This is a genomic window from Longimicrobium sp., assembly GCF_036388275.1.
Lineage (GTDB): Bacteria > Gemmatimonadota > Gemmatimonadetes > Longimicrobiales > Longimicrobiaceae > Longimicrobium.
The window spans coordinates 56,929-114,599 of sequence record NZ_DASVSF010000078.1; the positions used below are offsets into that span (position 1 = coordinate 56,929).

General features: G+C 69.6%; 52 protein-coding genes and 1 tRNA gene (2 of these 53 only partly in view). 33 read left to right on the plus strand and 20 right to left on the minus strand.

Features of this window, described 5'->3' with window-relative positions; translation table 11 throughout:
• The 11 genes from VF632_RS16355 to VF632_RS16405 form a co-directional block, all read left to right on the plus strand.
• On the plus strand, positions 1-79 hold the 3' end of the coding sequence (locus tag VF632_RS16355) for an Rne/Rng family ribonuclease (RefSeq protein ID WP_331023994.1). Its footprint begins 1,508 nt before the window's first position; 79 of the gene's 1,587 nt are visible here — the last part of the coding sequence; its start codon lies off the left edge, out of view; its stop codon occupies positions 77-79.
• A gap of 169 nt (positions 80-248) precedes the next feature.
• Positions 249-1,616, plus strand: a complete 1,368-nt coding sequence (locus VF632_RS16360; protein ID WP_331023995.1) for a hypothetical protein — start codon at positions 249-251, stop codon at positions 1,614-1,616.
• 125 nt (positions 1,617-1,741) lie between these two features.
• Positions 1,742-2,056, plus strand: coding sequence for a 50S ribosomal protein L21 (rplU, locus tag VF632_RS16365; protein ID WP_331023996.1), 315 nt, complete (start codon positions 1,742-1,744; stop codon positions 2,054-2,056).
• 15 nt (positions 2,057-2,071) lie between these two features.
• A complete protein-coding gene (gene rpmA, locus VF632_RS16370) occupies positions 2,072-2,371 on the plus strand; it encodes a 50S ribosomal protein L27 (RefSeq protein WP_331023997.1) in 300 nt (99 codons plus the stop codon).
• Between the two features lie 206 nt (positions 2,372-2,577).
• The gene (locus VF632_RS16375) at positions 2,578-3,816 is read left to right on the plus strand and encodes an aminotransferase class I/II-fold pyridoxal phosphate-dependent enzyme (protein ID WP_331023998.1); all 1,239 of its coding nucleotides are present in this window, start codon (positions 2,578-2,580) and stop codon (positions 3,814-3,816) included.
• 334 nt (positions 3,817-4,150) lie between these two features.
• Positions 4,151-10,042, plus strand: coding sequence for a beta strand repeat-containing protein (locus VF632_RS16380; protein ID WP_331023999.1), 5,892 nt, complete (start codon positions 4,151-4,153; stop codon positions 10,040-10,042).
• Between the two features lie 141 nt (positions 10,043-10,183).
• Positions 10,184-10,684: a phage tail protein gene (locus VF632_RS16385; protein ID WP_331024000.1), complete on the plus strand. Its 501-nt coding sequence runs from the start codon at positions 10,184-10,186 to the stop codon at positions 10,682-10,684.
• 15 nt (positions 10,685-10,699) lie between these two features.
• On the plus strand, positions 10,700-11,218 hold the full coding sequence (locus VF632_RS16390) for a phage tail protein (protein WP_331024001.1): 519 nt from the start codon (positions 10,700-10,702) through the stop codon (positions 11,216-11,218).
• Positions 11,219-11,231: 13 nt separating this feature from the next.
• Entirely contained in the window at positions 11,232-11,759 is a 528-nt protein-coding gene (locus VF632_RS16395; protein WP_331024002.1) for a phage tail protein, read from the plus strand.
• A gap of 134 nt (positions 11,760-11,893) precedes the next feature.
• Positions 11,894-12,391: a GNAT family N-acetyltransferase gene (locus tag VF632_RS16400; RefSeq protein WP_331024003.1), complete on the plus strand. Its 498-nt coding sequence runs from the start codon at positions 11,894-11,896 to the stop codon at positions 12,389-12,391.
• A complete protein-coding gene (locus VF632_RS16405) occupies positions 12,384-12,683 on the plus strand; it encodes a DUF6916 family protein (RefSeq protein WP_331024004.1) in 300 nt (99 codons plus the stop codon). The genes VF632_RS16400 and VF632_RS16405 overlap by 8 nt, the downstream gene beginning before the upstream one ends.
• 33 nt (positions 12,684-12,716) lie before the next feature.
• Here VF632_RS16405 and VF632_RS16410 read toward each other — a convergent pair whose 3' ends face one another.
• Entirely contained in the window at positions 12,717-13,529 is an 813-nt protein-coding gene (locus tag VF632_RS16410) for a hypothetical protein (RefSeq protein ID WP_331024005.1), read from the minus strand.
• Positions 13,530-13,639: 110 nt separating this feature from the next.
• Positions 13,640-14,146, minus strand: coding sequence for a phage tail protein (locus VF632_RS16415; RefSeq protein WP_414682900.1), 507 nt, complete (start codon positions 14,144-14,146; stop codon positions 13,640-13,642).
• 786 nt (positions 14,147-14,932) lie between these two features.
• Here VF632_RS16415 and VF632_RS16420 point away from each other — a divergent pair.
• Positions 14,933-18,418 carry a beta strand repeat-containing protein gene (locus VF632_RS16420; RefSeq protein WP_331024007.1) on the plus strand — a complete coding sequence of 1,162 codons (3,486 nt, stop codon included), beginning with the start codon at positions 14,933-14,935 and terminating at the stop codon, positions 18,416-18,418.
• Between the two features lie 86 nt (positions 18,419-18,504).
• On the opposite strand, the gene VF632_RS16425 is transcribed toward VF632_RS16420, so the two are convergent.
• The 3 genes from VF632_RS16425 to VF632_RS16435 all read right to left on the minus strand — a co-directional run bounded on the left by VF632_RS16425 (position 18,505) and on the right by VF632_RS16435 (position 20,558).
• Positions 18,505-18,801 (minus strand): DUF6916 family protein, encoded by a 297-nt coding sequence (locus VF632_RS16425; RefSeq protein ID WP_331024008.1) that lies wholly within the window; start codon positions 18,799-18,801, stop codon positions 18,505-18,507.
• Positions 18,802-18,918: 117 nt separating this feature from the next.
• Complete coding sequence (locus VF632_RS16430) at positions 18,919-19,701, minus strand: enoyl-CoA hydratase/isomerase family protein (protein ID WP_331024009.1); 783 nt, start codon at positions 19,699-19,701, stop codon at positions 18,919-18,921.
• Positions 19,698-20,558, minus strand: a complete 861-nt coding sequence (locus VF632_RS16435; protein WP_331024010.1) for a 3-hydroxyacyl-CoA dehydrogenase family protein — start codon at positions 20,556-20,558, stop codon at positions 19,698-19,700. The genes VF632_RS16430 and VF632_RS16435 overlap by 4 nt, the downstream gene beginning before the upstream one ends.
• A 189-nt stretch (positions 20,559-20,747) precedes the next feature.
• Between VF632_RS16435 and VF632_RS16440 the strand changes: the two genes are divergently transcribed.
• Entirely contained in the window at positions 20,748-21,908 is a 1,161-nt protein-coding gene (locus VF632_RS16440) for an FAD-dependent oxidoreductase (protein WP_331024011.1), read from the plus strand.
• A 69-nt stretch (positions 21,909-21,977) separates the two neighbouring features.
• Here VF632_RS16440 and VF632_RS16445 read toward each other — a convergent pair whose 3' ends face one another.
• Positions 21,978-22,436, minus strand: coding sequence for a surface-adhesin E family protein (locus tag VF632_RS16445; RefSeq protein ID WP_331024012.1), 459 nt, complete (start codon positions 22,434-22,436; stop codon positions 21,978-21,980).
• A 327-nt stretch (positions 22,437-22,763) separates the two neighbouring features.
• Between VF632_RS16445 and VF632_RS16450 the strand changes: the two genes are divergently transcribed.
• Positions 22,764-24,179, plus strand: a complete 1,416-nt coding sequence (locus VF632_RS16450; RefSeq protein WP_331024013.1) for an ATP-binding protein — start codon at positions 22,764-22,766, stop codon at positions 24,177-24,179.
• A gap of 30 nt (positions 24,180-24,209) precedes the next feature.
• On the opposite strand, the gene VF632_RS16455 is transcribed toward VF632_RS16450, so the two are convergent.
• The 6 genes from VF632_RS16455 to VF632_RS16480 form a co-directional block, all read right to left on the minus strand.
• Complete coding sequence (locus tag VF632_RS16455; protein WP_331024014.1) at positions 24,210-24,998, minus strand: enoyl-CoA hydratase/isomerase family protein; 789 nt, start codon at positions 24,996-24,998, stop codon at positions 24,210-24,212.
• Positions 24,995-26,200: an acetyl-CoA C-acyltransferase gene (locus VF632_RS16460; protein ID WP_331024015.1), complete on the minus strand. Its 1,206-nt coding sequence runs from the start codon at positions 26,198-26,200 to the stop codon at positions 24,995-24,997. The genes VF632_RS16455 and VF632_RS16460 overlap by 4 nt, the downstream gene beginning before the upstream one ends.
• Positions 26,201-26,261: 61 nt before the next feature.
• Complete coding sequence (locus VF632_RS16465; protein ID WP_331024016.1) at positions 26,262-26,558, minus strand: type II toxin-antitoxin system HicB family antitoxin; 297 nt, start codon at positions 26,556-26,558, stop codon at positions 26,262-26,264.
• Between the two features lie 88 nt (positions 26,559-26,646).
• Positions 26,647-28,116 (minus strand): aldehyde dehydrogenase family protein, encoded by a 1,470-nt coding sequence (locus VF632_RS16470; protein WP_331024017.1) that lies wholly within the window; start codon positions 28,114-28,116, stop codon positions 26,647-26,649.
• Between the two features lie 386 nt (positions 28,117-28,502).
• Positions 28,503-29,330, minus strand: coding sequence for an enoyl-CoA hydratase/isomerase family protein (locus VF632_RS16475; protein ID WP_331024018.1), 828 nt, complete (start codon positions 29,328-29,330; stop codon positions 28,503-28,505).
• A 41-nt stretch (positions 29,331-29,371) separates the two neighbouring features.
• Positions 29,372-30,037 (minus strand): TetR/AcrR family transcriptional regulator, encoded by a 666-nt coding sequence (locus tag VF632_RS16480; RefSeq protein WP_331024019.1) that lies wholly within the window; start codon positions 30,035-30,037, stop codon positions 29,372-29,374.
• Positions 30,038-30,196: 159 nt separating this feature from the next.
• Here VF632_RS16480 and VF632_RS16485 point away from each other — a divergent pair, with 159 nt between their 5' ends.
• The 5 genes from VF632_RS16485 to VF632_RS16505 all read left to right on the plus strand — a co-directional run bounded on the left by VF632_RS16485 (position 30,197) and on the right by VF632_RS16505 (position 37,124).
• Positions 30,197-30,961, plus strand: a complete 765-nt coding sequence (locus tag VF632_RS16485) for a hypothetical protein (RefSeq protein WP_331024020.1) — start codon at positions 30,197-30,199, stop codon at positions 30,959-30,961.
• Positions 30,962-30,975: 14 nt separating this feature from the next.
• Positions 30,976-31,059, plus strand: a tRNA-Leu gene (locus VF632_RS16490).
• A gap of 271 nt (positions 31,060-31,330) precedes the next feature.
• Complete coding sequence (locus VF632_RS16495; RefSeq protein ID WP_331024021.1) at positions 31,331-34,033, plus strand: IPT/TIG domain-containing protein; 2,703 nt, start codon at positions 31,331-31,333, stop codon at positions 34,031-34,033.
• Between the two features lies 1 nt (position 34,034).
• A complete protein-coding gene (locus VF632_RS16500) occupies positions 34,035-34,523 on the plus strand; it encodes a hypothetical protein (RefSeq protein ID WP_331024022.1) in 489 nt (162 codons plus the stop codon).
• Between the two features lie 189 nt (positions 34,524-34,712).
• The gene (locus VF632_RS16505) at positions 34,713-37,124 is read left to right on the plus strand and encodes an Ig-like domain-containing protein (RefSeq protein WP_331024023.1); all 2,412 of its coding nucleotides are present in this window, start codon (positions 34,713-34,715) and stop codon (positions 37,122-37,124) included.
• Between the two features lie 95 nt (positions 37,125-37,219).
• On the opposite strand, the gene VF632_RS16510 is transcribed toward VF632_RS16505, so the two are convergent.
• A complete protein-coding gene (locus VF632_RS16510) occupies positions 37,220-38,233 on the minus strand; it encodes a YeiH family protein (RefSeq protein WP_331024024.1) in 1,014 nt (337 codons plus the stop codon).
• A gap of 106 nt (positions 38,234-38,339) precedes the next feature.
• Here VF632_RS16510 and VF632_RS16515 point away from each other — a divergent pair, with 106 nt between their 5' ends.
• The 9 genes from VF632_RS16515 to VF632_RS16555 all read left to right on the plus strand — a co-directional run bounded on the left by VF632_RS16515 (position 38,340) and on the right by VF632_RS16555 (position 46,933).
• Positions 38,340-38,771: a TraR/DksA C4-type zinc finger protein gene (locus VF632_RS16515; protein ID WP_331024025.1), complete on the plus strand. Its 432-nt coding sequence runs from the start codon at positions 38,340-38,342 to the stop codon at positions 38,769-38,771.
• A 183-nt stretch (positions 38,772-38,954) separates the two neighbouring features.
• Positions 38,955-40,067, plus strand: a complete 1,113-nt coding sequence (gene ald, locus VF632_RS16520; RefSeq protein ID WP_331024026.1) for an alanine dehydrogenase — start codon at positions 38,955-38,957, stop codon at positions 40,065-40,067.
• Between the two features lie 87 nt (positions 40,068-40,154).
• Complete coding sequence (dut, locus tag VF632_RS16525; RefSeq protein ID WP_331024027.1) at positions 40,155-40,604, plus strand: dUTP diphosphatase; 450 nt, start codon at positions 40,155-40,157, stop codon at positions 40,602-40,604.
• Positions 40,605-40,779: 175 nt separating this feature from the next.
• The gene (locus tag VF632_RS16530) at positions 40,780-41,814 is read left to right on the plus strand and encodes a rod shape-determining protein (RefSeq protein ID WP_331024028.1); all 1,035 of its coding nucleotides are present in this window, start codon (positions 40,780-40,782) and stop codon (positions 41,812-41,814) included.
• Between the two features lie 68 nt (positions 41,815-41,882).
• Entirely contained in the window at positions 41,883-42,917 is a 1,035-nt protein-coding gene (gene mreC, locus VF632_RS16535) for a rod shape-determining protein MreC (protein ID WP_331024029.1), read from the plus strand.
• A 6-nt stretch (positions 42,918-42,923) separates the two neighbouring features.
• Positions 42,924-43,397 carry a hypothetical protein gene (locus VF632_RS16540; RefSeq protein WP_331024030.1) on the plus strand — a complete coding sequence of 158 codons (474 nt, stop codon included), beginning with the start codon at positions 42,924-42,926 and terminating at the stop codon, positions 43,395-43,397.
• Positions 43,398-43,461: 64 nt separating this feature from the next.
• Positions 43,462-44,697, plus strand: a complete 1,236-nt coding sequence (gene rodA / locus VF632_RS16545) for a rod shape-determining protein RodA (RefSeq protein ID WP_331024031.1) — start codon at positions 43,462-43,464, stop codon at positions 44,695-44,697.
• A 71-nt stretch (positions 44,698-44,768) separates the two neighbouring features.
• Positions 44,769-45,647: an acetyl-CoA carboxylase, carboxyltransferase subunit beta gene (accD, locus tag VF632_RS16550; protein WP_331024032.1), complete on the plus strand. Its 879-nt coding sequence runs from the start codon at positions 44,769-44,771 to the stop codon at positions 45,645-45,647.
• Positions 45,644-46,933, plus strand: coding sequence for a folylpolyglutamate synthase/dihydrofolate synthase family protein (locus VF632_RS16555; RefSeq protein ID WP_331024033.1), 1,290 nt, complete (start codon positions 45,644-45,646; stop codon positions 46,931-46,933). The genes accD and VF632_RS16555 overlap by 4 nt, the downstream gene beginning before the upstream one ends.
• On the opposite strand, the gene VF632_RS16560 is transcribed toward VF632_RS16555, so the two are convergent.
• From VF632_RS16560 to VF632_RS16570, 3 genes are read right to left on the minus strand one after another with little or no spacing between them, the layout of a single operon-like run.
• Complete coding sequence (locus VF632_RS16560) at positions 46,930-47,394, minus strand: hypothetical protein (protein WP_331024034.1); 465 nt, start codon at positions 47,392-47,394, stop codon at positions 46,930-46,932. The two genes, VF632_RS16555 and VF632_RS16560, sit on opposite strands and share 4 nt — an antisense overlap.
• A gap of 33 nt (positions 47,395-47,427) precedes the next feature.
• Positions 47,428-47,937, minus strand: a complete 510-nt coding sequence (locus VF632_RS16565) for an RES family NAD+ phosphorylase (RefSeq protein ID WP_331024035.1) — start codon at positions 47,935-47,937, stop codon at positions 47,428-47,430.
• A 1-nt stretch (position 47,938) separates the two neighbouring features.
• A complete protein-coding gene (locus VF632_RS16570; RefSeq protein WP_331024036.1) occupies positions 47,939-48,301 on the minus strand; it encodes an antitoxin Xre/MbcA/ParS toxin-binding domain-containing protein in 363 nt (120 codons plus the stop codon).
• 158 nt (positions 48,302-48,459) lie between these two features.
• On the opposite strand from VF632_RS16570, the gene hisS reads away from it, so the two are divergent.
• From hisS to lysA, 4 genes are all read left to right on the plus strand, one after another.
• Entirely contained in the window at positions 48,460-49,749 is a 1,290-nt protein-coding gene (gene hisS / locus VF632_RS16575; protein WP_331024037.1) for a histidine--tRNA ligase, read from the plus strand.
• 80 nt (positions 49,750-49,829) lie between these two features.
• Positions 49,830-50,390, plus strand: a complete 561-nt coding sequence (locus VF632_RS16580; protein WP_331024038.1) for a Uma2 family endonuclease — start codon at positions 49,830-49,832, stop codon at positions 50,388-50,390.
• Positions 50,391-50,459: 69 nt separating this feature from the next.
• On the plus strand, positions 50,460-51,953 hold the full coding sequence (proS, locus tag VF632_RS16585) for a proline--tRNA ligase (protein ID WP_331024039.1): 1,494 nt from the start codon (positions 50,460-50,462) through the stop codon (positions 51,951-51,953).
• 83 nt (positions 51,954-52,036) lie between these two features.
• Positions 52,037-53,311, plus strand: coding sequence for a diaminopimelate decarboxylase (lysA, locus tag VF632_RS16590; protein WP_331024040.1), 1,275 nt, complete (start codon positions 52,037-52,039; stop codon positions 53,309-53,311).
• A gap of 78 nt (positions 53,312-53,389) precedes the next feature.
• Here the strand turns inward: lysA and VF632_RS16595 are convergent, their stop codons facing one another.
• From VF632_RS16595 to VF632_RS16610, 4 genes are all read right to left on the minus strand, one after another.
• Complete coding sequence (locus tag VF632_RS16595) at positions 53,390-53,785, minus strand: hypothetical protein (RefSeq protein ID WP_331024041.1); 396 nt, start codon at positions 53,783-53,785, stop codon at positions 53,390-53,392.
• A 3-nt stretch (positions 53,786-53,788) separates the two neighbouring features.
• Positions 53,789-54,085 (minus strand): AbrB/MazE/SpoVT family DNA-binding domain-containing protein, encoded by a 297-nt coding sequence (locus VF632_RS16600; protein WP_331024042.1) that lies wholly within the window; start codon positions 54,083-54,085, stop codon positions 53,789-53,791.
• A gap of 203 nt (positions 54,086-54,288) precedes the next feature.
• Complete coding sequence (locus VF632_RS16605) at positions 54,289-55,590, minus strand: putative glycoside hydrolase (RefSeq protein ID WP_331024043.1); 1,302 nt, start codon at positions 55,588-55,590, stop codon at positions 54,289-54,291.
• 229 nt (positions 55,591-55,819) lie between these two features.
• Positions 55,820-56,638, minus strand: a complete 819-nt coding sequence (locus VF632_RS16610; RefSeq protein WP_331024044.1) for a WecB/TagA/CpsF family glycosyltransferase — start codon at positions 56,636-56,638, stop codon at positions 55,820-55,822.
• 229 nt (positions 56,639-56,867) lie between these two features.
• On the opposite strand from VF632_RS16610, the gene VF632_RS16615 reads away from it, so the two are divergent.
• A protein-coding gene (locus tag VF632_RS16615; RefSeq protein WP_331024045.1) for a glycoside hydrolase family 5 protein crosses the window boundary here: on the plus strand, positions 56,868-57,671 show its 5' portion. The gene runs 408 nt beyond the window's last position; 804 of the gene's 1,212 nt are visible here — the first part of the coding sequence; its start codon is at positions 56,868-56,870; its stop codon lies beyond the right edge, outside the window.

Here is a 57,671-nt window from a genome sequence, read left to right on the forward strand (position 1 = left end):
CCTGCTGCACCCGGACGAGATCAAGCTGATGGCCACGGCGACCCAGCAGGACGTGTCGCAGCGCTTCAACCTGGGCTAAGCGCAGGCCGCGCAGGCAGGTAGCGCCCGGGGGCATTCCGCCTCCGGGCGCGCGCCGTTAGATTCGTCATCGTGCCGCCGCCCGCCCCCCGGGCCGCGGCGCGTGCGTTCCCCAGCCCGGCCGCTCCCGTTCCGTGCGGCTGGCCCGACCCTTCCTCGCGAGGTTCTCCGTGGCACTCACGTTCATCCGCCGCTTTTCGCCGCGCCCGCTGGGCGCGGCCGTGGCCCTGCTGCTGGCCGCGGGGTGCAAGGACGGCACCGGCCCCGATCCCGAGGTGCCCCTCAAGCCCACCTTCACCGTTCCGGCCGACGCGCTGGCCGCGCTGGACTGCACCGCCAACGTGGCGGGCGCGAGCGTTTCCTGCACCCCGGTGTCGGGCGCGGCGGCGCACGTGCAGTTCTCCGCCGCCAACGTCACCTCGTCCGGAGGCGTCTTCGGCTTCGACGCGGCGGTGAAGAACCTGCTCGTCTTCAAGCTGGGCACCGCGGGCGGCGCCCCCGCCGAGGGCATCCAGGTGTATCTGGCCGCGGGCCCCACGGCGTCGGCGGGCACCGGCGCGGTGGACGCGCGCAACGGCCAGGCGCGCACGGTGGAGGGCAAGCAGCAGGCGTTCTTCCAGTACGGCCAGGTGCTCGCCCTGAACGAGACGGCGTCACAGCGCTGGGAGTTCACCGTGGCGAACAAGGTGACGGCGTTCACCTTCCGGGTGTACGTGCAGGCCGCGAAGATGCCCGTGGTATTGTTCGACCGCGTGGTGGCCGGCAACCGCGACCTGTACCGGGTGGCCCTCGACGGCAGCGACCTGGTTCGCCTGACGACCCACGTCGCCGAGGACATGAACCCCACCTCCGGCGGCGGCACGGTGGTGTTCACCAGCTTCCGCAACGGCAACGCCGAGCTGTATTCCATGCCGCTCGTGGGCGGGGCCGAGACGCGGCTGACCACCACGGCGGCGTTCGAGACGGAGCCCGCGCTGAACCGCGAGGGAACGCGCCTGGCCTACTCCTACGACGCCAGCGGCGTTTCTAAGGTGTTCGTGGCCGCTGCCAACGGCACCGGCGCCACGCGGGCCGCCGCGAACAGCTTCGGTTTCGGCGGGGCGCCCGAGGCGTCGCCGGCCTGGTTTCCCGGGGCGGACCGCCTGGCCCTGGTGGGAACGCCCAACGGGACCGCCGACGTGTTCGACCTGGCGGCGCCGGGGGCCATGCCCTCGCTGATTCGCGGCGGCGAAAGCGCCGAGGTCACGCCCGCGTTCAGCCCCGACGGAAAGTTCCTTTCCTACTCGTCGAACGCGCCGGGCAACGCCGAGCTGTTCGTGCTGACCCTGGCCGGCGGCGCCGTCACCCGGCTGACCGACCGCGCGGGAAGCGACGCGTCGGGCACCTGGACGCCTGACGGCCGCATCGTGTACCTGGCCTACACCGCCACGGGCAACGAGCTGCGCTGGGTGAACCCCGCCGGGGGCGCGAGCGGGCTGATCCTGAGCGGCGGCGCCAGCGCCACGCCGGTGTTGCGGCCCTTCGCGGTGCCGTTCTGACCCGCCGCGGGCCGGGGAGTCCCGGCCCGCCACGCCTTGACACCCGGGGTGTTTGGGGCGATATTGCTCGTCTTGTGTTGTTTTTTGGAGAACGGGCCAAGTCCGTGCAACGGGGTTCCAACGACATGTACGCCATCATCCGCACCGGCGGCAAGCAGTTCCGTGCCGAGCCGGGCAAGACGCTTCGCATTCCCTCCGTCGCCATCGAGCCGGGCGAAAGCCTTCGCTTCAACGACGTGCTCCTGGGCGCCGACGGCGACTCGATCAAGATCGGCGCGCCGGGCGTGAGCGGTGCGTCGGTGACGGCCGAGGTCGTACGGCACGGCAAGGGCGAGAAGATCATCATCTTCAAGCACAAGCGGCGCAAGAACTACCGGCGCAAGCAGGGGCACCGGCAGAAGTTCACTGAGGTTCGCGTCAACGAGATCAACCTCGGCTAACAGGAGAGAGCAGCCATGGCACATAAGAAGGGCGGCGGCTCGACCCGCAACGGGCGCGACTCGAACGCGCAGCGGCTGGGGGTCAAGCGCTTCGGTGGCGAGAAGGTTCTCGCCGGCAACATCCTGGTCCGCCAGCGCGGCACCCGCTTCCATCCGGGCGCCAACGTGGGCATCGGCAGCGACGACACGCTGTTCGCGCTCGTCGACGGCCAGGTGCAGTTCGTCCGCAAGGACAAGAAGCGTAAGTCGGTGGCGGTGCTCCCCTTTGCGGCGGAGCCCGTGGAAGCCGTCGTGGAGCTCGAGGCCGGCGACTGACGCCCGGCTTCGCCGCACGCAGGGTACGGGAACCGCCCCGGCAGTGATGCCGGGGCGGTTCTTCATTTCCCGCGTCGCGACGGCGCGCACGTCCGCATCGGACGCGATCGTCCCCGCACCTCGCGCGCGGGCGAGGTTCGTGCATGGGCGGGGGCGGTTTCGGCAGGATGGCTCTGCCTCCGGATCACCCGTCGCTCCAAGAACGCATGACCGCGCAGCCCTCGCCCTGGCCCCCGACGTCCAGCGCCGACTTTCCCCGCATCGGCAGCCTCCCCGCGTACGTGTTCGCGGCGATCAACGCCGAAAAGCTGGAGCGCATCGCCGCGGGCCACGACGTCATCGACCTGGGGATGGGCAACCCCGACCTGGGCACCCCCGGCCACATCGTGGACGAGCTGGTGGAGCACGCGCGCAAGCCCAAGCACCACCGCTACAGCGCCTCGCGCGGCATCTACGGCCTGCGCGATGGCATGGCCGAGCACTACGCGCGGCGGTACGGCGTGACGGTGGATCCGGAGACGGAGGTGGTGGTCACCATCGGCGCCAAGGAGGGGATCGCCCACCTGATGCTGGCCCTGCTGGGCGACGGGGACACGGTGATCGTTCCCTCGCCGGCGTACCCCATCCACCGCTACTCGGTGCTGTTCGCCGGCGGGCGCGTGCACGGGCTGCCGCTGGTGGCCGGGGCGGACGGGTTCGTGGATGGCGACGCGCTGCTGGCCGGCGTGGAGGAGGCCTGCCGCACCGTAACGCCCGCGCCCAGGCTGCTGGTGCTTTCGTTCCCCAACAACCCCACCACGCTGCAGGCGCCGCCCGGGTTCTTCGAGAACGCCGTGGAGGTGTGCCGCCGCAACCGGCTGCTGCTGGTGCACGACTTTGCCTACGCCGACTTCGGCTTCGGCGCCGAGGCGCCCAGCCTGCTGGCGGTTCCGGGGGCGAAGGAGATCGGCGTGGAGTTCTTTTCCATGTCCAAGTCGTACTGCATGGCCGGATGGCGGGTGGGGTTCTGCGTGGGGAACCCGGCCATGGTGGGGGCGCTGACACGGATCAAGAGCTACCTGGACTACGGCATCTTCGAGCCCATCCAGATCGCCGCCGCCCACGCGTTGCGCGCGGGGCAGGAGTGCGTGGCCGAAACGCGCGAGGTATACCGGCGCCGCGCCGACGCCCTGGTCGGCGGGCTGAACGCCGCCGGCTGGCCGGTGCCCACGCCCGCGGCCACCATGTTCGTGTGGTCGCCCATCCCCGACGCGTTCAGGGAGATGGGCTCCATCGAGTTCGCCCGCCTGCTGCTGCGAGAGGCGGGCGTGGTGGTGTCGCCGGGGCTGGGCTTTGGGCCCGAGGGGGAGGGGCACGTGCGCTTCGCCCTGATCGAGCCCGAGTCGCGCCTGGCCCAGGCGGCCGAGCGCATCGGGGCGGTGCTGGGGCGGGCCGCGCCGGGATGACGGGCACGGGGCGGCTGGCCCGCCACGGCGAATTCCTGTAAACAGACACAGTTCTTTCGGCGTGGGCGGCGCCGTGCGCCTCCGGGGCGGCGGCGCTACCCGCGCGCCATGCCATGTCGCTGGTGCGCTTACTCTTGACGCAGGTTCCCCGATGTGAGACATTAGGAAGTCTCAGTGGACCCCTTCGTGGGACCACCTGACGCGCTATGGGCCTTTCGGTCCCGCGCGCGCTCTTCTGACTACCCCCCTGGCAGGGGACTTCCCCTCGCCGTCCTGGTCGGTCGGATTCGTCTCCTCCCTTCGTTCTTACTTCATCTCGGCCGGAGCCGGTCACATGTCCTTGCGTAGACGCGCTCTGTTCCTGGCGGGCCTTTTGGCCGCCGTATCCTGCAGCGACGCGGGAGACCCGCTGGGCCCGGACGGCCGCAAGCCGCCTACTCCCGAGCCCGCCAACGTCCTCCAGGCACTGGACTGCACCGTCACCGTGAGCTCACGCTCCGTGACCTGCGCCTCGGCGCAGCCCGGCACGGGCGCCGCCTCCGGCCTGATCGTGGGCGGACAGGACATGTTCGTCAAACTGGTGTCGACGGGGATGGCCGTCGTCGCCGACACCTTCGTCTTCAACGCCACCGTGCAGAACCTGCTTCCGCAGGCGCTGGGCGTGAACGAGGACGGATCGGCGAACGCCGAGGGCGTGCGCGTCTTCTTCCACTCGGGCCCCAACGCCGTCGGCGGCGGGGGCCCGGTCGTCGTGGCGGGGGCGTCCGGCTCCGAGGTCTTCATTTCGGGCAACAAGCCGTACTACCAGTACGCCGGCGCCCTGGAGCCCAACGAGGTGTCCGAGGCCAGGCAGTGGAAGCTGGCGCTCAACGGGGCTCCGCAGTTCAACTTCAAGGTCTACGTTTCGGGCCGCGTCAGGTACCCGCAGGGGTGGGTGGACATCACGCCCAACTCGGCGCTGCTGAACGTGGGTCAGACGGCCGTGCTGGCCGACAGCGTGTTCGACGTGGTGGGCCGCGGGCTCGCCGACAACGTGATCTGGTCGTCCAGCAACACGGGCGTGGTCACGGTCACGGAGACCTCCGACTCCACGGCGCAGATCCAGGGCGTCGCCCAGGGCACGGCCTGGATCAAGGCCCAGAGCCAGGCGAACTCGGTGCGCAAGGACTCGATCCTCGTGACCGTGAACAACGCGCCGGTGCTCGCCCTCGACTCCATCAGCGCCATCTCCAACGTCACCATGCCGGTAGACAGCGCGCACGGCATGCTGGCCAACGACACCGACAGCGACAACGCCACGCTGACCGTGAGCGCCGGCACGGTGTCCACCGACCGCGGCGGCACCGCCACGATCAGCGCCAACGGCAGCTTCACCTACCTGAGCAAGCCCGGCTACGCCGGCCTCGACACCATTCGCTACACCGTCACCGATGGCGCGCGCACCCTGCCCGGCAAGGCCGTGGTAAGGGTGGAGAACAGCCCCTTCTGGTTCGTGAAGCAGGGCTCCAGCGGTGACGGGCGCGACGCCTCGCCGTTCGGAGCACTGGCCGCGGCGCAGGACTCGGCCGTGGCGGGCGATACCATCATCGTGTTCGCCAACGGTGTGCAGCAACTCGACGGCGCGGTGACGCTGGAAGCCGGCCAGGCCGTCATCGGCGCGGGCACCAGCCAGGCCGTCTCGCGCGGCACTTACAACGGCGCGGCCATTACCGTGCTGGCGGCAGGCGGCTCGGCCCCCTCGCTGACCAACACGGGGCCGGGCGCCACCATCACCCTGGGCACCAACAACGTCATCCGCGGCGTGGGCATCACGGCGGCGGCCGGCGCAGCCATCTCGGGCACCAGCTTCGGCACGCTGTTCGTGCGCGATGCCGGCGTGAACCCGGCGGGCCCGGCGCTGCTGCTGAGCACCGGCGCGCTCGACGCCATCTTCGACGTGCTCTCGTCGACCGGCAGCGGCACGACGGGCTTCAGCCTGACGGACGTCACCGGCTCGCTTTCCAGTGCTGGCGGCGCCATCAGCGGCTCGGTCGGCACGGCGTTCCACGTATCCGGCGGGTCGGCCAACATCACCTACGGCGGGTCCATCAACAACGGCTCGGGGCTGGCTGTCGGCATCTCGGGCCGCACGGGTGGCGCGCTGGAGGTGTCGGGCAGCGTAACCGACAACGCGGGCGGCATCTCGGTGAGCGGCATCTCGGGCGGCACTGTCGGCTTCTCCGGCGCGCTGAGCCTCACCGGCTCGGGCGTGAGCGCCGGCAGCAACACGGGCGGCACCATCTCGTTCACCGGCGCGTCCAAGACTATCACCACCGGCACCAACGCGGGCGTGTCGCTGACCAGCAACACGGGCGCGACGGTACTGTTCGGCGGCGGCGGGCTCGCGGTGTCGACCACCTCGGGCGCGGGCTTCACCGCCACCGGGGGCGGCACGGTGAGCGTCACCGGCGCGAACAACAGCGTTTCCAGCACCACCGGCACCGCGGTCACCCTGACCGGGGTGGGCACGGGCGCCAGCGGCGTGAGCTTCGTCTCGGTGGCGGCCAACGGCGCGCCGAACGGCATCGCGCTGGCCAGCGTCACGGGCGCCGGCCTGCAGGTGACCGGCGACGGCGCCACGGACGGGTCGGGCGGCACGATTCAGAGCACCACCAGCCACGCGGTCAACCTGCAGAGCCTGACGGGCGCCGACAGCGTGAGCCTGAAGTTCATGACGGTGGGTGGCGGCAACGCCGGCACCGCGGGCATCTTCGGCTCCAGCTTCGGCACGCTGCGGGTGACGGGCGTCTCGGTGTCCACCACCGGTGGCCCGGCGCTCAGCCTGGCGACCGGCACCCTGAACGGTGCGTTCAGCTCGCTGGGCTCGGCCAGCAGCGCCAGCAACGGCGTGATCCTGACCAGCACCGGCGGATCGTTCACCGCCGCCGCGGGCAGCATCACGGGCGCCACCGGGACGGCGTTCGCGGTGGCCGGCGGGTCGGTGACCGCCACCCTTTCGGGCTCCATCTCGCAGGCGAACAACGCCGCCCTGCTGGCGGTGAGCGGCAGCCACAACGGCGCGCTGACCTTCAACACGGGCACGCTGGGCGCCAGCAACGGCACCGGCCTGCAGTTCAACAACGCGGTGGGCACGTACGCCTTCAACGGCACCACGACCCTCAACGGCGGCGACGCGGCCATCGACATCACCAACTCGTCGACCGGCAGCTTCACCTTCGGCACGGGCGCGAGCGTCACCAACCCCACCGGCTCGGCCTTCACGGTGTACGGCAGCTCGCCCACGGTCGTCTACAACGGCGGCCTGACGAAGGCCAACGCCGGCCTGCTGGTGGACATCGGCGAGCAGCCGGGCGGCACGGTGACGTTCCAGACGGGCACGCTCTCGGCTACCGCGGGTGACGGGATCTCGTTCAGCAACGCCGACGGAACCAACAACTTCAACGGCACCACCACCCTGAACGGCGGAAACGCCGGGGTTGACGTGGTGAGCGGGTCGAGCGGCGCCATCAGCTTCGGCACGGGGGCCAGCATCGCCAACGCGTCGGGCATCGCCCTGCGGGTGCAGAACGGCGCGGCCAGCACGAACGTGTCTTACGCGGGCAGCGTCACGTCGAGCGCCACGGGGCTGGCGGTGCACGTGGAGGGCGTCAGCGGGGGGTCGGTGACCGCGTCGGGCGCCATCAGCGGAAGCAACGGCATCCTGGTGCAGAACAACACCGGCGGCACCATCACCTTCAGCGGTGCCAAGTCGCTGAACACGGCCGCTAACAACGCGGTTACGCTGGCCACCAACACCGGCGCGACGGTCGACTTCACCAACGGCAACAACGACATCACCACGACCACGGGCACGGCGTTCACCGCCACCGGCGGCGGCACCATCAACGTCAGCGGCGGTTCCAGCGACATCTCCACCGGCACCGGCAATGCGCTCACGCTGAACGGCGTGACGCTGGGCGCCAGCGGAATGGCCTTCGCCACCGTGAACACGGGCGCCGCGCTGGCCGCGGTGTCGCTGACGAACGTGGCGGTCACGTCCGGCAGCGCTCTGACCGTCTCCGGCGGAACCGTTGCCTCGGGTGTAGGCGCCCGGCTGGCGGTGAGCGGCGGAACGGTTAACGTCAACTGGGCGGGCGCCATCAACCAGGCCACGGTCTCGCAGGCGCTGCTGAGTGTGCTCAACGGCCACACCGGCACCCTGGCGGTGTCCGGCGCGCTGTCGGCCACCAACGGTAGCGGCCTCCAGTTCGACAACGCCGACGGCACCTACAACTTCACGGGCACCGCGACCCTGAACGGCGGTGACGCGGGCATCGACGTGACCGGCGGGTCGGGCGGCACGTTCAGCTTCGGCGGGGGCGTCTCGGTCACCAACCCCACTAACGAACTGATCCGCATCGTCAGCAGCGCCCCCACGTTCACCTACTCGGGCACGTTCAGCCGCACGTCGGGAGCGGGCGCGGGGATCCTGGCGCAGAACAACACCGGCGGCACCATCACCTTCAACGGTGACGGCACCACCCTGGACGGCGATCCGGCCGACGTGACGAAGTCGCTGAACACGGGTACCTCTGCGGCCATCAGCCTGCTGACCAACACCGGGGCGGACTTCACCTTCGCCGGCGGGATGACGCTGACCACCACCAGCGGCGCGGCCTTCACCGCCACGGGCGGGGGCACGGTGCAGGTAACCGGCGCTGGAAACGTGGTGAACTCCACCACCGGCGGCACGGGGGTGAACATTCAGAACACCACCATCCACGGCAACGGTGTCAGCTTCTACAGCGTGACCGCCACCGGTGGGGGCACCAACGGCATCGTCCTTTCCAGCACGGGCGCCGGCGGGTTCCAGGTGACCGGCGACGGCGCCTCGGACGCGGCCAACACCACGCGCGGGCGGACGACCGCCAAGTCGGGCGGCGGCAGCGTCGTCCTGGGTTCCGGCGGCACCATCAGCGGCAAGTCGGGAGACGCCGTATCGCTGAGCACCACGGGAGCGGTGTTCCTTCGCAACATGGTCATCCAGAGCAACACGGGCGACGGCGTGCAGGCGACCACCTCGACCGGCGTGACCATCGACAACACCCGCATCACCGGGCACACCGACAACAGCGGGATCTTCTTCACGGGCGTGAGTTCGCCGGTGATCACGCACTCGGAGGTGGAGAACAACGCGTTTGGCGGCGGGGCGCCGGGCTCGGACATCCACAACGTTCGGCTGATCAGCAACACGGGCACCGCCAGCGTCGCAAACAGCGTCATCGCCAACACCAGTGCCGGCGCCGAGCGGCAGCTGCAGATCTTCAGCACCACCGGAACGCTGAACATCGGCGTCACGAACAACCGCATCGGCGGCTCGACGGTCGGCGACGGCGTGGGCGTGTACGCGTACGGCTCGTCGAACATCACGGCGAACTTCCAGAACGACAGCATCCACAACAACTCGTCGTTCGGGATCGACGCCGGGACGGAGACCACCCAGTCGTCGTCGCTGAACCTCACGGTGAACAACAACGCGCTCCGGAACAACCTGGTCGGGGTGTCGGTAGCGCACGGCTCCAGCGGGACGAACACGTTCAACATCACGAACAACAACGTCCAGACGAACGTGGCGTCGAGCAGCCAGGCCATCAACGTCAACCGGCTGGGGGGCGGCGCGTTCACCAGCTTCGGACTGTTCTCCGGCACGATTTCCGGAAACCTCATCGGCACGGCGGGCGTGGCCAACTCCGGGTCCGACGTGGGTGACGGGATCACCGTGAAGACGAACGGCAACGGCGGCACCACCCGGGTGTCGATCCTGAGCAACACCATCCGCAGGTACGGCCAGCACGGGATCGCGCTGCTGGCGCGCGATGCGACGAGCGGGCACACGCTTCACGCGCGCGTCCAGAACAACAACATCGCCGAAGGCGAAGCGGTGACTTCGCAGGATGGAATCAACGTGACCATGGGCGCCCTCAACACCGACGTCCTGTCGCTGTGCCTGGACATCGGCGGCGCCGGCGGCGCGAACGGGAACACCGTTGCTTCCGCGGTGCGCAACGGCGTGCGCGTGCGCAGCTCGGGCCTGCCCGCGGCCAACGTTACGCTGACGGCCCCGGCGTACGACGGCACCGGCGCCACCTACTTCACCAACCGGAACCCGGCTGCCGTCGGCGCCAGCGGCAACAGCTTCAGCAACGCGAGCGGCACCACCACCGCCGGCAACTGCACCACGCCGTAACGGTTCCCCTCCCACTCCCGGTTCCACTCACTGCCGGGTGACGAGAAAGATCTCTCGTCACCCGGCAGCTGCAGGGTTGCAGTTGCAGGACGCGGTACCATCACGCAGGACTGTCACCCACCCCACCCCACGAGGAAAGCGATGTCGGAACCGTTCCTATCGGAGATCAAGATCGTCTCGTTCAACTTCCCACCCAAAGGCTGGGCGTTGTGCAACGGTCAGTTTCTCCCGATCAACCAGAACCAGGCGCTGTTCGCGCTCCTGGGCACCACGTACGGCGGTAACGGCCAGACCACCTTTGCCCTGCCCAACCTCCGGGGGCGGGTGCCCATCCACTTCGACGCCTCGCACACTCTGGGGGAAGCGGCGGGAAGCACCAGCGTAACCGTGAGCATCCAGCAGCTGCCCACCCATACCCACCCGTTGCTGGCATCGACGACGGATGGTGACACGCCGGTGCCCACGAGCACCGTGCTCGCGGGCGCGCCCCAGAAGGTTTACGGGCCCGCGACGAGCCTTACGACGCTCAACCCGATCAACGTGACCAGCGTGGGCGGCAGCCAGCCGCACAACAACATGATGCCGTACCTTGCGCTGAATTTCGTCATCGCCCTGCAGGGCATCTTCCCCTCTCGCAACTGATCGGAGACGCACCCCATGGCACAGCCTTATGTCGGAGAGATCCGGATGTTCGCCGGAAACTTTCCGCCGGCGGGATGGTTGTTCTGCGAGGGCCAGACACTGCCCATCGCGGAGAATGAAGTGTTGTTCCAGCTGATCGGCACCACCTATGGCGGGGACGGGGAAGAAACGTTCAACGTGCCCAACCTGGCGAGCCGGGTTCCCATCCACATGGGCACGGGCCCGGACGGCACCACGTACCAGATCGGTGAGATGGCGGGGACGGAGCAGGAGACGCTCACCGTCCAGCAGATTCCCAACCACTCGCATTCGCTTACCGCCAGCCTGGCCCAGGCCGCCGACCAGTCTCCGGCCGGAGCGCTGCTGGCCCAGTCGGTGATCGCGGACATGTACATCCAGGACTCGCCGGACGGTGCGCTGGCGCCCAACTCGGTTTCTCCTCAGGGGGGCAGCCAGCCGCACGAGAACACGCAGCCGTTCCTCTGCATCAACTTCATCATCTCCCAGTTCGGGATCTTCCCGAGCCAGACCTGAGGAGCGAAACGACATGTCCGACCAATTCCTTGCGGAGATCCGCATCTTTCCGTTCAACTTTCCGCCCACCGGATGGGCGTTCTGCAATGGGCAGCTCATGCCCCTCTCGCAGAACACCGCGCTTTTCGCCCTGCTGGGCACCGTGTACGGCGGCGATGGCAAGAGCACCTTTGCGCTGCCGGACCTGCAGGGCAGCGCGCCCATGCAGCCGGGGCAGGGATCGGGGCTGAGCCTGCGGGACCTGGGTGAGATGAGCGGGGTGGAAAACATCACCCTCCTCATTTCGGAGATCCCGGTGCACACGCACGCGGTGAACACCATGTCCGACTCGGGCACACTGCAGCAGCCCGGTCCGGACCGCATTCTGGCCCGGTCGGCAAACGCCACGGCCTACCAGACCAACACCTCGGCCAACCTGCAGATGATGGCGCCGCAGGCGCTTGCGCTTGCCGGCGGCGGACTGCCGCACAACAACATGCAGCCGTACCTCACCCTCAACTTCTGCATTGCGCTGCAGGGAGTCTTCCCACAGCGTCCCTGACGCGGAACGGCTGGAACGAACGAAGCGGGCGGCCACGCGGCCGCCCGCTTTGCGCCTGCAAGGGTACACATTCGACGGAACCGGCAGGTGTGCCGGCGGCCGGCCCACCGCACCTTCACCCTGGCCTTTGCCCCATGAACGTCGCCCTGCGCCCCACCACCGAGGCCGACCTGGAGTTTCTACACCGGCTGTACGCCACCACGCGTGAGGACGAGCTGCGGCAGGTGCCGTGGGCGCCGGAGCAGAAGGCGGCCTTCGTTCGCCAGCAGTTCGAGGCGCAGCATGCGTTCTGGCGGGAGAACTACACCGACACGAGCTGGGACGTGATCGTGGCCGACGGAACCCCGATCGGCCGCCTGTACGTGGCTCGCTGGCCGGGCGACATCCGCATCGTCGACATCGCGCTGATGCCGGAGCACCGCGGAAGCGGGCTGGGCACGCGGCTGCTCCGCGAGCTGTTCGCCGAAGCCGACGCCACCCGACGGAAGGTGAGCATCCACGTGGAGGTGTTCAACCCCGCGCGGCGGCTGTACGAGCGGCTCGGGTTCGTGCAGGCGGGCGACCGCGGGGTGTACCTGCTGATGGAGCGGCCGCCGTGCGCGCGCGCGGTGCTGGCGGAGGCCCATGGCTGACGCCTTCACCGTCGACCGCTTTCTGCCGCACGTGGGTGAGGTTTTCCACCTGAGGGTGAGGGAGGGCGAGGAGGTGCCCCTCCTCCTCACAGAGATCTCGCGGCTGCCCAGCGACGGTTCGCGCCTGCGCACGCGCGAGCCGTTTTCGCTCGTGTTCCACGCGGCTCCGCGTACGCGGCTCGAGCAGCACGTGTATCGGCTCGAACATTCGGGCATGGAGCCGTTCGAGGCCTTCGTGGTACCCATCGAACCTGACCGCCACGGACCGCGGTTCGAGGTGATCTTCGCCTGACTCGCGACGGGCGCTCCCTCGATCAGTTCACCCTCAGGGCGTCCGTCCCCCTCCCGGGGAATAGGCGCGATTCTCCAGCGCGTGAGCGTACAGCTCGCGCAGCTCCGCGATCTTGGCCGCGGGTCCGCTGGCGGTGGTGTCGGCCAGGTCGCCCAGTGCCATCAGCCCCACCCCGCCGCTGACGCTCGCGATGCGGATCCACATCTCGTCCGTCACCTTTCCACGCCCACTCCGCAGCACGTCCAGGTTCTGCTGAAGCATCGGCGGCGCGGGCTGCACGGTCTGCCGCTCCGCCTGCTCCGCCGCCTGCAGCATGGCGTCGATCTGCTCACGCGTGACGCCCGGCTGCCCCCGCATGGCTTCGGCCTGCTGCCGGAGCACCGTGGCCAGTTGACCGCCTGATGCCTGCGCCCGCCGGGCGGAGAGGTAGCCGCTCACCCAGCGCATGCGGTCTCCCACGTATTCCATCTCCGCCGGGTTTGCGTCCGCGCGTCTCGCCGCGCGTACGTAAGTCGCCGTCAGGAAGTCGCTCCATCGCTTCATCGGGCGGTCGCGCCCGGCTTCCGGCTTTTCTGACGCCCCGGCCTCTCCCGCCTCGATCAGCCGGTGCATGGCTGGCGCTTCTGCCGTGACCAGGTCGAACTGGGCGAGCATGGTGCGCAGGTAGCGGTCTACCTGGTCGGGCGTCAGGCTGCTGTCGGCGGGGGCGGTGAAGGCCGCGCGTTCGCCGGCGGAGATCTCCGGCGCGTCTGCGGCGCGGTCCCGGCATGCGGTTGCACACAGCGCCCCCAGGAAGATCGCGGCGGCGCGCAAGACGGCGGACGGTCGGATGGCGCCCTGGTTCATCGTGGATCGGGGGAGGAAGACCGGGGGAGGTGACATGCGTAGAGCCGGCCCGAACACGACCGGACCGGCTCCACAAGGCGGAGGATGCCTTTGCCCGTTTAGCCTGGCGCTCAGTTGCGCGACGGGAAGATGCCCTGCAGCGCGATGATGAAGTTCAGCACCAGGTAGGGCATCATGTTGTTGTGAGGCTGGCTGCCTCCCACGCTGGTGACGTTGACCGGGTTGAGCGTCGTAAGGCTCGTCGCGGGCCCGTAAACCTTCTGGGGCGCGCCCGCGAGCACGGTGTTCGTGGACACCGGCGTGTCGCCATCCGTCGTTGATGCCAGCAACGGGTGGGTGTGGGTGGGCAGCTGCTGGCTGTTCACGGTAACGCTGGTGCTGCCCGCCGCTTCCCCCAGGTTGTGCGAGGCGTCGAAGTGGATGGGCACCCGCCCCCGGAGGTTGGGCAGGGCGAAGTTGGTCTGGCCGTTGCCGCCGTATGTCGTTCCCAGTAGCGCGAACAGCGCCTGGTTCTGGTTGATCGGGAGGAGCTGGCCATTGCACAACGCCCAGCCTTTGGGGGGGAAGTTGAACGATACGATCTTGATTTCCGAGAGAAAGGCCTCGGAGCCGTTCATCGTTCCGACCTCCTTCCCCGCATCCGTTTCACCGTCCTCGGTTCCGAGCGGGTTGAAGTCTTCGTCGACGCAGGCGGCCAGCAGGCCGGGGAGCAGGACGGCGCCGGCTCCGAACGCGACGCGGCGCAGGACCTCACGGCGCGTAATCTGGTTGGCGGCCCGGATGTCCTCGGGACTCCGCTCGTGTTCCTCAGGCAGAATGATCATGGGAGCTGGGGGTGCAGGTAGGTGGATTTTCCGGGAGCCGAAGCAGCCGTGCCACTCGCGGGGAGATACGCGACGCCATGGGAACGGGTACCGGCGCGGAGGCAGCGTGGGCCAGGAGAGGAGTGCAACTTCGCGCAGATCGTTACTGAAGTCAAGCGGATTCAGGCCCTTCGAGCCCTGCCGCGTCCATGGGGCCGTTCCATCCCGCACGGCGGCAGCGCCGTCCCGCGGTTCTCGGTTCCTCTGCAGAAGCGGGCTGGTAGTGTGCATTTTCTGCCCCAGAAGTGGGACGGTTATGCCTCACCTTCGGGGCCGGAGCGACAGCCAGGCACCCGGATCCGTCGGAGTGGTGCCGCTGTTCGGCTTCACACAATCGGGCGCGCTTCCTGCCAGATAATCTGTCGCCGAAGCATGCAACCGTCAGCGGGTGCTTGCGCCCCCGACACCTTCCACCCGGTCCAGGGCAGTCTCTTTCCCCCGGAATCAGACGAATTTCTCTCTCGCTCGTCTCGCGCCAGCGGGAGAGGGGTGTAAGGGCGTTTCCCGACTGCCCTTCCTTACCTTTCGAGGAGCTTCCCGATGTCCCGTTCCAAGTACGTGACGCGCACAGCCTTGCTCTGCGCGCTGGCCGCCTGCACGGGCGACATGACCTCGCCCACGGCCCTGGATGACGCGGCGGCGGACGCCGCCCTTTCGGACGCGGCGCACAGCGGTGCCGTGCCTGGGTTCTACTTCCTGCCCCCGATGGTGTCCGCGGCGTCGTATACGGGCACCTTCGACGCGGGCCTGCAGCCCCGCGTGGAGATCTGCCAGCTCGCGGGCCCGGCGTGCGGGCCCGTGATCGCCTCGTTCCCGTTCGGCGCTGGATCGTCATCGGTGCGGGTGGATGCGGCCGCACAGCACTACATCGCCAACTGGAACACTTCCAAGTCGCTGGACCCCGCCAAGTTCTACCGCGTGCAGGTGTTCGTGGGAACCTTCCGGCTGGGCTACGCCGACGTGGACGTCGTGCGCACGGGCAGTGAGAAGAACGCGGTGGACCAGACGCAGTTCGTACCCCTGGTCGCCGGCCAGACTCTCCCCGTGAAGTTCCGCATCGAAAAGGGGATCGCCGCGCAGGTAGCGGTGAACCCCGATTCGGCCTCGGTTGCCGTGGGTGGCACCCAGCCTTTCACGGCCACGGTGACGGATCTCCACGGGAACGTCATCCCCGCGGCCCCGGTGACATGGTCCAGCTCCGCGGCCGCGGTGGCGACGGTCGACGGGTCGGGGCTGGCGACGGGGGTGGCGACGGGGCAGGCGGCGATCACGGCCACGTCGGGTGGCGCGTCGGACACCGCCCTGCTCACCGTCTCGAACCCCAATACCCCGCCGGTGGTGCACCCCGACACCTTCCAGGCGATCGGCAACGTGACGGTGCCGGTCCCCGCGCCCGGGCTGCTGGCGAACGACACGGATGGCGAGGGCAACGCGCTGCAGGTGGTGGCGGGCTCGTACCCGACCACCGGCGGCGGCACGGTGACCGTGAACGCGGACGGCAGCTTCGTCTACCTGAGCGCCGCCGGCTTCACCGGCACCGACAGCTTCAGCTACACGGTGACCGACGGGCAGGCCACCTCGAGCGCCGCGGCGTCGGTCGTATCGGCGTACCGCGTCTGGTACGTGGACAACGCCGCGGCCGGGCCGGGCGACGGGCGCGACGCATCGCCCTTCAGCGGGCTTTCGGGGGCGGAGAGCGCTTCGGCGCCCGGCGAAACGCTGTTCATCCGCACGGGCGCAGGAGCATACGACGGCGGGATCACCCTCAAGACGGGGCAGTCGCTGACCGGCCAGGGGGTGGCCGCGAACGTGACGGCTACTGTGAACGGCCAGACGCTGGTTCTGCTGGCCGCGGGCTCGGCCCCCACGATCGCGAAGGCGTCGGGTACGACAGTGCAGGTCGCCGCCGGCAACGTGGTGCAGGGGCTGCAGGTGACCTCGGCCGCCGGCGCGGGAATCGGGGGCTCCGGCTTCGGCTCTCTCCTGGTGGGTGCCGTCTCCGTGTCCGCCCAGGGCGGGCCGGCGCTGGACCTGTCCGCGGGGAACGTCTCCGGGGCCTTTGCTTCGTTGTCTTCGGCCGGCAGCCCCGGGGCGGGAATCCGCCTGGTGGGGGTGGGCGGATCGTTCTCGGCGGCGGGCGGAGCCATCACCGGCGCGGGCGGGCCGGCGGTGCAGGTGCTGGGCGGCGCAGGCGGCTTCAGCTATGGCGGCGACATCGCCGTCGCCGGTCCGCTGGCGGTTTCGGTGACGGGGCGCACGGGCGGAGCGTTGACCTTCGGCGGCACCATTGCCTCTACGGGGCAGGGCATTGCCGTCCAGAACAACTCCGCGGGGAGCGTGGCGTTCACGGGGAGCAGCAAGTCGCTGGCTACCGGCGCCAACCCGGGCGTGTCGCTGTCGAACAACGCTGGCGCCGAGATCTCGTTCGGCGGCGGCGGTCTGGCGATCGCCACCACCACGGGAACGGCGTTCTCGGCTACGGGCGGTGGCACCGTGACGGTCACGGGGGCGGGGAACACGGCGACCAGCATGGGCGGCACGGCCGTCCGCATCGAAAACACCGGCATCGGCGCGCCCGCGGGCATCAGCTTCTACTCCGTCTCGGCGACTGGCGGCGCGAACGCGATCGTGCTGGCGAACACGGGCAGCGGCGGCTTCCAGGTCACCGGCGACGGCGCGAGCGATGCCTTGAACGCCACGCGCGGCCGGACCACGGCTCGGAACGGCGGCGGCATCGTCGCGCTGGGCTCTGGCGGCACGATTTCAGGGGTGACCGGCGCCGGTGTCTTCCTGAGCGGCGCGACCGACGTGGTGCTCCGCAACCTGGTCGTGCAGGGCAACGGCGGCGATGGAATCGAGGCGGAAAACGTTGCCGGCCTGACGTTGGACAACGCGCTGATCACCGGCCACGCCGACAGCCACGGTGTCCACGGCACCGGCGTCTCGGGGCTGAGCATCGTTCACTCGGACGTAGGTCAGAACGCCACCCTCGCCGGGGCGGTGGAAGCGGCGGATGTCTGGAACGTGCGTTTCGACGGCCTCTCCGGCATCGCGACCGTGGAGCGTAGCGTCGTCCACCACTCGCAGGAGACGGTGTTCGGGGTGGTGAATGGAAGCGGCTCGCTCAGCCTGACCATCTCGAACACGAACATCACCGATACGGGCACCGGCGGCAGCGGTGACACCGGTCTGCATCTCAGCGCTGCGGGGAACGCCAGCATGGCGGTTGCGCTGCAAAACGACAGCATCGCGAGAACGCGCTCACGTGGCGTCGCGGCCTCCACCGCGCTGGCTTCGGCGGCGTCGGTGAACCTTACGGTGACCGGCAGCCACTTCACGGACAACACTACCGCGGGGCTGGAACTGGTGCACGGGTCCGGCGGAACGGCGTCGTTCAGCTTTGCGGGGAACAACTTCCAGCGCCACGGCAGCGTGCCCATCAACGTCAACAGGCTGGCAAGCTCCAGCTTCTCGGCGTTCGGTGCCTTGGAAGGTACCATCTCCGGCAACACCATCGGCACGGCGGGTATCGCCGGGTCGGGAACCACGGTCTCGGCGAACGGGATCCAGGTGCGGTCGAACGGCAGCGGCGGGAGCACGCGGGTGGCGATCGTGAACAACAAGATCCGCAGGGTGGGGCAGCACGGCATCTTCGTAAGCGCGGTGGACGCCAGCAGCCCCGGCACCACGCTCGAGGCGCGGATCGAGGGGAACGACGTGAGTGACCTGTCGGCCGGCGCTCTTGACGGCATCAACGTGCTGCCGGGTGCGTTGAGCACCGACGTCCCCACGGTCTGCCTGGACGTCAGGAACAACGTCTCCACCGGCGTTCGCAACGGGTTGCGCGCACGCACCTCCGGCATCCCGGCGGCGGCGCCCACCATTCGCCTCGAAGGCTGGGATGGGGTGACGGCGGTGAACACGTATTTCGCGGGCCAGAACACCCTGTCGGGTGGTGGAGGTGCGGTGAGCACCACCGCAGGCACGGGCACGTTCACCCCGGTCGCAAGCTGCAACACACCCTGAACCGCGCCGGGCGCGCCCGGTAGATGAACGCGGGGCCGGTGGCATTCGCCACCGGCCCCGCGTGCGTGGGACCCCGCCGCCGCGTATCAGGTGAACACGGCCTCGTAGCGCATCCCGCGCTCGTCGGGACCAATCGGGGCCAGAAAGATCTCGAACGGTCCCATGTTCTCGTTCTCCACCCGGTAGATCCCCTGGGGGACCACCGCCTGCGGGACGGTGTGGAAGATCAGCGAGAACGCCACGCGCGGCCGCTCCGGTGATTCACCGCCCCAGGGAAACACCTCCGTCAGCTTCGTCGGCAGGCGGTTCTCCTCGTTGAGCACGATCGTGAAGAGCTCGCCAAGACGCGGCTGAAAAGTTTCAATCGTAAACGTATCGAGCATGGTTGTTTGTGTGCTTGGGTGTGGAGGGGCGCTGACCAAGTCTCGGACGTAATGTAGCGATTCCGCGTTTGCCGCACAGCCGCGCGATCAGGGCGTGGCCGCCCCCCTGCGCCCCGCTCATCGCCCCGTGAACTCCGCTGGGCGCTTCTCCAGGAACGCCGCCACGCCCTCGCGCTTGTCGTCGCTTCCGAAGCAGGTGATGAAGGCCTCGGTCTCGTACTGGAGCCCCGCGGCCAGCGGCATCTCGGCGGCGGCGCGCACGGCGGACTTGGCCATGCGCAGCGCCACGGGAGACTTGGCCGCCATCCCGCGCGCGAACTCCAGCGTGCGCTCGCGCAGCTCGGCGGCGGGGTGGACGACATCCACCAGGCCGATGCGGAGCGCCTCCGCCGCGGCGATGATCTCGCCCGACAGGATCAACCGCATCGCCTGGCCGGTGCCCACCACGCGCGGAAGGCGCTGCGTGCCCCCGCCGCCGGGGATGATGCCCAGGTTGATCTCCGGCTGCCCCAGCTTGGCCGTGTCGGCCGCCAGGCGGACGTCGCAGGCCAGCGCCAGCTCGCACCCGCCGCCCAGCGCCAGCCCGTTGATCATGGCCAGCACCGGCTTGGGATACGCCGCCACCTCGTCGAACACGCGGCGGCCCGTCATCGCCGCCCTCTGCTCCAGCGGCGTGCGCTGCGCGAACTCGCCGATGTCGGCGCCGGCGACGAACGCCTTGTCGCCCGCGCCGGTGATCACCAGCACCCGCACGGAATCGTCGTCGCGCAACTCGTCGAGCACGGCGATCAGCTCGGCGCGAACCTGCGCGCTCAGGGCGTTGCGCTTCTCGGGGCGGTTGATGGTGACGATCGCGACCGCGCCGTCGCGTTCGATCTGCAGCAGCTCGTACGCGCTCACCGGCCCTCCTGCGTCCAGTCGTAGAAGCCCTGGCCGCTCTTCTTTCCCAGCTTCCCTTCCGTGACCATCCGCCGCAGCAGCTCCGGCGGGCGGTACTGCTCGCCCCCCAGTTCGCCGTGCAGGTACTCGGCGATGCCCAGGCGGACGTCCAGCCCCACCAGGTCCGTCAGCTTCAGCGGGCCCATGGGATGGTTGTAGCCCAGCTCCATGGCCTTGTCGATGTCCTGGGGGCTGGCGACGCCCTGCTCCACCATCCGCATGGCCTCCAGCCCCAGCACCACCCCCAGCCGCGACGAGGCGAACCCCGGCGTGTCGGTGACCACGATGGGCTCCTTGCCGATCCGCCGCGCGAAGGCGAGGCAGGCGTCGAGCGTCTCCTGCGACGTCTCGCGCCCGCGCACCACCTCCAGCAGCTTCATGATGTGCACGGGGTTGAAGAAGTGCAGGCCGATCACCGCCCCTGGCCGCCCCGTGGCTTCGGCGATGCGGCTGACGCTGAGCGACGACGTGTTGGTGGCCAGCACGGCGTGCGCGGGCGCCAGGCGGTCCAGGTCTCGGAAGATGGCCGTCTTCAGGTCCATGCTTTCCGGCGCCGCCTCGATCACCAGGTCTGCGGTGCCCACCGCGTCGGCCACGTTCCTGGCCTTGCGCAGCCCCTGGAGCGCCCGGTCACGGGTCTCGATGGATACCTTTCCACGGTCCACGCCCTTTTCCAGGTTGCCGCGGATGGTGTTGACGGCACGCTCCAGCGCGTCGGGCTGAGGGTCCGACAGCGCGACGGCGTAGCCGGCCATCGCGCACACCTGCGCGATGCCGTTGCCCATGGTTCCCGCGCCGAGCACGGCGACGGTGCTCATCGTCTGGTCATCCGCCACTGGGTTCGCCCTCTGGTCGTGAATGCGGACGGCAGTGCGCCCGCGGCTGTGCGTCCGCGGGAAAGTATGCGCGGGCGTGGCGGCTCGCCACCGCCGCCTCTTTCCACGCGCGGCGCGTGGGCTCACAATTCATCCACTCGCGGCAGGGTCGCTCGTTCCGGGGAGGAGCCGGTGGAGAGATACGACGTGGTGATCGTGGGCGGAGGGGTGATCGGGGCCAGCGTGGCGTGGCACCTGGCCGCGCGCGGCTGCACGCGCGTGCTGGTGCTGGATGCGGGTGCCGAGCCCGGGGCGGGGAGCACGGGCCGGGCGACGGGCGGCTTTCGCGTGCAGTTCGGATCGGAGCCCAACGTGCGCCTGTCGCTGCTCTCGCGTGACAAGCTGCTTCGCTTTGCGGACGAGGTGGGCGTAGACCCCGGCTACCGTCCCTGCGGCTACCTCTTCCTGGCGGAGAGGCAGGAGACGCTGGATGCGCTGCTGGAGGCGCAGGCGATGCAGCATGCGCTCGGAGCGACGGAGCCGCGGCGGGTGTCGGTGGAGGAGGCCCGGGAGGTGAACCCGGCGATCTCGGTGGAGGGCCTGGTCGGCGGCGTGCACTGCCCAACGGACGGGTTCATCCGGCCGATGCAGATGCTGCAGGGCTACGCCGAAGGTGCGCGGCGGATGGGCGTGCGCTTCGAGTACGGTACGGCGGTCCAGGGCTTCGGGATGGAGGGGGGACGGATCGTTTCCGTCCACACGGACCGGGGCGAGGTGGCCGCGGGGGCGGTGGTGAATGCGGCAGGCGCATGGGCGGGCGCGGTCGCCGCGATGGCGGGAGTGGAGATTCCCGTTTGGCCGCTCCGGCGCCAGGTGGCCTTCACCGAGCCGTTCGACGCGCTTCCCGAGTGCATGCCGCTCACCGCTTTCCTGGAAGCGGAGTTCCACCTGCGCGTTCGCGATGGGCGGGTGCTGCTGCTCTGGTCGGACCAGCCGAATACGAGCGACCCGTTCGACACCACGCTGGATCCCGACTGGCTGCCGCAGGTCGTTTCCCGCGCCCGCCGCTGGGTGCCGTGCCTGCGCGACGCCAGGATCGACCGGGAGCGATGCGTGGCGGGGCTGTACGAGATGTCGCCCGACCGGCACGTGCTCTTGGGCGCGGCGCCGGGGGTGGAGAACCTGTACCTGGCGAACGGGTCGTCGGGGCACGGGGTGATGCATTCGCCCGCGCTGGGCCAGCTGCTGGCCGAAATCATCCTGGACGGAGCGGCGTCGTCGATGGACGTCCATCCCCTGCGTCCCTCGCGCTTCGCCGAGGACCAGCCGAACGCGGCGTCGGAATTCCTGTGAACGGGAGTGGCTGAAGCCGCCACGAAGATGGAAAGCCTCGCAATCTGCGCGAGGCTTCCCATCAATCCTCTATCGGCCCTGCTGTCGGTGCCGCGCGGTGATGCTGATCGCGTTGCACACCGTCGGGAACATCTTGGGGCCGTACGGATGCGCCTCGAAGGCGCGCGCCACGCCACCGGCGGAGGATTCCGCGAGCGGCTTGCCCACGCTGTCGCGAAGGATCGTCTCCAGGTCCGTGACGCGCCGCGCGCCGCATTCCAGGACGTGACGCGTCTCGCGGGCCTTTACGACCGCGCCGGGGAGGCGGGGCGCGGAGTCGGGCGCCAGGAAGTCGGTACGTACCCAAACGATGCGGCGCGATCCATCACTCTGGATGCGCGTCGTATCCAGCGACGTGTATCCCACCGGCCCCTTGCCAATGGTGAACCAGGGCGCCGGGGCGAGCCCCTCGGGCGTCACGTCGCTGCCGCAGGCGGCCAGGACGAGCATGGCTGGGATGATCAAGCCGCGCGGAAAACGAGAGATCAAGTTGTGAGCAGCAGAGGTGGAGTGAGCACCGCGCCACGGGATCTGGCGAGGCGGGCGAGTGGCAAAGTACGAATCGGGCGCGGCTTGCGCCACGTAACTACGTGGCGGACCACGACAGTGTTGCTGGTTACTGCAAGCAGGCTGACGCTGAGCCGCCGGGTCAGCAGGACACCCGCCGCCCCGCACCTTGGTAGCTTTCGTTTCTCGTCACAACCCGCGGTCACTCGCCACTTGACTACCACTAATGGAACTACCAACATTGGTAGTTCCGCTTGTGGTAGTTTGAGGTTGAATTCCCGATCGCGACTGGATGATCGCTGACTGCCGATGCCCAAACCAGCAGAAGTACTCGATCGCGACGCTGAATGGCGGATGTTGGAGGAGGTCTGGGACAAGGCCCGCCCTGATCTGGTATTTGCGGTTGGGCGGCGCCGCGTAGGGAAAAGCTTCATCCTTTCGCGGTTCGCGAGGCAGGTCGACGGCATCTACTACCAGGCTACGCGTCGAACCGAGGCCGAGCAGCTAGCGGCACTCAGCCGCATCGTAGGCGCTCGATTTCACGATGCGGCGCTCCGCCGCGGCATCAACTTTCCCTCATGGGAGGAACTGTTCGCCTACGTGACGGACCGGGCAGGCGGGAACCCCTTCCTGCTCGTGCTCGACGAATTCCCGTACCTCGCCGCCGCCGCCCCCGCGCTTACGTCGATCATCCAGAGCGCCTGGGACCACGACTGGCAGAAAACGGGGATGAAGCTCATCCTGAGCGGTTCCTATATCTCGGCGATGAACCAGCTCGAGCAAATCGATCAGCCGCTGTACGGGCGGCGCACAGCCAAGCTGATCGTGAACCCATTCGGCTTCGCCGACGCGGCGCTCTTCATGCCGCGATATGGCGTGCGAGACCAATTGGTGGCGTATGGCCTGTTCGGGCATCTTCCCGGGCACCTGAGCCTGCTGGACCCGGAGCGGTCCCTTCCGGAAAACGCGGCCGCCGCTCTGCTGTCTTCAGCTGGGCGGCTGGTGGACGATGCACAGCACATGCTGGACGCATTCACATCCGACGCGCACGTCCACTATTCCATCATCGAGGCGATCGCGGGTGGAGAGCAGACCTGGAGCGGGATCACGAAGCGTGTGGGGCGGTTGGGCGGTGCTCTGCAGCGTCCCCTGCAGTGGCTCGAAGAGATGCAGGTGATTGCGCGTATCGTTCCGATTACGGAAAAGAATCCGCGTCGCTCCAAGCGCGTGCTGTACCGCATCATCGACCCCTACGTCGCGTTCTGGCACCGGACCGTGATCCGGCTGGTGAATGGTGGCAGCTTGGGATTGGTTGAGCCGGAGCGATTGTGGGCCGAGGTGGTGCTGCCCGATCTGGACCACGTGATGGGCCCGGTGTTCGAGGAGGTCTGCCGGGATTTCGTGCGCCGCACCCATCGTCTGCCGTTCAGGCCGATTCGCGTCGGCGAATGGTGGGACGCGACGTCGCAAAACCAGGTGGATATCGTTTCGATCGGATCGGGCGGGGAACTGCTCGTGGGCGAATGCAAGTGGGGACGGGTGACCTCCGCACACCTGGCAACCCTGCGCCAGCGCGCCAACACGCTCGCCGCCGAACTCGCCGGGACGACGCGCGTGCACCTGGCGCTGTTTACCGGACGTGGCGAGGCCGACGACGAGGTGCGGAGAGCGGCAGCGGAGGGAACGGTCCTCCTGATCACCGCCGAAGATCTGCGGGACCCCTGAGTCGCTCCTTGTCCGCCGGCCCTTCCTGGATCACTCCCCCCGGAACACCGGCTTCCGCTTCTCGTTGAACGCGGTGATGCCTTCCTTGGCGTCCGCGCTGCGGAAGCAGCGCATCTGCTGCTCGCGCTCGGCGGCGAGCATGGTGTCCAGGTCCGACGTGGCCGACGCGGCCAGGGTGCGCTTGGCCAGGGTGAGGGCGAGCGGCGGCTTGGCGGCGAGCTCCTTCGCCAGCTTGCGGACCTCGTCGAGGAACCAGTCGTCGGCGAACACCTGCTGGAAGAGGCCGATGCGCTCGGCCTCGCGCGCATCCACCATCCGCCCCGTCATCACCAGCTCCGCCGCGCGCCCCGGGCCCACCAGGCGGGGCAGGGAGTGGGTGGCGCCCCAGTCCGGGTGCAGGCCGATGCGGTTGAAGGTAAAGCCGATGGTCGCACGCTCCGAGGCGATGCGGAAGTCGCACGCCAACGCCAGCGACGCGCCCGCGCCCGCCGCGGGGCCGTTCACCGCCGCAATTACCGGCTGCTCCACCTGAGCCAGGCGCCGGACCACGCGCATCCCGGCCTCCACCAGCCCCTCGAACGTCGTGTCGTCGCCGCGCGCGAGCAGGTCGCTCATCACCTCCACGTCGGCGCCGGTGCAAAAGCCGCGGCCCGCGCCGGTGATGACGATCACCCGCACCTCCGGTGACGTGGCCGCGCGGTCGATGGCGTCGTGAAGGTCGTCGCGCATCCGGCCGGCGAAGGCGTTCAGCCGGTCGGGGCGGTTGAGGGTGATCCAGGCGACGCCGTCCTCCACGGACAGCCGGATGGTATCGCTCACGGTTCCACCCGCTCCACGATCATCGAAATCCCCTGGCCCACGCCGATGCACATGGACGCCAGCCCGTAGCGCACGCCCTGCCGCCCCATCTCGTGCACCAGGGTGGTGAGGATGCGCGCACCCGACGAGCCCAAGGGATGGCCCACCGCCACCGCGCCGCCGGACACGTTCACGATCTCGGGGTCGATTCCCAGCTCGCGGACGCAGGCCACGGACTGCGCCGCGAACGCCTCGTTCAGCTCCACCAGCCCCATGTCGCCGATGGACAGCCCCGCGAGGGCCAGCGCCTTGCGCGTGGCCGGCACCGGGCCGATGCCCATGCGGTGAGGATCCACCCCGGCGACGGCGCTCGCGACGATGCGCGCCATCGGCTTTCGGCCCATGCGCCGGGCGGCCTCCGCCGAAGCGACCAGGAGCGCCGACGCGCCGTCGTTCAGCCCCGACGCGTTGCCGGCGGTCACCGTTCCCTTCTCCTTGCGGAACGCCGCCTTCAGCCCGGTCAGCGAGTCCAGCGTGGTGTCGGCGCGCGGATGCTCGTCGGTGTCCACCACCTTGGGCGCGCCCTTCCGCTGCGGGATGGTGACGGGCACGATCTCGCTCGCGAAGTGGCCGGCGGCGATGGCGGCGGCGGCCCGTTGCTGGCTGCGCAGCGCGAACGCGTCCTGGTCCGCCCGGCTGACCTCGTACTCCTCGGCCACGATCTCCGCCGTCTCGCCCAGGCTGACGGTCCACTCCGCCGGCATCTTCGGATTGACGAAGCGCCAGCCGAGCAGCGAGTCCGCCATCTCGGGCACGCCGCGGGCGAAGCCCTCCGACGGCTTGAGCATCACCCAGGGCGCGCGGGTCATGCTTTCCACGCCTCCGGCGATGAACAGCTCGCCCTCGCCCGCGCGAATGGCGTGCATGGCGCTGCGCACCGCCTCCAGCCCCGAGCCGCACAGGCGGTTGACGGTCTGCCCGGGGACGGAGACGGGAAGTCCGGCCAGCAGCAGCGCCATCCGCCCCACGTTGCGGTTGTCCTCGCCCGCCTGGTTGGCGCACCCGAAGATCACGTCGTCCACGAGGGCGGGGTCCACGCCCGTGCGCTCCACGATGGCCCGGACGACCGTCGCGGCCAGGTCATCAGGGCGCACGCTCGCGAGCGAGCCGTTGAACCGCCCCACCGGCGTGCGGCAGGCGTCGATGATGTATGCGTCAGTCATGGAGAAGAAGTGCGTGAGTGCGGAAGTGCGGCAGTGCGTGAGTCGGTGCCTTCCGCGTGCATCAGCCATTGAGGACCAGGAAGTGATCGAGCCGCAGGATGAACGGCTGCCTGATCCACCCATGATCGCCCGCGTCGAAATGGTCGGGCAGCGGATCAGACATCCGTGCTGGCGGCCAGAGCCCTCCGGCATCGATCGCCCCCATCATCCGCCGCGTTTCCAGGACGAGTAAGACCGCATCGGCCAGGCTGTCGCGTATTTCCTCCAGAGAATCACCCTGCGTGAGCGCCCCCGGCAGTCCATCCACCCAGGCGATGTATCCCGTGGGAGTCTTCTCGAACACCGGTTTCATCGGCATGTGAAGCGCTCCATCCGGAATAGAGAGAGGCCGGTGCGTGAGTGGGCCCCTTCCGCACTCACGCACTGACGCACTCACGCACTGTGTTTCACGCCAGGTTCACCCACACGCTCTTGACCTGCGTGTACAGGTCCAGCGCGTAGCGGCCCAGCTCGCGTCCGTAGCCGGACTGCTTGTAGCCGCCGAAGGGCGAGGCGGTGTCGAGGTTGTGGTAGGTGTTGATCCACACCGTTCCCGCGCGCAGCTTGTGGGCGACGTGGTGAGCCTTCCTCACGTCGCGGGTCCACACCGCGGCCGCCAGCCCGTACTCCGACGCGTTGCCGATCTGGATGGCCTCGTCCATGTCGCTGAACGTCTGCACCGCCAGCACGGGGCCGAAGATCTCTTCGCAGGCGATGGTCATCCGCGGCGTCACGTTGCCGAAGACGGTGGGATTCAGGAAGTAGCCGCGCTTGCCCCCCACCTCCACGCGGTCGCCGCCCAGCAGCAGCTCCGCACCCTCCTGCTTGCCCTTTTCGATGTACCCCAGCACGCGGTCCAGCTGCTCCTCGGACACCAGCGGCCCCAAGCGCGTCTTGGGGTTCATGGGGTCGCCCGGAACGAAGCCCGCCGCCCGCTTCAGCAGCTTTTCCACGAACTCGTCGCGGATCTTCTCGTGCACCAGCAGGCGCGAGCCGGCGGTGCACGCCTGGCCGCTGTTGTAGAAAATGGCCATGCTGGCGCCGCGCACGGCCGCCTCGATGTCGGCGTCGTCGAGCACGATGTTGGGGCTCTTGCCGCCCAGCTCCAGCGACACCTTCTTGAGCGAATCCGCCGCCTGCCGCTGGATCAGCTTGCCGATGGCGGTGGAGCCGGTGAAGGCGATCTTGTCCACGTCAGGGTGGTTCACCAGCGCGCCCCCGGCGCTCTCGCCGAAGCCGGGGATCACGTTCAGCACGCCGGCGGGGAGTCCGGCGTCCGATGCGGCGCGAGCAAGCTCCAGGGCGGTGAGCGGCGTCTGCTCGGCGGGCTTCAGGACGACGGTGTTGCCGCAGGCGATGGCGGGCGCCACCTTCCACGCGGCCATCTGCAGCGGGTAGTTCCAGGGGATGATGGCCCCGCACACCCCCACCGGCTCGCGGCGCGTGTAGTTCAGGTACGGCCCGGGAACGGGGATCACGTCGCCGGCGATCTTGTCGGCCCACCCCGCGTAGTAGCGGAAGCAGTCGATCGACTCCTTGATGTCGATCATCCGCGCCTCGCGCACGGGCTTGCCGTTGTCCATCGTTTCCAGCGCGGCCAGCTCGTCGGCGCGCTCTTCCAGCCGGTCGGCGATGGCGTACAGCAGCTTGCCGCGCTTGCGGGCGTCCAGGTTCTGCCACGCGTCGCTCTCGAACGCCTCGCGGGCGGCGCGGACGGCGCGGTCCACGTCTTCGGCGCCCGCCTCGGCCACCTGCGTCAGCGGCTCGGCGGTGGCGGGGTTGATGGTGTCGAAGGTGCTGCCCGAGGCGGCGTCCTGCCACTCGCCCCCGATGAACAGCCGTCCCGGCTGGATGTCCAGCGTCGCCGTATCCGTCATGTGCGCTCGTTTCGATGTGGTGCGTGCCTGCCAGAACTTGATCGGGGTTCGAAGAGGTGCCGGTGCATGCCGCGGCGGGCCCCTCCCCCGGCCCCTCCCCCGGCAAACTGCGCCGGGAGAGGGGAGAACTTCGATCGGGGTTCGAACGGGTGCCTCGAATGCCGCGGCAGCCCCCTCCCCCCGGCCCCCTTCCCCCGCTGCGCAGGGGAGGGGGAGAAAGTACTATGTCCGGACGCGCGACGAAGCGGAACTCCCACCCAGGCAAGCCAGTCCACGCAGGTGGACTTCGTGTGGTCGTTGCAGCGAATTCATTCGCCCGTGCGGCCCTGTACCCCAAATACCACGGGAGGGAGCACGAGGCTCCCTCCCGATCGGACCTGCGAAGCTTACTTGCCCGTGAACTGCGCGGTGCGCTTTTCTACGTAGGCGTTCAGGCCTTCCTTGGCGTCCTGCGAGTTGAACAACAGCGCCTGCAGCTCGCGCTCCAGCGCCAGCCCCTGCTCCAGCGGCAGCTCGGCGCCGCTCTGGCACGAGCGCTTGATGTTGCCGACGGCGAAGGTGGCCTTGTTGGGGCGCGTGAACTGGCGGGCGTACTCCAGCACCGAGGCCAGGAACGCGTCGCGCCCCTCGGCGTCGATCACCCGGTTGACGATGCCCATGGCCGCGGCCTCGTCGAAGTCGATGTTGTTGCCCTGAACCATCAGCTCGATGGCCTTGCTGGTGCCCACCAGCTTGGTCAGCCGCTGCGTGCCGCCGGTGCCGGGAAGCACGCCCAGCGCCACCTCGGGGAGGCCGATCTTGCCGGCGCCGCGGCGCGCGATGCGCAGGTCGGCCGCCATGGCGATCTCCAGCCCGCCGCCCACCGTGTGGCCGTTGAGCGCCGCGATCACCAGCTTGGGCGTGTGCTCCAGCTTCAGCAGCGTTTCGTTGGCGTGAAGGCAGAAGTAGTACTTCCAGGTGGGATCGGCCTTCTGCAGCATGTTGATGTTGGCGCCGGCGCAAAAGAACTTTTCGCCCTTGCCCGTGATGACGATCACGTCGACCGTGTTGTCGAACCGCGCACGCAGGATGCACGCGTCGATCTGGCGCATCATCTCGTGCGTGTAGGTGTTGGCCGGCGGATCGTCGAGGGTGAAGATCGCCACGCCGTCCTGCACCTCGTAGTGCACCAGCGTCTGGGGTTCGGTCGGCACGTCAGCGGCAAGCGTTGCCATCAGGTTGCTCCGGTGGTGAAGTGAAAGGTTCGGGCGCGGCGCTACTCGTCGGCGCCCGAGCGCCAGATCGACGGACGGGATTCGCCGGGCGTGGCCTCGCGCGCCAGCGCCGGAACCTTGGCGCCGGCGGGCTGAAATCCCTCGAGAAAGATGCGGTACATGTCGTCGACGATCTTGTCCAGCGGAACGTCGCGGTCTGCCCGGTGCCAGTTGTACAGCCAGTTCATCATCCCGAACATGGCGAACGTCGCCACGCGCAGGTCCACGTCGCCGCCGGGGCGGATCTCCCGCAAGATGTCGAGGGCGATCTCGGTGAGCCGCCGCTTCTTGGCGTTCACCCGCCGCCGGAAGTCGCCCGTCAGCGCCTCGGCCTCGTGCGAGAGCACCTTCATCTCGGCCGTGTTGGCGATGAAGTAGCGAAGGTGGTTCTCCATCAGCAGGCGCAGGCGCCGGTGCGGCTGCTCCTCGCCCGCCAGCAGCCGCTCCAGGTTGTTCAGCAGCGTGCCGAACGCGTGGTCCTGGATCAGGAAGAGCAGCTCTTCCTTGCTGTTGAAATAGTAGTACAGCCCCGACAGGCTGACGCCCGTGGCGCGCGCGATGTCGCGGATGCTGGCCTGGTGGTACCCCTTCTCGGCGAAGATGCGGGCGGCCGCGCGAAGGATGCTCTCCAGCTTCTCGTCGTACGCGCTGCGCTCGTCCGTGCTCATCTGCGGGTGTCCGGGAAACCGTGTTCGAACGTCCGTCAACCTATCCCGCGCGCGGAAAGGGTGTCAAGCGTACGGAGCGGGCCGGCGCTTGACCGTCGGCGCCCCGCCGCCCTATGTTTGTCTTCCATTCCCGCGGTACCCGTTCCTGCTCGCAACCCGATGCCCCTTCGCGTCTTCCGCCCGCTGGCGGTGCTTTGCGCGGCCGCGCTCCTGGCGGTGTCCGCGTGCGACGACGGGCCCACCGCGCCTACCTCGTACGTGCAGGTGGCGGGCGGCCGGGCCTGGGTGGCCGTCGCCGAGCCGCGGGGCCTGCCGCGGGCGGAAACCTGGCTGCCGTACCTGTCCGCCGCGCACCGCGCCGGGGTGGACGCGCTTCGCGCACGCGCGCAGCGGGCCCGCGCCGCCGGCCGGCCGGAAGAGGCGCTGCGGCTGGAGGCGCAGGCCCTTCGCCAGGCCGCCGCCGGGGTGGCGCACGCTCCCGACGCCGGGCGGATGCTGGGTGCGCTGGCCGCGCTCGAGGCGTGGACGGACCGCGCGCGCGCCCGGCTGGACCTGGGCGCCCACCCGGAGCTGGCCGCCGCCGCCGCGTCCGTCGCCGCCCGGGCGCAGGCGGCCCGCGCCGCCCTGGCCGCGGGCGACACCGCCGCCGCCGTGCGCCACCTGAGCGAGGGAACGCTGGCCGCCCGCGAGCAGTCCCCCATGGCCGTGGGGCTGCGGCTGCTGGCCAGCGCCGAGGCCCGGCTGCAGGCGGGCGCCGCGTCGGGCGCGGCCGAGCGGAACGCCCGTGCGCTGCTGCTGGGCGCGCGCGCCGGGCTTGCCTCGGGCGACAGCATCCGCGCGCTGCGCCGCGCCGTGTACGCGCTGCAACTGCTGGAAGGCGCGCCCGCCCCGGCGGTGGTTGATCCCGCGAGCCCTTTCCGTTAGTTTTGCGGCCGTCCGCCCGGATGGCGAAATCGGTATACGCAGCAGACTCAAAATCTGCCTCCCGCAAGGGATTGTCGGTTCGAGTCCGACTCCGGGCACTTCCGGCCCGCCCCACCTCGTGGGGCGGGCCAGTTCGTTTGTGGAGTTCCCTCCCCACGCCCCCGTGTGTCTCCGGCGGCAACCCGGGCCCCTTTCCCGGCGAGGCGCGCGCCGCCTGTACCATTTTTCTGTTTTTTGGAAATCGTGTCCCGTTCGGGGCCGTTGACGCTGCGCGGGATCTTCGCGATCTTCAGATTTGGAATCCCTCAAATTACGCGCATGCGCCACGTTCCCGGCCGTGCACCGCCCCCCTGGTCCCGCAAGCACCCCATGCGATCGTTTTTTGCGCGCCTGCCGGTTTCCCGGCGACTGGCTCTCCTGTGCGCGCCGCTGGCCGCCGCGGCATGCGACGACGCGCCCACCCGGGCGAATCGGGAAGCCCCGGTCCCCACGGTGGTGATCGCGCGGCTGGAGTGCGCGGCCAACGTGGCCAGCGGCACGGTGGAATGCGCGGATCCCGACGGCGCAGCACCCGTGGCTCCGGTCCCGGGCCCCGCGCCACGCTTCGACCAGCGGACGGTGGGCGGCCAGGGCCTCTATGTGCGGATGGCGTCGTCCGGTGCGGCGTATGACGCCGGAACCCAGGTCTTCTCGTTCAACGCCACCGTGCAGAACCTGTCCAACCAGGCGATGGCCACGGCAACCGGGGCAGCGCGCCACGATGGCGGCATCCGCGTGTTCCTGATCGCGCCTCCCTCGGGGAGCGGCGGCATCGTGACGGTCGCCAACCCCACCGAGACCGCCGAGTTCACGGCGCCGGGACAGGCGTACTACCAGTACGGCGGAAGCATCGGCGGGACGGACCAGGCGGAGCTGGGCGCCGACGGCATCCTGGCCCCGGGAGAGGCGTCGGCCGCCAAGCAGTGGCGGTTCAACATGGGTGGGGCCACCTCGTTCACCTTCGCCGTGTACGTGGCGACCGAGATGCCGTCCGGCGCCCTGGCGAGCGTGGCGCCGCAGGTGACGTCGGTTTCCCCCGCGACCCTGGTGCCGGGGGCCAGCGCCACCATCACGGGGATCAACTTCCACGCGACGCCCGGCAGCAATACGGTCACGATTGGTGGCCGCGCGGCCACGGTGACGGGCGGCGCGGGAGGCACGTCGCTGACGGTGACGGTTCCGTGCACCGCCTCGGGCTCCGTGCCGGTGACGGTCAGCCAGGGCGGGATGGCGGGCCGTAGCCTCACGCACCCGCTGCAGGTGACGCAGCGCACCGTGGGAGTGGGGGAGGCGCTGGTGCTTTCGAGCTCCACCGATTCGCACTGCAACGAGCTCACGGCCACGGGCGCCGCGTCGCGGTACGCGGTGACGGTGTTCAGCGTCAGCTCGTCGCCCACGTCCAACACGCCCTTCCAGTTCTCGGGCGACGGCGACCTGGCCGCCCCGGCCCAGCTGCAGGCGGAGCCCGTGGCCGAGCAGCCGCTGCGACCCGCCGCGTCGCTTCAGCAGGAGATGGAAACCGCCCGGCAGCGCGTGACCGACGAGCGCCACCACTGGCTGCTGGAGCAGAACCGCGTGGAGTACGAGCGGCTTCGCGGCCGCTTCGGCACGGGTGCGGGGGGAACGCGCACCGGCCGCGTCAACCGCAACGTGGTGATGGGCGATCCGCCCCTCAGCCGCACCTTCCGGGTGGCGAACATCGCCGCGGCCGGCTTCTGCAACAGCTTCTACGTGGTGAGCGCCACGAGGGTGTACTTCGACGGCAAGATCGCCATCTACGAAGACGACGCCACCCCCGACGCGTTCAAGGGTTCGCTGAACCCCACGATGGCGGCCAACTACCAGAAGATCGGCGACCAGTTCAACGCCGACATGGAGCCCATCGTCCGGACCAACTTCGGTGACATCCTGCGGCGGGACGCCGTGACCGACAACAACGGGATCCTCATCGCCCTGTTCACGCCGCGCATCAACACCTCGTTCACCGGGGTGGCCGGTTTCGTGGTGAGCTGCGACCAGTATCCCAACGACGATGCGAGCACGCCGGCCGTGGGCGGGCCGTACACCGGCACCGGGGCCAGCGGCTCCAGCAACTTCGGCGAGTACTTCTACGCCTACCAGCCCGTCACGGCCGGTGCGGGCTACAGCGGAAACACCGCCGAGAACTGGTACCGTACCATCCGCTCCACCTTCATCCACGAGAGCAAGCACGTGGCGTCGATGTCGGCGCGCGTCGCCAATGGTGCGCCGTTCGAGGCGGCGTTCCTGGAAGAGGGCACGGCACGGCACTCCGAGGAGCTGTGGATGAGGAACGCGGTGGACAACGTGGCGTGGAAGGCGAACACCGGCTACGGCAGCGCGGCCAACCCCATCAACGTCTACTGCGACGTGCGGGTGCCGCCGAGCTGGCCCGAGTGCTCGGCCAACACGCGCCGCCCCGCGGCGATCATGCAGCGGCACTTCGCGTCGCTGAACAACCACCTGATCGGCCAGAACGCGCGCTTCTACTCGCCGTTCGGGCCGTCGCAGGACGACGCCGGGTCCAATTACTATGCCATCTCGTGGTCGCTGGTCCGCTACGCCATCGACCGCTACGGCGCGTCCGACGCGGCGTTCCTGACGGCGCTCACCAACTCGACCACGACGGGCGTCACCAACCTGAGCGGGCGCGCGGGTGTTTCCATCGACCAGCTGCTGGGCGGGTGGGGGCTCACGCTGTACGCCGACGACCATCCCGCGCTGTCGGGGGCACCCAGCCTCGACCTGCAATTTCCCACGTGGAACCTGCGCAGCATCTACGCGGGGCTGAACGCCGACTTGCCCGGCACGTACACGACGCCGTTTCCGCTGGTGCCCACGCCGCTGAGCTTCGGAGGCGTCGCGACGCTGAGCACCCTCACGCTGCGCGGGGGCGGAACGCGATACTACGAGTTCACCGGCACGCAGACGGCCGCGCAGCTCCTGCGGCTGGAGGCGAACGGCGGTGGAGCGCCGTCCTCCAACCTGCGCATCGCCGTCGCGCGCCTGCAGTAGGGTGCGGCGAGCCCTCCTCGTTCCCTGCGTCCTCGCGCTGCTGGCGTGTACGCGGGGCACCCCCGCCCCCGCCGCGAAGGCGGTCTCCGCCGACTCGCTCCGGGGGATGGTGGACGTCGTGGGCTCGGAGCCGGCGTCCTGGGTGGTGCTCCGCGTGGCCGGGGGCACCCGTGACGTGGCGCTGGACGGCGACGCCGGGGTGCTGCGGCGGCTCACCGGCCTCGAGGTGACCGTTTGGGGCGAACGCGCCGCCGGAGGGCGCTTCGCCGTCGCCCGGGTGGCGGTCCGAACCGCCAGCGGCGTCCCGGCGGTGGACGGCATCCTGGCGCGCGAGGGGCAGGGATTCGCGCTGGTCACCGAGGACGGAAGGCGGCTCCCCATCGCCCGCCTTCCCGAAACCCTGCGCTCCTCGATCGGCGCGCGGGTGTGGCTGGCCGGGCCGCTGGACCGCGCTCCCGACTCGTTCGGGGTGATCGCCGACCCGCGCTAGCCCGCGGGATGAAGAACACGGCCGCTCGTCCCGTTCGGGGCGAGCGGCCGGTTCGTTCTTCACACGCCGGCGGAACATGTGCGAGGTGTACGCATCGTTGACGAGGACCTGGCCTCACACCATCTTTGTAGCCACGACCCATACCGCGGCGCCCCGCCGCGTTCTCCGATCCCGATCTGCCCCCACCCCATGACCCCGAAGTTCCGCCTGGGCGCACTCGCGCTCGTGCTTTCCGCCCTCCTGCCCGCGTGCTCCGGGGACGGGCCCGTCGCGCTCCCGGTCGAAGCGCCGGACGCGCCCTATCTCGCCGTGCTGGACTGCACCGCCCGCGTGACATCTAGCGCGGTGAGCTGCCGGTCCGCCACTCCGTCCACCGGCCAGGCGCCGGGGCTGATCGTGGGCGGGCAGGGCGAGTTCGTGTTCATGTCCGGCACGAACGCGGCGTATACCGCCGCCGACAGCACGTTCAGGTTCGACGCGACGGTGCAGAACCTCATCCCGCAGCCGCTGGGCACCACGAACGGCACCACGCCGGACCCGGCGGGCGTGCGGGTGTTCTTCGCCTCCATGCCTGCCAGCGCCACCGGTGCCGTGTCGGTGAGGAACGCCTCGGGAACGGCGACGTTCCTGAGCGGCGACGCGCCGTACTTCCAGTACGACGGCAACCTGGCGATGGACGCCACGTCGGAGGAGGTGACGTGGCGGTTCACGGTGGACCCCACCGTGGCCACCTTCACCTTCAAGGTGTACGTGGCGGCCCAGGTTCCTTATCCCAATGGATGGGTGGACGTCAGCCCGCCGGCGGATACGCTGATGGCCGATTCGGCGCAGCCCCTGACGGCGACCGTGCGCGACGTGGTCGGGCGGGTGATCCCCGGGCAGACCATCACCTGGGGCACCTCCGACGCGGCGATCGGCACGGTGACGGCCGGGGGCGTGGTGACCGGCGTGAGCCCCGGCGCGGTGACGATTTCCGCCAGCAGCGGCGTACGCAGCGGCGCGGCGAAGATCTCCGTCTGCCCCAACCTCGCCGTCGGCGGCGTGTACGTGGCCGACATGCCGGCGGGCGCGGACATCTGCCTGCCTGGCACCACCGGCGGGGCGGAGTACACCGTGATGCCCATGAACCTTTCGCCCAGCACGGCGGGAGGCCTCACGCTGGGGCTCACCTCGTCTGGCATCGTTCCGGCAAGCGGGGGCCCGAACCCGGCGCGGCTCCCCGGCGCCGGGTTCAGCCTGGCGGGCGGGCTTCAGCGCGACGACAGGTGGGAGACGCGGCTTCGGGAAACGGAGCGGCGGGTGCTCGGGCCGCTGATGGCCCGCGGCATGGCACGCAGTCCGGCGCCGCGGCGCGCCGTCACCCCCGGTGTCCCGGTGGTGGGCGGCCTGATGACGCTGAACGTGGAGACGGACCAGCCCTGCAGCGCCCCCGACAACCGCACGGGCCGCGTGGTGCACGTGGGCACGCGCATCGTGATCGTCGCCGACACCACGAACCCATCCGGGGGGCTGACAGTCGCGGATTACGCGGCGATCGCCGAAACCTTCGACAACCAGGTGTGGCCCGCGATCACCGCGGCTTACGGCGAGCCGGCGGACCTGGACCAGAACGGCGGCCGCGTGATCGCCTTCTACACCCGCGCGGTGAACGAGCTCACCCCGCCGGGATCCAGCGCGTACGTGGGCGGCTTCGTGTATGCGCGCGACCTGTTCGAGCCGGCGCAGTGCGCCTCGAGCAACCGCGCCGAGATGTTCTACATGCTGGCGGCCGATCCTGGCGGCACGGTGAACGGCAACGTGCGGACGGTGGAGCTGGTCAAGAGCAAGACGGTGGGAACGCTGGCCCACGAGTTCGAGCACCTGATCAACGCGTCGCGGCGGATGTACGTGAACAATGCCAATGGGTTCGAGGCCACGTGGCTGGACGAGGGGCTGGCGCACGTGGCCGAGGAGCTGATGTTCTACCACGTTTCCGGGACGAGCGCGCGCGCCAACCTGGGCGGCGCCCAGCTGTTCGACGGCGGCGCGGTGCAGAGCGCATGGTTCTCGTACATGGAGTCCAACACGGGGCGCCTGCGCCAGTGGCTGCTCTCGCCGACGACGGGCGGCTTCTTCCAGGCCAACGACAACCTGCCCACCCGCGGCGCGGCCTGGTCGTTCCTGCGCTACGCGGCCGACCGCAAGGGTGGCACCGAGGGCACGTTCTGGGCGGCGCTGGTGAAGACGGCCCAGGACACGGGTTTGGTGAACCTGCAGAATGCGCTGGGCACGGACCCCATGCCTTGGGCGCGGGACTTCGTCGCGGCCACGTACGCCGACGACGCGCTCGGCAGCGGAACACCGGCGCAGTACACGCTTCCCAGCTGGAACGTCCGTGACATCATCGACAACTGGATCAACTACACCGCGGGAGACCGCTATCCGCTGGCCGTTCGCGCGCCGGGGAACGGGGTGACCGACAACATCACGCTGGCATACGGCGGGTCTGCGGCGTTCTCGCGCGTGGGAGTGCCCGCCAGTGCCTTCGCCTCCGTGCGCCTGCGCGTGGGCGGCGCCAGCCCGCCTTCGACCGTCCGCGTCGCGGTGTTCCGCCGGAAGTAGCGGTTGGCGCTGGGGAGCAGAAGAGGCCCATCCGGATGTTCCGGGCGGGCCTCTTTCAGTGCGTGAGTGCGTGAGTGCGTAAGTGCGTTCCGGCGTCAGCCGATTCCCAGCAGCACGATCAGCGCGGCGCTCAGGCTGATCAGCACGATGAGCGATCCGGTGACCGCGGCGATCACGCGCCCTCCGACGCGGCCCAGCACCCGTACGTCCACGCCCAGCCCCAGCGCGGCCATGGCAGCCACCGTCATCCACCGCGACAGCTCGCGCACCGGCAGCGCCACCTCGGCGGGGATGGCGCCCAGCGAACGCGCGGCGGCCAGCACCAGGAAGCCGGTGATGAACCACGGCACGAAGGCGCCGGGCGCCAGCTTCTGCTCGCCGATCCTGCGGTTGCGCACGGCAAAGAAGACCACGACGGGGCCCAGCAGCAGCACGCGCACCAGCTTGACGAGCGTGCCCACCTCGCCGCTCAGCGCGCTGACGGGAAAGGTGGCCGCGATCACCTGCGGAACGGCGTACACCGTCATTCCCGCCAGCACGCCGTAGCGGTACGCGTCGAAGCCCAGCACGGGAATCAGCAGCGGCAGGCCCATGACGACGACCACGCCCAGCACGGCGGTGAAGGCGATGGACGACGCCACGTCCTCGTCGTCGGCGCCGATGACAGGCGCCACGGCCGCGATGGCGGAGTTGCCGCAGATGGCGTTTCCGCAGGCGATCAACGTGGCGAGGCGCGGGTTGAGCCCCAGCGCCCGGCCGATGCCGTAGCCCGCCACCAGCCCCGTGGCGACGACGGCGAGAATGGCGATCACCAGCGGCGCGCCGGCCCGCAGCAGCAGGGGCAGGTTCACCGACGCGCCCAGGAGGACGATGGCGATCTCCAGCACCTGCTTGGCCGTCAGCGAGATTCCCGGCTCCCACCGCGCGCCGGGCTTCCAGAAGGTGCGCACGATCATCCCCAGCAGAATGGCCAGCACCAGCGCCTCGACCACGGCGTGCCCCGTGGCCCGCACCTCCACCTCCTGCAGCGCCCACGCGGCGGCGGCCAGCGCGGCGGAAAGCGCCAGGCCGGGAAGGTACCCCACGAGCGGGGGACGGGGCTGGGTCACTGCGGAACCGGTGTCGGTCACGGGGCAGGCACGGAGATTGACGGTGCGCGCCGGCGGCACGCGCGGCACTGGGCCGCCGACAACCTAACCCGGACCGCAACCCCCGATGCTTCAGGAAGAACAGCGCAGGCAGATCGAGCAGCGGCTGCTGCGCGAGCGTGAGCAGGTGCTCGACGCGATCGGCGAATTCGACGAGACCGCCAAGGACCTGCGCGAGCGCACGGGCGAGCTGAGCCTGGCCGACAACCACCCGGCCGACATCGCCACCGAGCACCAGGAGCACGAAAAGGACTTCCTCTTCGCCAGCATGGAGGGGCGGCGCCTGTACGCCATCGACGAGTCGCTGCGCCTGCTGTACAAGGAGCCGGAGCGCTTCGGGCTGTGCGACGTGTGCGGCCAGGACATCGGGATGGAGCGGCTGGACGTGATCCCCGAAACCCGCCTGTGCGCGCAGCACGCCCGCGAGCGCGACGCAGCCTCGGACGCCGACGCCAACCCCCGCGAGGCCGACGGCCACGCGAACGAGGAACAGCGGTAACGACGGTCACGACGGTAACTACGGTCACCACGGTGGATGGGCGTCGCCCCGTAGTTACCGTAGTTACGGTAGTGACCTCGTGACCAGACACTCGCCAAACCCGGCGGCGCGTGTATATTGTGCCCGCCCGCCGAAGTGAGCGGGCCAGACGCACCACCGAAATACCCGAACCCGCTGCTGACGATGCTGATCGGCGTTCCGAAGGAAATCAAGACCAACGAGAACCGCATCGCCCTGGTGCCCGCCGGCGCCGAGGCCCTGGTGCAGGCCGGCCACCAGGTGATGGTGGAGCGCGGCGGCGGGCTGGGCAGCGGCTTCACCGACGACCAGTACACCTCCGTCGGCGCCACCATCCACGACGTGGAAGAGGTGTGGGCGCGGGCCGAGATGATCATGAAGGTCAAGGAGCCCATCGCCATCGAGTACGGCCGCACCCGGCCGGGCCAGCTCCTGTTCACCTACTTCCACTTCGCCGCCGACCAGGCGCTCACCCGCGGGATGATCGACTCGGGCGCCGTGTGCGTGGCGTACGAGACGGTGCAGCTGGACAGCGGCGAGCTCCCCCTGCTGACGCCCATGTCCGAGGTGGCGGGGCGCATGGCCATCCAGGCCGGCGCCAAGTACCTGGAAAAGTACTACGGCGGCCGCGGGATGCTGCTGGGCGGCGTTCCCGGCGTGGCGCCCGCCAGCGTGGTGATCATCGGCGGCGGCGTGGTGGGCACCAACGCGGCCAAGATGGCGGCGGGGCTGGGCGCCCGCGTCACCATTCTCGACGTGTCGCTGGAGCGCCTGCGCTACCTGTCGGACGTCATGCCGGCCAACGTGGAGATGATCTACAGCAACCGGCACAACCTGATGGAGCGGGTGGAGCAGGCCGACCTGGTGGTGGGCGCGGTGCTGCTGCCGGGCGCCAAGGCCCCCAACCTGATCAAGCGCGACGACCTGAAGCGCATGAAGGACGGGTCGGTGATCGTCGACGTGGCGGTGGACCAGGGCGGCTGCGTAGAGACCATCCGCCCCACCACGCACGAAGACCCCATCTACGAGATCGACGGGGTGATCCACTACGGCGTGGCGAACATGCCCGGCGGCGTGCCGCGCACCTCCACGCTGGCGCTCACCAACGCCACCTTCCCCTACGCCATGCGCCTGGCGCGCCTGGGGTGGAAGGAAGCCTGCCGCCAGGACCCCGCGCTGGCGCTGGGGCTGAACGTGGTCAACGGCCAGGTGGTGTATCCCGGCGTCGCCGAGGCCTTCGGCCTTCCGCTGGTGCCGCTGCAGTCCGTCCTGGTCTGATCCGCCCGCGGAGACGGCCCGCAGCCCCCACCGGACCTCGCGCCGGTGGGGGCTGTTCCGCATCCGGGACCTCCCTCGAAAGCTCCCATGACCGAACCCATGCGGGTCCGCTTCAAGCGGCTTCCCCACAACCCCGACCTGCCGCTCCCCGCCCGGCAGACTCCCGGCTCGGCCGGCTACGACGTGGCCTCGGCCGAGCCGGACTTCGTGCTGCAGCCCGGCGAGCGGCGCCTGGTGGTGACCGGGCTCGCCATCGAGCTGCCGGATGGCGTGGAGTGCCAGGTGCGCCCGCGCTCGGGGCTGGCGCTTCGCCACGGCATCACCCTTCCCAACTCGCCGGCGACGATCGACCCCGACTACCGGGGCGAACTCAAGGTGATCGTGTGGAACGCGGGGACGGAGCCGGTGCCCGTTCCGCGCGGAACGCGCATCGCGCAGCTGGTGTTCGCCCGCTTCCTGGCGCCCGAGGTGGAAGAAGCGGACGAGTTGAGCGAGTCCGGCCGGGGCGAATCGGGCTTCGGGTCTACCGGCCGCTGAGGGCGCGCCCGCCCGGCATGGCCCGTGCATCTGGCCGCGGCGACTTCCGGGGCGCCGGGTTGCGGGGGTACGTGGGGGGGCCTAGCTTTGCAGGCTCCGATATTTCCACGGTTTGCACGCCGAAACGACGCGCCCGCGGGTTCTGCCCCCGGTCGAGAAAGTTACGACGAAAGACATGTTTCGCTGGTTACGGTCTGGCAGCTTCATCCCGGTGAACGACATCGCCGTCGATCTGGGGACGGCGAATACGCTCGTATACGTAAAGGGCGAGGGGATCGTCCTGAACGAGCCCTCGGTGGTGGCGGTGGAAAAAGCCACCAACCGCATCAAGGGAATCGGGCTGGAGGCCAAGCGCATGCTGGGCCGCACCCCCGAAGGCATCACCGCCGTGCGCCCGCTCAAGGACGGGGTGATCGCCGACGTGGACGTAACGGAGATCATGCTCCGCTACTTCCTGCAGACGGTCACCAGCAAGCGGTTCCTGAAGCTGAAGCCCACCGTGGTGGTGGGCGTGCCCAGCGGCATCACCGAGCTGGAGCGGCGGGCCGTGCGGCAGAGCGCGGCGGCGGCGGGGGCCAAGGAGGTCTACATGGTGGCCGAGCCGATGGCCGCAGCCATCGGCGTTGGGCTGCCGGTAGAAACGCCTACGGGCAACATGGTCATCGACATCGGCGGCGGCACCACCGAGATCGCGGTGATCGCGCTGTCGGGCATCGTGTGCGACACCAGCATCCGCGTGGGGGGCGACGAGATCGACAACGCCATCGTCACCTTCATGCGCAAGAACTACAACCTGATGATCGGCGAGGCCACGGCCGAAGCCGTCAAGATCCAGATCGGCAGCGCGTACAGCACCGGCGACGAGCGGGAGATGGACGTCAAGGGGCGCGACCTGGTGTCGGGCATTCCCAAGACGGTGAGGGTGCACTCGCAGGAGATCCGCGAGTGCATCCAGGAGCCCATCCAGGCCATCGTCGAGGCGGTTCGCCGGGCGCTGGAGATCACCCCCCCCGAGCTGGCCAGCGACATCGTCGACCGGGGGATCGTGATGACGGGCGGCGGCGCGCTGATCCGGGGGCTCGACAGCCTGATCGCACGTGAAACCAACCTTCCCATCCACGTCGACGAGGACCCGCTCACCTGCGTCGTGCGCGGCGCCGGGCGCATCCTGGACGACGTGGCCAAGTACAGAGGAGTGTTGACGTCCTGAGCGCGTTCAGACCTTACCTGCGCGGCGCGGGCGAGCGCGGCCGCAAGCGGGACCTGGCCCTGGCGGGGGTGTTCGCCGCCCTTTCGCTGCTCCTGCTGCTGATGCCCGAGCCCTACCGCGACGGCGTGGGCCACGCCCTGCGCGCCACGGCGCTGCGGCCGGTGCTGGCCATGCAGCGCGGCGCGGCCGACCGCCACGGCCGCTATTCCGACGCGGCGCGCCTGCGCGCCGAGCGCGACAGCCTGGCGGCCTACCTGGTGGGGCAGGCCACGCTGGCCGCCGAAAACCGCGAGCTGCGGGGCCTGCTGGGCTTCCGCGAGCGGCTGGCCTACTCGTTCGTTCCCGCCGAGGGGCGGTGGATGGCGGGCCCCGGCTCCGACGGGATGCTTCGCCTTTCGGCCGGGCGGCGCGACCGGGTGACCGACGGCGCCGCGGTGATCACCGCCGAGGGCTTGGCGGGGCAGGTGTCGCAGCTGGGGTCGGAGTCGGCCATCATGCGGGCGTGGATGCACCCCAACTTCCGCGCCTCGGTGATGACGCTGGACGGCGAGACGTACGGGGTGGCCGAGCCCATCGAGCGCAACGGCGAGCGGCTGCTGGCCTTCAGCCCGGTGGCCTTCCACACGGCCCCCGACACGGGGGCCATGATCGTCACCTCGGGCGAGGGCGGCGTGTACCCGCAGGGCATTCCGGTGGGCCGGGTGGCGGGAACGGGCAAGGACCCCGACGGCTGGCAGCGCATCTACTACGTCCGGCCGCTGGTGGCGCCCGCGCAGATGGCGCACGTGCTGGTGCTGGGCCAGCCGGTGACGGGACGTTCGGACCAGAACCTGGCGGGGGCCTGGGGAGTGCGGCTCACCGCCCCGCCCCCGTCGGCCGACACGGCCCGCCCGCTTTCGCCCGACGCGGCGGCGCCGGCGCGGCCCGCGCAAACGCGGCCGCAGGCGCGCCCGCAGACCCGCCCGGCTCCGCGCCCGCGCAGGGTAGATCCAACGCCGGAACTGCCGGGAACCCCGGTGTTCCCAGGCGAGCCGCGGGTGCCGCCGGGACTGCCGGCGCCCCGAAATCCGTCGGCCGCTGCCGACACCAGCCGTGTGGAGTGAGGGGACGTGACCGAGGGGACGCGCTGGCAATTCGTGGGGTTCGTGGCGGTGCTCGCGCTGCTGTACTTCGTGCTGCGGGTGGGGCTGGGGCTGGGCGCCTTTGCGCCCGACCTGCTCCTGGTGGCGCTGCTGCTGGCGGCGCGCCGCATGCGGGCGGGGTGGGCGGCGGGGCTGGGGTGCCTCCTGGGCGTGCTGGACGGCGCCGCCAACCCGCACACGCTGGGGGCCGGCGCGCTGGTGCTGAGCATCCTGGGGTACATCGGGGCGCGCTCGCGCGAGGTGGTGGCGGGCGACAGCCCGGTGCTGCTGGCCGCCTACCTGTTCATCGGCAAGTGGCTGTACGACGCGGGGATGTACCTGCTGATGATGGTGAACGACAGTGCCGGGCCGGTGACGGTGCTGGCCTTCTCGCTGGTGGCCGCGGCGTATGCCGCCGCGGCCGGGGTGGCCGCGGCGTCGGCGTACCGGGCGGTGGCATAGAGATGAGCAGGATGCTTTCCGAGGGTAGTTCGATGGCGGTTCCCCGGCTGCCCGAGGTGGCCCGGTGAAGCGCTATCGTGCCGTGCGCCTGGGCGACCCGGTCCTCTTCTGGCTGGTGGTGGGGCTGGCGCTGTTCGGCATCGCCATGATCTTCAGCGCGGGGATGGTGGACGTACCCGGCACCCGCGCCGAGGGAACGTGGAAGCAGCAGCTGATGTGGTTCAGCCTGGCCATGCCCATCCTGTACATGATCCTGAAGGTTCGGATCGGGTGGCTGGAGTGGGGGGCGCAGCCGGCGTACGCGCTGGGGCTGGTGCTGCTGATGGCCGCGCTGGTGTTCGGCAGCGGCGGCACCACGGGCGCCAGCACCAAGAGCTGGATCCGCATTGGGCCGGTGGGCCTTCAGCCGTCGGAGATGGCCAAGATCGCCACGGTGCTGATGCTGGCGCGCGTGCTGGGCGAGTGGCGCGAGCCGCCGAAGACGCTGTGGCAGCTGTGGAAGCCCATCGGCGTGGTGGCCCTGCCCATGGGGCTGGTGATGCTGCAGCCGGACCTGGGCTCGGCGCTGGCCTTCGCGGCGATCCTGGTGTGGTCGCTGTACTGGGCGGGCACCCCGCTGGCCACCATCTTCTTCCTGGTCAGCCCGCTGCTCAGCTTGTTCCTTTCCATCAGCGCATGGGTGTGGGGCGTGTACATCGTCCTGCTGCTGGCCATGCTGTTCTATCGCAACGCGTTCCTGTCGGAGAAGGTTTCCATCTTCGTGGCCAACGCGGTGGCGGGCGCGGTGGCGCTGCCGCTGTGGAACGTGCTGAAGCCGTACCAGAAGAACCGTTTCCTGGTGTTCCTGGACCCCAGCATCGACCCGCGGGGGAGCGGCTACAACCTGATCCAGAGCCGCGTGGCCATCGGCAGCGGCGGATGGTTCGGCAAGGGGTACCTGGAGGGGCCGCAGAAGCGGCTGGCCTTCCTTCCCGAGCAGCACACCGACTTCATCTTTTCCGTCATCGGCGAGGAGCTGGGCTTCGTCGGCGTGATGGCGGTGCTGATCACCTTCGGCCTGATCTTCTGGCGGCTGATCCGCATCGCCGAGCGCTCGCGCGATCCCTTTGCCTCGCTGGTGCCCATCGGCCTGCTGGGAAGCTGGTTCACCCACGTGCTGATCAACGTGGGGATGACGGTGGGCGTGATGCCCGTCACCGGCATTCCGCTGCCCTTCATCAGCTACGGCGGCTCGTTCCTCCTGGTGAACCTGCTGGCCATGGCCGTCATCCAGCGAATCGCCGCCGAAAAGGCGCGCTAGCCCCACTCGGGGCTGGCGCGCCTCTCGGTGTGGCCTCCGTCCGTATTCCACCGCATCCAACTCCGGTCCTCATGGCCTGGTTTCGCAAGCCCAAGACGCGCCTGCAGGCGGCCGACCGCCGCGACCTGCCCGGCGAGCTGTGGGAAAAGTGCCCCAACTGCAACGACATCCTCTACACCCAGAAGCTTAAGGAGAACTGGAACGTCTGCCCCAGCTGCGCGTTTCACCTGCGCCTTTCGGCCGACGGGTACGTGTCGCTGCTGATCGACGAGGGCACGTTCACCGAGTTCGACGCCGACCTGCGCTCGGCCGACCCGCTGGGGTTCGTAGACCTGAAGGCCTATCGCGACCGGCTGATCGCGGCGGAGCGCAAGAGCACCCACGGCGACGCGGTGCTCACCGGCGACGGCGAACTGGACGCGGTTCCCGTTTCCATCGGCGTGATGGACTTTTCCTTCATCGGCGGGTCGATGGGCTCCGTCGTGGGCGAAAAGCTGGCGCGCGCGGGGCTGCGGGCGCTGGAGGGGCGCAAGCCGCTGATCATCATCTCGCAGTCGGGCGGGGCGCGGATGATGGAGGGGATCTTCAGCCTGATGCAGATGGCCAAGACCTCGGCCGTCCTCGCGCAGCTTCACGAGGAGGGGCTGCCCTACGTGTCGATCCTGACGGACCCCACCACGGGCGGCGTGACGGCGTCGTACGCCATGCTGGGCGACATCAACGTGGCCGAGCCCAACGCGCTGATCGGCTTCGCGGGGCCGCGGGTGATCGAGCAGACCATCAAGCAGGAGCTGCCGGAAGGCTTCCAGCGCTCGGAGTTCCTGCTGGAGTTCGGCATGCTCGACGACATCATCGACCGGCGGAAGATGAAGCCGTACGTGTCGCGGATGCTGCGGCACATGATGGGACTGCCCGCGTCGGAGGCGGCGCGGGCCTGGGAAGCGGCGTGAAGCCCGACGATCCCGCGGCCTGGCTCTTCGCCCGCACCTCGGGCGGCATCCGCTGGGGGCTGGAACGGACGGAAGAACTGCTCGCCGGTGCGGACCATCCGCACCGGCGATTCGCTTCCGTGCACGTGGCGGGCACCAACGGCAAGGGCTCGGTGTCGGCGTTGTGCGAGTCCGCGATGCGCGCCGCGCACCCGGGGCGGACGATCGGCCTATACACCTCGCCGCACCTGGTGTCGTTCCGCGAGCGCATCCGCATCGGCGGGCATCCGGTGGATGCGGAGCTGCTCGCGGCGTGCGAGGCCCGGCTGCGTCCCACCATCGAGCGGACTGAGGCCACCTTCTTCGAGGCCACCACGGCGCTCGCCTTTCTCTGCTTCGCCGAGGCGGGTGTGGACCTGGCGGTCGTGGAGGTCGGCTTGGGCGGGCGGCTGGATTCCACGAACGTGATCAGCCCGCTCGCCGTCGCCGTGACGAACGTGGCGCGAGACCACACGGAGTACTTGGGCGAGTCGCTGGAGGAGATCGCGGCGGAGAAGGCGGGCGTCTTCAAGCCCGGTGTCCCGTCCATCACGGCCGAGACCGCGGCGGGGCCGCTGGACGTGCTGCGCCAGCGCGCGGCGGAGGTCGGCGCGCCGCTGACGGAGCTGGACCGCGCGGCGCGCATCGGCGACGTCTCACTCTCGCTCGAGGGGACACGCTTCAGCCTGGGGTCGGAGCGTTGGGGGAGCCACGAGGTCCGGATTCCGCTGATCGGGGCGCACCAGGCGCGCAACGCGGCGCTGGCGGCGGAACTGTTGGGACTTCTGCCCGATGACGTCCGTCCTGGATGGGAAGCGATCGAGCGGGGGTTCGCGGAGGTGCGCTGGGCGGGGCGGATGCAGGTGGAGCGCATCCGTGGTGGAACGTGGATCTTCGACGTGGCGCACAACCCTGCGGGCGTGCAGGCGCTTTGCGAGTCGCTGGACCAGGTCGCGTTCGACCGCCCGCTGGTGGTGATCGCCGCCATCCTCGCGGACAAGGAGTGGGACGAGATGCTGCCGCCGCTGCTAGCCCGTGCGGACGCCGCCATCCTCACCACCGCGCCGACTGCACCGGAGGGCCGGCGGTGGGACCCGGAGCACGTCGCGCGCTCGCTGGACGCGCAGATCCCCATCCGCGTGATCCCCGACCTTTCCGCAGCCCTGATGCGCGCCGAGACGATGGCGCCCTACGGAACCGTGCTCGTCACCGGCTCGGTGCACACGGTCGGCGACGCATTGGCGGCACTGGAAATCCCCGTCGTCTAGCGACGCAGTTCGACCGGGACTGCGTCGAGAAGCCCCACTTCCAGCGCGCCCCAGAAGCCAATGAGGATAGCCTCGGCGGCATCGTGGCGCAGGGAAGTGGGGCGGGGGGCGCCGGACCACTCGATGATGCGGCGGGCGAACGGATCGGCGTTGCTCTTGGCCTGCGCGCCGGTGCGCTGCTCGCGGCCGTACAGCAGGCGTTGCCGCCACACCTCCGCGCCGATCCGCAGGACCTCGAGCGCGCGTTTCTCGGCCTCGTTCTCCCAGATCCCGGCCAGGTTGCCGCCGCCCTCCAGAACGAGCCAGCGTACCTCTGGCAGCGTGTTCAGAAGGCCGTGCACCGCGCGCCGCAGCCTCGACGCACTGCCGAAGTTCTGCGATCGATACCACCGCAGCCGTCCATCATCCCCGTACAGCGCCAGCCCCGTCCGGAGCCCCAGGTCCACCGCGAGCAGCGACATGCGCGGGCATCGGAGCAAGTCGTCTGCCCGCGCTCAGCTGCCCAGGCGGAACTCGGGCGTGATGGTGATGCGATCGGGACCGTTGGCGAGTTCCAGCCGGCCGGCGCGGCTCTCGATGTAGATCATCAGGTTGGTTCCGCCCGGAAGTGCGGCGGATGGAGCGAGGATGGCCCGGTGATCGTCGTCGATCACGGCGCGCGCCGCGAGCGCCCGGCAGCGTGCCAGGTCGTACGGATCATCGCTCCGCAGCGCAGCGGGGGTGAGGTCGTAGCGATGGAGCGTGGCAGGGCAGGTGAGGTCGAGAACGGGGCCGACGGACACGTCGATGGACACGAGGTCGCGTCGCAAAGCCCCGGCTCCATAGGCGGTTACGTGCTTCTCGAACTCTGCGATGGCCGTCTCTGGCGTGAAAGATGTGTATAAACAAGGAAGGCGGGGCCGCCGGCTATTCCAGCGACCCCGCCCGGCTTTCAAGATCCACCCCAGATGCAGTGGCTCGGCGCCGACAGGGACGTGTCTCCAGACACGCCGCGTCACTCTCATATCACACGTACGCTCCAGACTCGATCGTCGCGAGGAGTTCGATCACCGATTCGATGGCACCGGTTCGCAGCAGCGAAGCGGGCGTGCGGCCCCTGAGCGCGGGGACGGACGAATGCAGCCACTCGGCGGCAGCGGTCTCGGTGCCGAACACCGCAGTGAGCAGGTGCCGTAGCTCACGAAGAGTTTCCAGCCGGTCGCGGGCAGCGCCGCGAGGCGTAAACTTGCACGTTCTCCAGCGACGCACCGTACGCTCCGTGGTTTTGAGGGCAACGCCGATTTCGCCGTAGTTCAAAGCCAGCGCGGAATGCGCCCAGTCGATCACATCCGCCGCCGCCCGCCGCTCCGTCTGCACAAGACTCATCATCAAACCTCCGGGTGTGGCAACTATCGGACGCAATGTACATCGGCCCTGTTGTCCGATCAAGTGTCCTGCGATTTGTCCGGTCTGCGCACGCGCTGGACGGGACTCTGACTGGCGAACCGGTTGCTCTGCCCGGGCGGGGGAAGATACATTCTCCGGCTATGTCGAACTCCAACTTTCAGGCGCTGCCCGGGTTCCGGGACTTCTATCCCGACGATCTCGCCATCCGCACGCACATCATGGCGGCGTGGCGCGAGGTGGCGCGCCGCTACGGATTCCAGGAATACGACGGGCCTCCGCTGGAGCCGCTGGAGCTGTACACGGAAAAGTCGGGGCCCGAGATCGTCAAACAGCTGTACGACTTCGTCGACAAGGGCAGTCGGCACGTGGCGCTGCGCCCGGAGATGACGCCCACGCTGGCGCGCATGGCCGGCGCGCGTGCGGGCGGAATGCGGAAGCCCATCAAGTGGTTCTCGCTGCCGCAGCTGTTCCGCTACGAGCGGGCGCAGCGCGGGCGCCTGCGCGAGCACTTTCAGCTGAACTTCGACATCCTGGGCGAGGAAGAGGTCGCCGCCGATGCCGAGCTGCTGGCCGCCGCCATCGACATCCTGCGCGTGCTGGGGCTTACCGCCGACGACTTCGTGGCGCGCATCTCCGACCGCAGGCTGCTGCGCGCGCTGCTCCTGCACGCGGGGACGCCCGAAGACCAGCTGATCCTGGTCTACAACATCATCGACAAGCTGGAGCGCGATTCGCGCGAAGTGATCGCGAAGCGGCTGACGGGCGAGGCGGGGCTGACGGACGAGGCGGCGGAGCGGGTGCTCGACATCTTCCGCTACACCGACTTCGACGCGGTGCGCCAGGCGTACGGGTCCACCGAGGGCGTGGGGCCCGAGATCGAGCGGATGGGCCAGTTCTTCGGCGCGCTGCGGGCGATGGGGCTGGGCGACTACGTGCGCTTCGACCTGTCGATCGTGCGCGGGCTGGCGTACTACACGGGGATCGTCTTCGAGCTGTTCGACACCCGCGGCGAGCTGCGCGCCATCTGCGGCGGCGGGCGCTACGACAACCTGCTCAAGCAGATCGCGGGTGTGGACCTGCCGGCGCTCGGCTTCGGGATGGGCGACGTGGTGCTGAAGGAGCTGCTGACCGACCGCGGCTTGCTGCCGTCGACGAAGCAGAGCGTGGACTACTACCTGATCGCCGTCACCCCCGAGCAGCGCGACGACATGCTCGCGCTCGCGCACCGGCTGCGCGAAACGGGCGCCTCGGTGGAGTACGGGCTCAAACAGGCTGGGGTCGGCAAGCAGTTCAAGAACGCGTCCGCCGTGGGCGCGCGCCGCACCGTCGTCCTGGGTCCCGACGAACTGGCGGAAGGTGTCGCCGTCGTCAAGGAGATGGAGACCGGCCATGAGTCGCGCGTCCCCCTGGCCGAGCTGGGCCGACCGTGACGCCCGCGCCGGCAACGTACGGCTGAGCCGGCGCGGGCTTTCCGCGCAAGCAGGTGTGCGTTCGGAAATTGGAGGGCGGCATGACGGGGACGACCAGCAGCCTGGTGACCGCGGAGGAGCTGTTCCGGATGCCGGACAGCAATACGCGCCGGGAACTGATCCGCGGAGTGATCCACGACCGGCCGCTCGCAGGGTGGCGGCATGCACGGCTCGCGAGCAACGGGCTCTTCGCGCTGAACGAGCACGTGTACCGCCGCGGAGTGGGCGAGGTGGTGGGTCCCGCCGGTTTCCTGGTGGAGCGTGCTCCCGATACCGTCCTGGCTCCAAGTTTCGCGTTCGTGGCGGCAGGGCGGTGGACGCCTCCGGCGCGCTACGAAGATGATTTCTACTTCGAGGGCGCACCGGACCTCGCGGGCGAGGTCGTGTCCGACGCGCGTTCAGCGGCGGATCTCCCAGCCAGGGTGGCTCGCTGGCTGAACGCGGGAACGCGTGTGGTGCTGGTCATCGACTACGATCGCGTGACTGCCACGCTCTTTCGCCCCGGGAGCCACCCGGCCGAACTCGGTGCTGACGAGGAGATGGACCTGTCTGACCTGGTTCCCGGGATGAACGTGCCTGTACGCCGCCTGTTCGAGCGCTGAGCCGAATCGGATTTCCTCGCAACTGACATCGCCGCCGCCTTCATCGGCGGCCTGACCGATACCGATCTCATGGCCAACGAAAAAGCGCTGACCACCCAGGCCGAAGACTTCAGCGCCTGGTACAACGAAGTGGTGCTCAAGGCCGAGCTGGCCGACTACTCGCCCGTGCGCGGATGCATGGTCATTCGCCCCTACGGCTACCGCCTGTGGGAGCTGATGCGCGACCGGCTGGATCTGCGCTTCAGGGAAACCGGGCACCAGAACGCCTACTTTCCGCTCTTCATCCCGCAGAGCTTCCTGGCCCGCGAGGCCGAGCACGTGGAAGGGTTCGCCAAGGAAGCGGCCATCGTCACCCACACGCGACTCAAGGCGGTGGAGGGCGGTGGGCTGATCCCCGACCCCGACAGCAAGCTCGAGGAGCCGCTGATCGTGCGGCCCACGTCGGAAACGATCATCTACGAGATGTTCAGCAAGTGGGTGCAGAGCTACCGCGACCTGCCGCTGCTGTACAACCAGTGGGCGAACGTCGTCCGGTGGGAAATGCGCACCCGCTTGTTCCTGCGCACCACCGAGTTCCTGTGGCAGGAGGGCCACACCGCGCACGCCACGCACGACGAGGCAGAGGCCGAGACGCTGCAGATGCTGGGCGTGTACCGCGAGTTCATGGAAGAATGGCTCGCGATGCCGGTGGTCACCGGGCAGAAGAGCGAGTCCGAGAAGTTCGCAGGCGCGCTGCGCACCTACACGTGCGAGGCGATGATGGGCGACAACAAGGCGCTGCAGAACGGCACCTCGCACAACCTGGGGCAGAACTTCGCCAAGCAGTTCGCGTTGAAGTTCGCCAGCGAGAGCGGGGCCGAGGAGTTCGCCTGGAACACGTCGTGGGGCGCCAGCACCCGCATGGTGGGCGGCCTGGTGATGACCCACGGTGACGACGCGGGGCTGGTGATGCCCCCGCGCGTGGCGCCCATCCAGGTGGTGATCGTTCCCATCTACCGCAAAGACGAGGAGCGCGAGCTGGTGCTGGGCAAGGCGCGCGAGATCGTTGCCGCGCTCGCGGGCATCCGTACGCACGTGGACGATCGCGACAAGCTTACGCCGGGCGCCAAGTTCTTCGAGTGGGAGATGAAGGGCGTGCCCTTCCGCATCGAGGTGGGCCCCAAGGACATCGCCAAGGGCCAGGTGGTGCTGGCGCGGCGCATTCCCGAAGGCGAGCAGCGCAAGGAGTTCCTTCCCGAGGCAGAGGTGCTGGCGTCGATGGCGCAGCGGCTGGAGGACTACCAGGCCTTCCTGCTGGAGCGCGCCCGCGCGCGCCGCGACGCCAACTCGCACCGGGGCGTGGATTCGTACGACCGCTTCCGCGAGATCATGGACGGCCCGGGCGGGTTCGTCTACGCGGGCTGGTGCGGCTCGGGCGAGTGCGAGGAAAAGGTGAAGGACGACACCAAGGCCACCATCCGCTGCTTGCCGTTCGAGGAGTTCCGCTCCGAGACGGCGCCCGAGGCATGCCTGGTGTGCGGCGCGGCCGCCCAGCACGAGGCGGTCTGGGCCAAGTCGTACTGACACGGAAAAGGGCCGCCCTGCGGGCGGTCCTTGTTTCTGGCGCGGCGGTTCGAGCGACAGCGTCAAACAGCGGAGGAATACGATTGGAGAACATCGCTGAGCCTTTGGCGGCCGAGGCGTTCCCGCGCGTGGGCGGGGTGCTGCACTGCGAGAACGTTCCCATGCAGGAGCTGGTGGCCCGCTGGGGGACGCCCCTGTACGTGTACAGCCAGAACGCCATCCGCGACCGCTTCCGCGAGCTGGACGACGCGCTGTCGCCGGTGCCCCACCTGATCGCCTACTCGGTGAAGGCCAACGGCAACCTGGCCGTTCTCCGCACCCTCGCCGACTTGGGCGCCGGAGCCGACATCGTTTCCGGCGGCGAGCTTCACCGGGCGCTGCTGGCGGGCATTCCCCCGGAGCGCATCGTCTTCAGCGGGGTGGGGAAGACGGTGATCGAGCTGGCGGCCGCGCTTTCCGCTGGCATCTACGCCTTCAACGTCGAGAGTGAGGGCGAGCTCTGCGCCCTTTCGGACCTTGCGTGCGCCATGGGCACCCGCGCGCCCGTGGCGCTGCGCGTGAACCCCGACATCGACACCCCCACGCCGCACGCGTACACCCGCACCGGCCACGCGGCGACCAAGTTCGGCATCGCCGCGGCGCGGGCGCGCACGCTGTACAGCATCGCCGCCAAGATGCCGGGCGTGCGGGTGCGCGGAATCGACGTGCACATCGGCTCGCAGATCCTGGAGGTGGGCCCCTTCCGGCAGGCGCTGGACTACGTGCTGGACCTGGCGCACGAGCTGAAGCGCGAAGAGGTGGAGCTGGAGTTCCTGGACCTGGGCGGTGGGCTGGGGATCAGCTACGAGGGCGGGCCGCGGATCTCCGCGGCGGAGTGGGCCGACGAGATCGTTCCCGCCGTCGCCGCGACGGGGCTGAAGCTGGTGGTGGAGCCGGGGCGCTTCCTGGTGGGCGAATCGGGCGCGCTGCTGACGCGGGTGCTGTACGTCAAGGAGGGCGGCGGCAAGCGCTTCGTGATCACCGACGCGGGGATGAACGACCTGCTGCGCCCCAGCCACTACTCGGGGTGGCACGCCGTGGAGCCGGTGGAGCCGCACGGCCGCGCTCGGGGCCACGTGGACGTGGTGGGCCCGATCTGCGAGACGGGCGACTTCCTGGCGCTGGACCGCGAGATGGAGGTGCCCAAACCCGGCGAGCTGCTGTCCATCATGACGGTGGGCGCGTACGGCTTTTCCATGTCCAGCCAGTACAACCAGCGCCCGCGCCCCGCCGAGGTGATGGTGGACGGGGCCGAGGCCACGCTGGTCCGCCGCCGCGAGACGGTGGACGACCTGGTCGCCGCCGAGATGGACCTTTGATCTCGCCGTCAGCCGCACACGAAAGCGCCTCCGGGACCCGACGTCACGGAGGCGCTTTTCTCTTCGTGTGGACCCGCGTCAGCGCCGCGATTCGAGGTACGCGGCGGGGCGCAGCACCAGGATGCCGCAGAGCTGCTGGCCGTACCACACGCCGAAGTGCGCCTGGTCGCCCGTGATCAGGTGGGTGGCGCCGCTGATGACCGCCGCCGCTAGGATGGGGCGGTCCTTGTCCGGGAGGATCACGTCGCGCGGCAGCGCCCACGTTCCCCGCTCATGCACGATGCGCAGCCCGCCCGCGAGCACGTCCAGCCACTCCACCTGCTCGGCGCGCATCAGGTTCCGGCGCGCCTCCTCGATGGCGTACGCCGAGGTGACCAGCTCCACGCCGGGCAGGGACCAGAACCGCGCCAGCCGTGACTCGGTGCGGTACGCGGCCGAAAACAGCACGTTGGCGTCCAGGAACAGGACGTCCACGCCTCAGGACGAGGGCTGCTCGTGCGGGATGCCGTCGGGGTCCAGCCCCATGCGGCGCACCTCGGCGGCGGCCCAGCGGTACTCGTCGGCCCCGATGGCGTTGTTGAGCAGGAACTCGGCCTTGCGCTGGAGCGTGTACCGCTCGAACGGAAGAACCACGGCTGGCTTGAGCATGATGCCCTCCTCTGTGGGCTCGGCGATGAGGGTGGCGCCTTCTTCGAGGCCGTACTGGCGGCGAAGCGCGGCCGGCAGCACGATCGCGCCTCGCTTCCCTACCTTGATGGATTCCGACTGTGCCACGGTGTAGCTCCTGCAGAATGTATGAAGATCAGAAAATCTGCAAGGGGCAGGAGGTGGGCGCAATGGTCTTGGTACCACCTCTGGCGCGGACGGAGCGGAAATGTGCGCCAGGTGGCGTCAGCCGTGAGTGTTTGCGCCAAAGAAGAACGCCTCCGGGACCCAGGGTCCCGGAGGCGTTTCCTTCATCCTTCGTCCGGCTTTGCTCAGTCCGCGGTCGCGGCAAGGCGCTGGCGTTCGGCGGCTGCGCCTTCGCGGTCGAACCGGTCCACCGTCGCCGCGAGCGATCCCGGCGGCACCACGCGCCTGGACTCGGGCGCGGTTTCGCGGGCGAAGGCCCCGGCGATCTGCCCGTAGTTGGAGTTGGGATGCCAGAGGATCCAGTCCTCCAGTCCCAGATCGTACACGGCGCGCATCTGGTCGCGCGCCTGCTGCGGGCCGTAGCGGAAGCCGCGGTCGTTCCACGTGGCCGTGAACGCCTGCAGCCAGGGAACGATGCGGGCCGGCTGGATCCCGGCCTCCTTCAGCCGCTGGTTGCGGATGACGCCCATTCCCACGGAGTGCAGCACCGTCTGGTACGGCATGCGGTTGGGACGGGCGATGCCGGCCAGGTGCGTGGGAAAGTAGTGCGAGGGGTAGACCATCGGCAGCACGCCGTCGACCGTGGCGGAGATGCGCTCCCACTGCTGCCCGATCCCCACGTCGCGCGACTCGTTCATCGACAGGCCGAACACGTCCGCCGTGATCGTGGCCCCCAGCGGATGGATGCGCGCCCGTGCGGCGGCCAGGAACCCCGCGATGGCGTCCGTCCGGTCGCCCGCGCTGTCCGCCGCGGGATGCACCTGCAGCGGAAGGCTGCCGTACTGCTCCGGGAAGCGCACGTAGTCGAACTGCACCTCGCGGAACCCGGCGCGCACCGCCTCTTCGGCGATGGCGATGTTCATCTCCCACACGCCGCGCTCCCACGGGCTGACCCAGGTGAGGTCCTGGTGGTCGCGCCACGGCTCGCCCTTGGGCGTGCGGATGGACCACTGGGGGCGAACGCGGGACAGGCGCCGGTCCTTGAACACCACCACGCGGGCGATGGGGTGGATGCCGTGCGCCCGCAGGGTGTCGGCGACCGCCTTCAGGTCGCGGACGGGAATGCTCCCCGGGTGCGTGGCCTCCATGGCCAGCGGGATGCCGCTGTGATAGCGCACCCCGTCCTCGTCCTTGACGTCGACCACGAACGCGTTGATTTCGGTGGTGTCGGCCAGGGCCAGCAGCTCGGCGCGGCGCACCGGGTTGCCCATGGCGTACGAGCTCACGTAGATGCCGCGGATGATGGGCGGCATCGTTTCGCGCGGGGCGGGCGGCGCGGGCTGCCGCGAAGCCGGCGTTTCGGCCGCCAGCCGGCTGGCGAGCCCCACCTCGCGGATGGCGTTCTGTTCGAGGGCGTCGCAGCTCGCGGAGGCGAGCGCGGAAAGGACGAGGAACGGCGCGACGGTACGGCGACCCACGAACCACATGTCGATACCACGGAGCAGAAGCGCGGACGTGCGGCGGGGCCGGGGGAGCCCCGCTCAGGGACGGACGATGGCGAAGACCGGGACCAGGACGAGCGTCGGCGGGCGCCCCGGAGAGGGCCCTTCGCGACGCAAACGGATGGTGGCGATCCGCCGATGAAAGGCACCGCAGAAAGGGTGCCGAGTTTACTCCCGGAACCGCCCCACCGCAAGGCGGATCGCGGTGCGAACGCTACTCGCCCCGGATGGCCGGGGCGCGGCGGCTCCGGACCAGGTCGCGCGCCAGGTGCGGCAGCAGGAACCAGGGCTCCACCAGGTAGCGCCGCCAGACCCGTCGCGGGTGCGAGCACAGCCGATACAGCCACTCGAGACCCACCTGGCCCACCCAGCGGGGCGGGGTGGGCAGGGCGCCGGCAAAGAGATCCATCAGCGCGCCCAGGTCGAAGATGGCGGCGGCCGGGAGCCGCTCCAGGTTGTCGACGATCCACTGCTCCTGGCGCGGCATCCCCATGCACACGCAAAGGAGATGGGGGCGGAACTCCTGGATGCGGGCCAGCACCGCCTCGTTCTCGGCGCTGCCCGGGGCCACGTCGAAGTAGCCATGATGGGTTTCGAGCGCAAGGCCGGGATACCGCGCCCGGAACACCTGCGCGGCCTTCGCCTCGACCTCGGGGAGCGATCCCAGGAAGAACACGCGCCAGCCCCGCTGGCTTGCGCGCTCCAGCAGCGCGGGCATCCAGTCGATCGGTGCGTGCCGGTGCGCCCGGCGTGACGGGTAGCCCAGCGCGCGGGCCAGCCACACCAGCGGCATGCCGTCGAGGAAGGTGACGCGCGACTCGGCGTAGAAGCGCCGCATCCGCGGGTCGCGGTGGTACAGGTACACGCTGTGGAGGTTGTGCCCCCCCACCACGCGGCGCTCACCCGACTCCACGGCGCGTTCCACCGCGCCGAGCAGCTCGGCGTCATCCACAAGGTTGAAGCGCACCCCCAGCATCTCGTAGGTGCGCGGCTCGTTCGGCCGCGGGGCCGGAAGGGCACTGCCAGGGTGCATGGAGGTGCGCGTGGGGTCGGGATTGTACGGCCGGTCGCCGCCGGCCATCGGGCGCGACGCGCAAAGGCAAGTTCCGTGCTTCGGCCGTGGGTAGCACACGCCGTCCGCTGGCCTGAACCTTGCCAACCCTGCGGGCGTACCCGTGGGCACACCCGTTCCCGGCCCGGAGCACAACGCCCGTGTTCCCAGCCGCTTGCGGCACGCCCGCCGACTTGCTGCAGGTGATCCGATGCTACTTTCGTTCTCCCCGCGCGCCCGCCCGGCTGTCGCCGCCCTGCTGGCCGCCGTCGCGCTTGCCGGGTGCGAGCTGCTGGGCGACTCTACCGGCCCCAAGCAGACCGCCGGGGCCCAGTGCGACGGCAGCGGCCGCGTGACGCTGGACGGCACGGAGCTCGCCGCCGCGCCCAACGGCTTCGTCGCGGTGGGCACGAAGCTGCTCAGCGCAACCGACTGCAAGGCCGTGCGCTTCGTGGGCGTGTCTCGCCCGGCGCTCTCGTTCAGCCCCGAGGGCGGACGGCTGTCCATGGACACCGCGGCGGCCCACGACTTCGCCAACATCCGTTCCTGGGGCGCCAACACGGTTCGGATCGAGTTGGCGCAGTACTACTGGATGCCGACGGCGCGGGCGTACGACGCGGGCTACGCCCCGCGGGTGGAGCGGGTGGTGCGGCAGGCTCGCCAGGCGGGGCTGTACGTGATCCTGGCGCTGCAGTACAGCGACCGGGGGATCGCCAGCTACGAGCCCGTGGGCAACACGCACCAGCCGATGCCCGATCGCAACCATTCCATCCCGTTCTGGCAGGACGTCGCCAACCGGTTCAAGAACGACGGCGGGGTGCTGTTCGAACTGTTCAGCGAGCCGTTCCCCATCGGGGGCGAGGGCGGGTACAGCAACTGGACGATGTGGAAGAACGGCGGAATGCACCCGGCTGAGAGCACCTACGGGCCGCGGCCGGCGTTCCAGGCGGTGGGCATGCAGGAGCTGTACGACATCGTGCGGGCCACGGGCGCGAAGAACGTAGTGATCCTCACG

Bases quoted from the DNA above. Each gene is read 5' to 3' on its own strand.
- hisS (WP_331024037.1), top strand. From the start codon at position 48,460: ATGTCGAACTCCAACTTTCAGGCGCTGCCCGGGTTCCGGGACTTCTAT.
- VF632_RS16425 (WP_331024008.1), bottom strand. From the start codon at position 18,801: ATGCTCGATACGTTTACGATTGAAACTTTTCAGCCGCGTCTTGGCGAG.
- VF632_RS16375 (WP_331023998.1), top strand. From the start codon at position 2,578: ATGACCGCGCAGCCCTCGCCCTGGCCCCCGACGTCCAGCGCCGACTTT.
- VF632_RS16495 (WP_331024021.1), top strand. From the start codon at position 31,331: ATGCGATCGTTTTTTGCGCGCCTGCCGGTTTCCCGGCGACTGGCTCTC.
- accD (WP_331024032.1), top strand. From the start codon at position 44,769: ATGGCCTGGTTTCGCAAGCCCAAGACGCGCCTGCAGGCGGCCGACCGC.
- VF632_RS16420 (WP_331024007.1), top strand. From the start codon at position 14,933: ATGTCCCGTTCCAAGTACGTGACGCGCACAGCCTTGCTCTGCGCGCTG.
- VF632_RS16605 (WP_331024043.1), bottom strand. From the start codon at position 55,590: ATGTGGTTCGTGGGTCGCCGTACCGTCGCGCCGTTCCTCGTCCTTTCC.
- VF632_RS16435 (WP_331024010.1), bottom strand. From the start codon at position 20,558: ATGAGCACCGTCGCCGTGCTCGGCGCGGGAACCATGGGCAACGGCATC.
- VF632_RS16480 (WP_331024019.1), bottom strand. From the start codon at position 30,037: ATGAGCACGGACGAGCGCAGCGCGTACGACGAGAAGCTGGAGAGCATC.
- VF632_RS16570 (WP_331024036.1), bottom strand. From the start codon at position 48,301: ATGATGAGTCTTGTGCAGACGGAGCGGCGGGCGGCGGCGGATGTGATC.
- VF632_RS16580 (WP_331024038.1), top strand. From the start codon at position 49,830: ATGACGGGGACGACCAGCAGCCTGGTGACCGCGGAGGAGCTGTTCCGG.
- rplU (WP_331023996.1), top strand. From the start codon at position 1,742: ATGTACGCCATCATCCGCACCGGCGGCAAGCAGTTCCGTGCCGAGCCG.
- VF632_RS16415 (WP_414682900.1), bottom strand. From the start codon at position 14,146: ATGAACGGCTCCGAGGCCTTTCTCTCGGAAATCAAGATCGTATCGTTC.
- VF632_RS16390 (WP_331024001.1), top strand. From the start codon at position 10,700: ATGGCACAGCCTTATGTCGGAGAGATCCGGATGTTCGCCGGAAACTTT.
- VF632_RS16385 (WP_331024000.1), top strand. From the start codon at position 10,184: ATGTCGGAACCGTTCCTATCGGAGATCAAGATCGTCTCGTTCAACTTC.
- ald (WP_331024026.1), top strand. From the start codon at position 38,955: ATGCTGATCGGCGTTCCGAAGGAAATCAAGACCAACGAGAACCGCATC.
- VF632_RS16505 (WP_331024023.1), top strand. From the start codon at position 34,713: ATGACCCCGAAGTTCCGCCTGGGCGCACTCGCGCTCGTGCTTTCCGCC.
- VF632_RS16410 (WP_331024005.1), bottom strand. From the start codon at position 13,529: ATGAACCAGGGCGCCATCCGACCGTCCGCCGTCTTGCGCGCCGCCGCG.
- VF632_RS16565 (WP_331024035.1), bottom strand. From the start codon at position 47,937: ATGAGAGTGACGCGGCGTGTCTGGAGACACGTCCCTGTCGGCGCCGAG.
- VF632_RS16560 (WP_331024034.1), bottom strand. From the start codon at position 47,394: ATGTCGCTGCTCGCGGTGGACCTGGGGCTCCGGACGGGGCTGGCGCTG.
- VF632_RS16460 (WP_331024015.1), bottom strand. From the start codon at position 26,200: ATGACTGACGCATACATCATCGACGCCTGCCGCACGCCGGTGGGGCGG.
- dut (WP_331024027.1), top strand. From the start codon at position 40,155: ATGACCGAACCCATGCGGGTCCGCTTCAAGCGGCTTCCCCACAACCCC.
- VF632_RS16610 (WP_331024044.1), bottom strand. From the start codon at position 56,638: ATGCACCCTGGCAGTGCCCTTCCGGCCCCGCGGCCGAACGAGCCGCGC.
- VF632_RS16475 (WP_331024018.1), bottom strand. From the start codon at position 29,330: ATGGCAACGCTTGCCGCTGACGTGCCGACCGAACCCCAGACGCTGGTG.
- proS (WP_331024039.1), top strand. From the start codon at position 50,460: ATGGCCAACGAAAAAGCGCTGACCACCCAGGCCGAAGACTTCAGCGCC.
- VF632_RS16400 (WP_331024003.1), top strand. From the start codon at position 11,894: ATGAACGTCGCCCTGCGCCCCACCACCGAGGCCGACCTGGAGTTTCTA.
- VF632_RS16470 (WP_331024017.1), bottom strand. From the start codon at position 28,116: ATGACGGATACGGCGACGCTGGACATCCAGCCGGGACGGCTGTTCATC.
- VF632_RS16395 (WP_331024002.1), top strand. From the start codon at position 11,232: ATGTCCGACCAATTCCTTGCGGAGATCCGCATCTTTCCGTTCAACTTT.
- VF632_RS16450 (WP_331024013.1), top strand. From the start codon at position 22,764: ATGCCCAAACCAGCAGAAGTACTCGATCGCGACGCTGAATGGCGGATG.
- rpmA (WP_331023997.1), top strand. From the start codon at position 2,072: ATGGCACATAAGAAGGGCGGCGGCTCGACCCGCAACGGGCGCGACTCG.
- VF632_RS16465 (WP_331024016.1), bottom strand. From the start codon at position 26,558: ATGCCGATGAAACCGGTGTTCGAGAAGACTCCCACGGGATACATCGCC.
- VF632_RS16405 (WP_331024004.1), top strand. From the start codon at position 12,384: ATGGCTGACGCCTTCACCGTCGACCGCTTTCTGCCGCACGTGGGTGAG.
- VF632_RS16530 (WP_331024028.1), top strand. From the start codon at position 40,780: ATGTTTCGCTGGTTACGGTCTGGCAGCTTCATCCCGGTGAACGACATC.
- VF632_RS16515 (WP_331024025.1), top strand. From the start codon at position 38,340: ATGCTTCAGGAAGAACAGCGCAGGCAGATCGAGCAGCGGCTGCTGCGC.
- VF632_RS16380 (WP_331023999.1), top strand. From the start codon at position 4,151: ATGTCCTTGCGTAGACGCGCTCTGTTCCTGGCGGGCCTTTTGGCCGCC.
- VF632_RS16485 (WP_331024020.1), top strand. From the start codon at position 30,197: ATGCCCCTTCGCGTCTTCCGCCCGCTGGCGGTGCTTTGCGCGGCCGCG.